Annotated in this window: 51 protein-coding genes, 2 tRNA genes and 1 pseudogene (2 of these 54 cut by a window edge); 19 read left to right on the forward strand and 35 right to left on the reverse strand. The window is 73.3% G+C overall.

The window, feature by feature from the left end; translation table 11 throughout:
- The 3 genes in view from BS75_RS44270 to BS75_RS46425 are tightly spaced (at most 20 nt apart) and all read left to right on the forward strand, a layout consistent with a single transcriptional unit that may run on beyond the window.
- Window positions 1–22 carry the 3' portion of a hypothetical protein gene (locus BS75_RS44270; RefSeq protein ID WP_052069423.1) on the forward strand. The gene continues 980 nt to the left of window position 1, outside the view, so the window shows 22 of its 1002 coding nt (coding positions 981–1002); its start codon lies off the left edge, out of view; it ends in the stop codon at window positions 20–22.
- Window positions 23–42: 20 nt separating this feature from the next.
- Window positions 43–945 (forward strand): NAD-dependent epimerase/dehydratase family protein, encoded by a 903-nt coding sequence (locus BS75_RS15015; RefSeq protein ID WP_331281470.1) that lies wholly within the window; start codon window positions 43–45, stop codon window positions 943–945.
- Between the two features lie 4 nt (window positions 946–949).
- A complete protein-coding gene (locus BS75_RS46425) occupies window positions 950–1972 on the forward strand; it encodes an NAD(P)/FAD-dependent oxidoreductase (protein WP_169790793.1) in 1023 nt (340 codons plus the stop codon).
- A gap of 13 nt (window positions 1973–1985) precedes the next feature.
- Here BS75_RS46425 and BS75_RS15025 read toward each other — a convergent pair whose 3' ends face one another.
- From BS75_RS15025 to BS75_RS15055, 7 genes are all read right to left on the reverse strand, one after another.
- Entirely contained in the window at window positions 1986–3005 is a 1020-nt protein-coding gene (locus BS75_RS15025) for a tryptophan--tRNA ligase (RefSeq protein WP_034088593.1), read from the reverse strand.
- Between the two features lie 535 nt (window positions 3006–3540).
- Window positions 3541–4182 carry a vitamin K epoxide reductase family protein gene (locus BS75_RS15030; protein WP_052069424.1) on the reverse strand — a complete coding sequence of 214 codons (642 nt, stop codon included), beginning with the start codon at window positions 4180–4182 and terminating at the stop codon, window positions 3541–3543.
- Window positions 4183–4229: 47 nt separating this feature from the next.
- Window positions 4230–4859, reverse strand: coding sequence for a peptide deformylase (gene def / locus BS75_RS15035; protein ID WP_034088595.1), 630 nt, complete (start codon window positions 4857–4859; stop codon window positions 4230–4232).
- A 63-nt stretch (window positions 4860–4922) separates the two neighbouring features.
- Window positions 4923–5879, reverse strand: a complete 957-nt coding sequence (locus BS75_RS15040; RefSeq protein ID WP_034093080.1) for a tetratricopeptide repeat protein — start codon at window positions 5877–5879, stop codon at window positions 4923–4925.
- Window positions 5880–6198: 319 nt separating this feature from the next.
- Window positions 6199–6609 (reverse strand): mycothiol system anti-sigma-R factor, encoded by a 411-nt coding sequence (rsrA, locus tag BS75_RS46430; protein WP_042439078.1) that lies wholly within the window; start codon window positions 6607–6609, stop codon window positions 6199–6201.
- Window positions 6606–7280, reverse strand: coding sequence for a sigma-70 family RNA polymerase sigma factor (locus BS75_RS15050; RefSeq protein ID WP_042439119.1), 675 nt, complete (start codon window positions 7278–7280; stop codon window positions 6606–6608). Before BS75_RS15050 ends, rsrA begins: the two co-directional genes overlap by 4 nt.
- A 345-nt stretch (window positions 7281–7625) precedes the next feature.
- Window positions 7626–8402: an SOS response-associated peptidase gene (locus tag BS75_RS15055; protein WP_034088596.1), complete on the reverse strand. Its 777-nt coding sequence runs from the start codon at window positions 8400–8402 to the stop codon at window positions 7626–7628.
- A 182-nt stretch (window positions 8403–8584) separates the two neighbouring features.
- Here BS75_RS15055 and BS75_RS15060 point away from each other — a divergent pair, with 182 nt between their 5' ends.
- The 4 genes from BS75_RS15060 to BS75_RS15075 all read left to right on the forward strand — a co-directional run bounded on the left by BS75_RS15060 (window position 8585) and on the right by BS75_RS15075 (window position 12099).
- Window positions 8585–9298, forward strand: coding sequence for a M50 family metallopeptidase (locus tag BS75_RS15060; RefSeq protein WP_034088597.1), 714 nt, complete (start codon window positions 8585–8587; stop codon window positions 9296–9298).
- Window positions 9299–9319: 21 nt separating this feature from the next.
- The gene (gene aroA / locus BS75_RS15065; protein WP_034088598.1) at window positions 9320–10648 is read left to right on the forward strand and encodes a 3-phosphoshikimate 1-carboxyvinyltransferase; all 1329 of its coding nucleotides are present in this window, start codon (window positions 9320–9322) and stop codon (window positions 10646–10648) included.
- A gap of 10 nt (window positions 10649–10658) precedes the next feature.
- Window positions 10659–11702: a ribosome small subunit-dependent GTPase A gene (gene rsgA / locus BS75_RS15070; protein WP_034088599.1), complete on the forward strand. Its 1044-nt coding sequence runs from the start codon at window positions 10659–10661 to the stop codon at window positions 11700–11702.
- A 73-nt stretch (window positions 11703–11775) separates the two neighbouring features.
- Entirely contained in the window at window positions 11776–12099 is a 324-nt protein-coding gene (locus BS75_RS15075) for a DMT family transporter (protein ID WP_034088600.1), read from the forward strand.
- A 39-nt stretch (window positions 12100–12138) separates the two neighbouring features.
- Here BS75_RS15075 and BS75_RS15080 read toward each other — a convergent pair whose 3' ends face one another.
- Window positions 12139–12600, reverse strand: a complete 462-nt coding sequence (locus tag BS75_RS15080; RefSeq protein ID WP_034088601.1) for a MarR family winged helix-turn-helix transcriptional regulator — start codon at window positions 12598–12600, stop codon at window positions 12139–12141.
- Window positions 12601–12676: 76 nt separating this feature from the next.
- On the opposite strand from BS75_RS15080, the gene hisN reads away from it, so the two are divergent.
- From hisN to BS75_RS15095, 3 genes are all read left to right on the forward strand, one after another.
- Window positions 12677–13468, forward strand: coding sequence for a histidinol-phosphatase (gene hisN, locus BS75_RS15085; protein WP_034088602.1), 792 nt, complete (start codon window positions 12677–12679; stop codon window positions 13466–13468).
- A 195-nt stretch (window positions 13469–13663) separates the two neighbouring features.
- Window positions 13664–14338 carry a DedA family protein gene (locus tag BS75_RS15090; RefSeq protein ID WP_042439083.1) on the forward strand — a complete coding sequence of 225 codons (675 nt, stop codon included), beginning with the start codon at window positions 13664–13666 and terminating at the stop codon, window positions 14336–14338.
- A gap of 96 nt (window positions 14339–14434) precedes the next feature.
- Entirely contained in the window at window positions 14435–14851 is a 417-nt protein-coding gene (locus tag BS75_RS15095; protein WP_034088603.1) for a Fur family transcriptional regulator, read from the forward strand.
- Window positions 14852–14896: 45 nt separating this feature from the next.
- On the opposite strand, the gene BS75_RS15100 is transcribed toward BS75_RS15095, so the two are convergent.
- From BS75_RS15100 to BS75_RS15110, 3 genes are all read right to left on the reverse strand, one after another.
- A complete protein-coding gene (locus tag BS75_RS15100) occupies window positions 14897–16894 on the reverse strand; it encodes a tetratricopeptide repeat protein (RefSeq protein WP_231607779.1) in 1998 nt (665 codons plus the stop codon).
- A gap of 429 nt (window positions 16895–17323) precedes the next feature.
- Window positions 17324–17397: transfer RNA gene (locus BS75_RS15105), tRNA-Met, on the reverse strand.
- Between the two features lie 141 nt (window positions 17398–17538).
- Window positions 17539–17612: transfer RNA gene (locus tag BS75_RS15110), tRNA-Met, on the reverse strand.
- 81 nt (window positions 17613–17693) lie between these two features.
- Here BS75_RS15110 and BS75_RS15115 point away from each other — a divergent pair.
- Window positions 17694–18245 (forward strand): PPA1309 family protein, encoded by a 552-nt coding sequence (locus tag BS75_RS15115; protein WP_034088604.1) that lies wholly within the window; start codon window positions 17694–17696, stop codon window positions 18243–18245.
- Between the two features lie 52 nt (window positions 18246–18297).
- On the opposite strand, the gene BS75_RS15120 is transcribed toward BS75_RS15115, so the two are convergent.
- The 4 genes from BS75_RS15120 to BS75_RS15135 all read right to left on the reverse strand — a co-directional run bounded on the left by BS75_RS15120 (window position 18298) and on the right by BS75_RS15135 (window position 21475).
- Entirely contained in the window at window positions 18298–19359 is a 1062-nt protein-coding gene (locus BS75_RS15120; RefSeq protein ID WP_034088605.1) for a YlbL family protein, read from the reverse strand.
- A 67-nt stretch (window positions 19360–19426) separates the two neighbouring features.
- Window positions 19427–19615: a hypothetical protein gene (locus BS75_RS15125; protein WP_034088606.1), complete on the reverse strand. Its 189-nt coding sequence runs from the start codon at window positions 19613–19615 to the stop codon at window positions 19427–19429.
- A 166-nt stretch (window positions 19616–19781) separates the two neighbouring features.
- Window positions 19782–20219, reverse strand: a complete 438-nt coding sequence (locus tag BS75_RS15130; protein ID WP_152646037.1) for a molybdenum cofactor biosynthesis protein MoaE — start codon at window positions 20217–20219, stop codon at window positions 19782–19784.
- Window positions 20220–20299: 80 nt separating this feature from the next.
- Window positions 20300–21475 carry an NAD-dependent epimerase/dehydratase family protein gene (locus BS75_RS15135; protein WP_174515069.1) on the reverse strand — a complete coding sequence of 392 codons (1176 nt, stop codon included), beginning with the start codon at window positions 21473–21475 and terminating at the stop codon, window positions 20300–20302.
- Window positions 21476–21686: 211 nt separating this feature from the next.
- Here BS75_RS15135 and BS75_RS15140 point away from each other — a divergent pair, with 211 nt between their 5' ends.
- Window positions 21687–23231, forward strand: a complete 1545-nt coding sequence (locus BS75_RS15140) for a zinc-dependent metalloprotease (protein WP_034088609.1) — start codon at window positions 21687–21689, stop codon at window positions 23229–23231.
- Complete coding sequence (locus BS75_RS15145) at window positions 23228–23821, forward strand: NUDIX hydrolase (RefSeq protein WP_034088610.1); 594 nt, start codon at window positions 23228–23230, stop codon at window positions 23819–23821. The genes BS75_RS15140 and BS75_RS15145 overlap by 4 nt, the downstream gene beginning before the upstream one ends.
- 48 nt (window positions 23822–23869) lie before the next feature.
- Here the strand turns inward: BS75_RS15145 and BS75_RS15150 are convergent, their stop codons facing one another.
- Complete coding sequence (locus BS75_RS15150; RefSeq protein ID WP_081982333.1) at window positions 23870–24493, reverse strand: M48 metallopeptidase family protein; 624 nt, start codon at window positions 24491–24493, stop codon at window positions 23870–23872.
- A 237-nt stretch (window positions 24494–24730) separates the two neighbouring features.
- Here BS75_RS15150 and BS75_RS15155 point away from each other — a divergent pair, with 237 nt between their 5' ends.
- Window positions 24731–25873: a TOMM precursor leader peptide-binding protein gene (locus BS75_RS15155; protein ID WP_042439089.1), complete on the forward strand. Its 1143-nt coding sequence runs from the start codon at window positions 24731–24733 to the stop codon at window positions 25871–25873.
- A 21-nt stretch (window positions 25874–25894) separates the two neighbouring features.
- The gene (locus tag BS75_RS15160) at window positions 25895–27292 is read left to right on the forward strand and encodes an ABC1 kinase family protein (protein ID WP_034088612.1); all 1398 of its coding nucleotides are present in this window, start codon (window positions 25895–25897) and stop codon (window positions 27290–27292) included.
- Between the two features lie 110 nt (window positions 27293–27402).
- On the opposite strand, the gene BS75_RS15165 is transcribed toward BS75_RS15160, so the two are convergent.
- From BS75_RS15165 to BS75_RS15180, 4 genes are all read right to left on the reverse strand, one after another.
- The gene (locus BS75_RS15165) at window positions 27403–27693 is read right to left on the reverse strand and encodes a hypothetical protein (protein ID WP_034093086.1); all 291 of its coding nucleotides are present in this window, start codon (window positions 27691–27693) and stop codon (window positions 27403–27405) included.
- A 71-nt stretch (window positions 27694–27764) separates the two neighbouring features.
- Entirely contained in the window at window positions 27765–28067 is a 303-nt protein-coding gene (locus BS75_RS15170; RefSeq protein ID WP_269330735.1) for a WhiB family transcriptional regulator, read from the reverse strand.
- A gap of 177 nt (window positions 28068–28244) precedes the next feature.
- Window positions 28245–28610: a hypothetical protein gene (locus BS75_RS44275; protein ID WP_052069425.1), complete on the reverse strand. Its 366-nt coding sequence runs from the start codon at window positions 28608–28610 to the stop codon at window positions 28245–28247.
- A gap of 196 nt (window positions 28611–28806) precedes the next feature.
- Window positions 28807–31155 (reverse strand): ATP-dependent DNA helicase UvrD2, encoded by a 2349-nt coding sequence (locus BS75_RS15180; RefSeq protein WP_081982334.1) that lies wholly within the window; start codon window positions 31153–31155, stop codon window positions 28807–28809.
- Window positions 31156–31352: 197 nt separating this feature from the next.
- Here BS75_RS15180 and BS75_RS15185 point away from each other — a divergent pair, with 197 nt between their 5' ends.
- Window positions 31353–31595 carry a mycoredoxin gene (locus tag BS75_RS15185; protein WP_034088614.1) on the forward strand — a complete coding sequence of 81 codons (243 nt, stop codon included), beginning with the start codon at window positions 31353–31355 and terminating at the stop codon, window positions 31593–31595.
- A 152-nt stretch (window positions 31596–31747) separates the two neighbouring features.
- Here the strand turns inward: BS75_RS15185 and BS75_RS50280 are convergent, their stop codons facing one another.
- Window positions 31748–32170, reverse strand: coding sequence for a UTRA domain-containing protein (locus BS75_RS50280; RefSeq protein WP_231607780.1), 423 nt, complete (start codon window positions 32168–32170; stop codon window positions 31748–31750).
- A gap of 201 nt (window positions 32171–32371) precedes the next feature.
- Window positions 32372–32461 (reverse strand): annotated as a pseudogene (locus BS75_RS52195) (GntR family transcriptional regulator); the annotation flags it as partial.
- 274 nt (window positions 32462–32735) lie between these two features.
- On the opposite strand from BS75_RS52195, the gene BS75_RS44280 reads away from it, so the two are divergent.
- A complete protein-coding gene (locus BS75_RS44280; RefSeq protein ID WP_052069426.1) occupies window positions 32736–33278 on the forward strand; it encodes an ATP-binding protein in 543 nt (180 codons plus the stop codon).
- Window positions 33279–33301: 23 nt separating this feature from the next.
- On the opposite strand, the gene nudC is transcribed toward BS75_RS44280, so the two are convergent.
- From nudC to BS75_RS15225, 5 genes are all read right to left on the reverse strand, one after another.
- A complete protein-coding gene (gene nudC / locus BS75_RS15205) occupies window positions 33302–34279 on the reverse strand; it encodes an NAD(+) diphosphatase (protein WP_042439092.1) in 978 nt (325 codons plus the stop codon).
- A 70-nt stretch (window positions 34280–34349) separates the two neighbouring features.
- Window positions 34350–35762 carry a M20/M25/M40 family metallo-hydrolase gene (locus BS75_RS15210; protein ID WP_034088617.1) on the reverse strand — a complete coding sequence of 471 codons (1413 nt, stop codon included), beginning with the start codon at window positions 35760–35762 and terminating at the stop codon, window positions 34350–34352.
- A 138-nt stretch (window positions 35763–35900) separates the two neighbouring features.
- A complete protein-coding gene (locus BS75_RS15215) occupies window positions 35901–38765 on the reverse strand; it encodes an FtsX-like permease family protein (protein ID WP_034088618.1) in 2865 nt (954 codons plus the stop codon).
- The gene (locus BS75_RS15220; protein WP_034093091.1) at window positions 38762–39541 is read right to left on the reverse strand and encodes an ABC transporter ATP-binding protein; all 780 of its coding nucleotides are present in this window, start codon (window positions 39539–39541) and stop codon (window positions 38762–38764) included. The genes BS75_RS15215 and BS75_RS15220 overlap by 4 nt, the downstream gene beginning before the upstream one ends.
- 14 nt (window positions 39542–39555) lie before the next feature.
- Window positions 39556–40206 (reverse strand): PadR family transcriptional regulator, encoded by a 651-nt coding sequence (locus BS75_RS15225; protein ID WP_034088619.1) that lies wholly within the window; start codon window positions 40204–40206, stop codon window positions 39556–39558.
- An 84-nt stretch (window positions 40207–40290) separates the two neighbouring features.
- On the opposite strand from BS75_RS15225, the gene BS75_RS15230 reads away from it, so the two are divergent.
- The gene (locus tag BS75_RS15230; protein WP_052069427.1) at window positions 40291–41280 is read left to right on the forward strand and encodes an endonuclease/exonuclease/phosphatase family protein; all 990 of its coding nucleotides are present in this window, start codon (window positions 40291–40293) and stop codon (window positions 41278–41280) included.
- Between the two features lie 27 nt (window positions 41281–41307).
- Here the strand turns inward: BS75_RS15230 and BS75_RS15235 are convergent, their stop codons facing one another.
- The 5 genes from BS75_RS15235 to BS75_RS15255 form a co-directional block, all read right to left on the reverse strand.
- Entirely contained in the window at window positions 41308–42405 is a 1098-nt protein-coding gene (locus tag BS75_RS15235) for a PP2C family protein-serine/threonine phosphatase (protein ID WP_152646346.1), read from the reverse strand.
- 266 nt (window positions 42406–42671) lie between these two features.
- Window positions 42672–46013, reverse strand: a complete 3342-nt coding sequence (locus BS75_RS15240; protein ID WP_042440823.1) for an ATP-dependent helicase — start codon at window positions 46011–46013, stop codon at window positions 42672–42674.
- 98 nt (window positions 46014–46111) lie between these two features.
- On the reverse strand, window positions 46112–46903 hold the full coding sequence (locus BS75_RS15245; RefSeq protein ID WP_034088620.1) for a hypothetical protein: 792 nt from the start codon (window positions 46901–46903) through the stop codon (window positions 46112–46114).
- Between the two features lie 139 nt (window positions 46904–47042).
- Window positions 47043–50417: an ATP-dependent helicase gene (locus BS75_RS15250; protein ID WP_034088621.1), complete on the reverse strand. Its 3375-nt coding sequence runs from the start codon at window positions 50415–50417 to the stop codon at window positions 47043–47045.
- Window positions 50418–50607: 190 nt separating this feature from the next.
- Window positions 50608–51036, reverse strand: a complete 429-nt coding sequence (locus BS75_RS15255) for an MGMT family protein (RefSeq protein WP_408022537.1) — start codon at window positions 51034–51036, stop codon at window positions 50608–50610.
- Window positions 51037–51224: 188 nt separating this feature from the next.
- On the opposite strand from BS75_RS15255, the gene BS75_RS15260 reads away from it, so the two are divergent.
- Complete coding sequence (locus tag BS75_RS15260) at window positions 51225–53888, forward strand: lysylphosphatidylglycerol synthase transmembrane domain-containing protein (protein ID WP_081982338.1); 2664 nt, start codon at window positions 51225–51227, stop codon at window positions 53886–53888.
- 65 nt (window positions 53889–53953) lie between these two features.
- Here BS75_RS15260 and moeZ read toward each other — a convergent pair whose 3' ends face one another.
- The 3 genes from moeZ to BS75_RS44285 form a co-directional block, all read right to left on the reverse strand.
- Entirely contained in the window at window positions 53954–55132 is a 1179-nt protein-coding gene (gene moeZ / locus BS75_RS15265) for an adenylyltransferase/sulfurtransferase MoeZ (protein ID WP_034088622.1), read from the reverse strand.
- Between the two features lie 129 nt (window positions 55133–55261).
- Entirely contained in the window at window positions 55262–56173 is a 912-nt protein-coding gene (locus BS75_RS15270) for an NAD-dependent epimerase/dehydratase family protein (protein ID WP_034088623.1), read from the reverse strand.
- Window positions 56174–56282: 109 nt separating this feature from the next.
- Window positions 56283–56675: the 3' portion of a hypothetical protein gene (locus BS75_RS44285; protein ID WP_052069429.1), read on the reverse strand. The gene runs 627 nt beyond the window's last position; 393 of the gene's 1020 nt are visible here — the last part of the coding sequence; the start codon falls outside the window, past its right edge; its stop codon occupies window positions 56283–56285.

A 56675-nucleotide genomic window follows, 5' to 3' on the forward strand; every position in this document is an offset into this window, starting at 1 on the left:
CTGGCGGGAGTGCGGCCGGTGACCCATGAACCGGCCTGCATCGTGCTCGGAGCCACAGGGCGACTCGGTCGATCCCTCCTCCCGAGGCTCCAAGCGCGCGGCTGCCACGTCATCGGCGTCTCCCGTACCCGGCCAAGCGAAACCGCTGAGCGCGGTTCGGGCTGGGTGTGCGCCGATCTCACGGAGAGCAGCCGGTGGCCGCAGGTTCACGGCTTGCTCCGGCAGCTGCTCGGCCACCAGGAGGAGGTGGTGATCATCGACCTGGTGCTCGATCGCGTCAGTGTCACCTCCATGCGCCAGTCGATCACTGCCGCCACCCGCTTCGTGGTGCGCACTCGGCAACTGCTCACCGACGAAGGACTCGCGGTGAGAGTCCTCGCCGCCAGCACTACGGCCGTGCTGGCACCGCGCGGCCTGAGGACTCCGTACAGTGCCGCCAAGCGGAGGCAGGCATTCGCATACGCGCGGCTGGACGCCATTGACCTCGTGCTCCTGCCGCAGCTCGGCGATGTCGAGCCGATTACGAACTCACCTGGAGATGCCGGCTCTTCCGTCAGCGGGAGCTGTTCATACGAGGCGGCGGCCGGAGCACTGCACGAGATCAGTCTCGAACCCGCTCAGCGATCACTCTGGATCCTCGGCGCCGATGTCCCCCACCAATCAGCCTCGCCCGCCCCTGCTGACATACCCGGCGCAATCAGGAGCGCGGTGGCAGCGCGAACCGCCGGCAGGGACAGTCCCGCCGCGCACAGGCAGGCCAGCCATCAGCGTCTGGCCCTCCTGCCCGCGAGCGTCCGAGTCCGCGTCGACCACCACGGCGCCCCGGCCCAGCTTCTTCGCCCGTTCGAGAGGCGCCTGCGCATGCCGCGTGCCCGAACCGTCATCGCAGGCAACAAGCAGCCCGCACCTGATCCATCGGAGGTAAACCGTGCACACCGCCCCTGAGACCGTGGTCCTCGGCACCGGATTCGCCGGCCTCACGGCCGCGGTACGCCTGGCCGAGGACGGCTACCGCGTCCGCTGCCACGGCGACCGCGCCATGGGGGCCTCGCAGCGGAACTTCGGGCAACTCCACTCCGGCGCCGTCTACGCCCCCGTGCTCCCCGAGGTGGCCGCCGCGTGCTGGCAGCACCGGACGAGGTGGTTCGGCCTGCTCGGATCGGACATCCCGCGAACGTACGGCCTGGCGCTGTTCTCCGCTTACGACGAAGTCGAGCGGTACACGCAGGCGTGGTCAAACCTCGGCATTCCCGTACGCCCTTTGTCCGCCGGGAAGTTGGATTGCTTCGGTGTCGGCCCATGTCCCGCCCCGGAAGCTGCCTTCGCCCTGCCCGACGTCTCGGTCGACGTCAGCGCCCTGCACGCCAGGACCGCGACGCACGCGGCGGACCTCGGCGTGGCCTTGGCTCCGCCTGAATCGTGCGCTGTCGTGCGGTCCGGCGACGACGTCATCCTGTGGGGGCCATCTCTCGGCTACTACCGGCCAAGCACCCTCGTACTGGCAACTGGACACCATACCGCCCACCTGCTCGACCTACTCGGCCTCCAACATCCGCTCTCCATCAGCCGACTGCCGTACGGGGTCCTGGACAGAAGCGACCTGCGGCACCCGCTCACCTACTGGCTCGACGGCGACCTGCTCGCACTCAGCCCGCAGCCGGACGGGCTCCACGTCGCCCTGCCCGGCCGCCCGACGGAACCCGTCGACGAAGCCAAGGAGCACTACCGCCTTGCGGCATCGCTCTCACAACGTTGGCCTGCACTCCCGGTCGAGAAGCTACGCCTCGCATGGGGGCAGGTCGCGGAACCGACGGGCAGCCGACCCGACCCGTCGGCGCTCGTGGTCGACCTCAGCAGTCCACCGCCCGGTTGGGGCCGGGCAGCCAACCTGATCGTCTGCCTGCCCGGCAAATGGACCACAGCCTGGCACTCAGCCGACCAGGTCGCTCAAGCAGTTGGGGCAAGAGCCTGACCGCCAGATGGGGTCAGTCGATCCCGATCACCTTGCGCACCTGCTGAAGCACGGGCTGGGCCCGCCGGCGGGCCTTGGCCGCGCCGATGGCCAGCAGCTCCTCAAGCTCGCTGCCTGGCCGCACAAGCGCCTCGTAGCGCTCGCGCATCGGCCCCAGCTCCTCTGCCAGAACAGTGTGGAGCTCGCTCTTCAGATCGCCCCAGCCCATCCCGCCGGCCTCCAGGCGCGCGCGAACCTCGGCTGCCTTCTCGGGGTTGGCGAAGTGGGAGAGCAGCTGGAATACCGAGGAGGCGTCAGGATCCTTCGGCGCCTCTACCGGTGTGCTGTCGGTGGGAATGCGCCGTACGATCTTCTTGATCTCGGCCTCGGTGGCGAACAGCGGGATCGTGTTGCCGTAGGACTTGCTCATCTTGCGTCCGTCGGTGCCCGGCAGGGAGCGACCGCTGTCCTCGGTGGGAATGACAGCCTTGGGGATCTTCAGTCGGAAGCTGTCGCCGTACACCGCGTTGAACGCTCCGGCGATGTCGGCCGCGTACTCGACGTGCTGCAACTGGTCCTTGCCGACTGGCACGAGGTCGGCCTCCATGATGAGGATGTCGACGGCCATCAGTACGGGGTAGTTGAACAGCCCCATGTTGACCCCGGCGTCGAGATCCTCAACACCGGCCTCTCGGTTCCGGTCCCGCGCGGCCTTGTAGGCGTGCGCCCGGTTCATCAGCCCCTTGGCGCTGAAGCACGAGAGGACCCAGTGCAGCTCGAAAATCTCGGGCACGTCCGACTGGCGGTAGAAGATCGTGCGTTCCGGGTCCAGTCCCGCAGCCAGCCAGGTGGCCGCGACCGACCGGGTCCATCGACCGAGCAGCTCCGGATCACGCACCGACGTCATCGCGTGGTAGTCGGCGATGAAGTAGATGGACTCGGCTCCGCCCGCCAGCTCCAAGGCCGGCTTGATGGCTCCGATGAAGTTGCCGAGGTGCGGCTCTCCAGTGGGCTTGATGCCGGTGAGCGACACCTTCGAATCAGCATTCACCATGCACGAAGCCTATCGACGGAAACAGGAGGAAGCTGGTGATTCGGCACGGCTGTCAATGGCCGTGCCCCACCTGGCCGCCTACGGGGACTTCACGGCCGTTGACAGCCGACTGGAAATCCTGCCGCGCCACGACCTGCGGACTCACCTGACGACCGGGGCTTTGAAACGCGCCTGCTCCCCGACCTGTGAAGGGGTCGAGGAGCGGGGCGGAAGCTGGTTCTGGTGGCCATTGTCGTGCACGAGGTGTATGTCGGCACAGTCGTTGCCGGGCGGAGTCGAACTTTGTGCCCGCTGGCTGTTGGTGGAGGGTGTTCGGGGGTCATCGCTTGGGACCGGGGTGCGGGGCGTGCCGAGGTTGCCGTGCGATGCCGGGTGTCTGTGGAATGGCGCTGTACCGCTGGCTGGTGCGACTGGCGGCGGCCCGGGCGCGTTGGTGCTGTTGTTCGGCTTGCTGGTCGTGCAGTCGCCACAGGAGGAGGGCAGCGGGGTGCCCTCAATGTGCCCCGCAGCGGTCACTGCATAGCATCTCTGCTGGTCAGAACAGTGTTTTCCAGTAGGACCAGAAGCGGATCAGCACCATGCCGCCGACGACCAGGTACCAGAGCAGCGGGCCGAACCAGTGGAGGGTGATCACGTCGTCGAGACCGCCGCGCCAGCGCTCGGGGAAGGGCAGCACCCGGTGCCGGAGGTTGTGCAGGGTGACGTACCAGAACATCGGAAAGATGATCACCCAGACCACCATGCAGTAGGGGCAGAGCGCCCCGATGCTGTAGAGCGACTGGCTGATCAACCAGCAGATCAGGCCCAGGCCGAAGGTCACGCCCAGCTGGAGCCCGGCCCAGTACCAGCGGCCGTAGCGGGCGCCGGCCAGCAGGCCCGTGCCGACGGCCAGCACCACCGCGAAGCCGGCGATGCCCATCAGCGGATTGGGGAAGCCGAAGACCGCCGCCTGCGGCTTGGTCATCACATTGCCGCAGCTGATGATCGGGTTGAGGCTGCAGCTGGGCACGTAGCCGGGGTCGGTGAACAGCTTGAAGCGCTCGTAGGTGAGGGTGAACGAGGCGAGGAAGCCCAGCGCCCCGGTGATCACCAGGAACCAGGTCATCGCCCGGCCCGCGCCGACCACCCCCCGCCAGGAGCGGTCGGCGGCTGTGTCGAGATCCTGGTCAGCATCCATGCTGACCAGGATCCCGTACCCGCGCGTCAGGCGCAGATAAGCGAACCTCAGGCGTTGGGGACGGTCTCGTAGCGGGGGGTCAGCTCGGCCATCTGCCGGAGGGCGTCCTTGCGGTCGCGCTTGGACAGCCGGTCGATGTAGAGGTAGCCGTTGAGGTGGTCGGTCTCGTGCTGGAGGCAGCGGGCGAAGAAACCGGTGCCCTCGACCACGATGTCCTGGCCCGCCGCGTCCTGGCCGCGCACCACCGCGTACTCCGGGCGGGCGAGGTCGGCGTAGGCGCCGGGGACCGAGAGGCAGCCCTCGGGCGACTCGTCCAGGGTCCGCTGCGCCGGGTCTAGGTCGTCCAGCACCGGGTTCACCACCACGCCGATGTGGCGCACCCCGTCGTCGTCCGGGCAGTCGTAGACGAAGACCCGGCGGCCGTCACCGATCTGGTTGGCGGCCAGGCCGACGCCCTCGGCCGCGTACATGCTCACGAAGAGGTCGTCGACCAGCGCGGACAGCTCCTCGTCGAACACCGTGACCGTCGCGCACGGGCGGTGCAGCACGGGGTTGCCGACGACCGTGATCGGACGGAAGGTCCCCTTGGTCGGGTCGTGCTCCTCGCCCACGACCCGTCCCGGAGCCTGCTCCCCGGCCTGCTCCACGATCTCTTCCTCGACCTGCTGTTCCGACATGCCGCTGCCACTCGCCTTCAGTCCGTACACGGGTAAGCCACCAGGGTACGGGGAACGGCAGGGTCAGCAGACTTCTTCCAGGTCGCGGTAGGCCCGACCCTTCGGGTTGGCCATCACCCAGCGGTCCAGCAGCGGCCCGACCAGGTCGGCGGGGGCGGCCATGCCGCACTCGCGTTCGGAGACCCACAGCGCGCCCGCGCTGCGGTGGCTCAGGTGGCCGAGCTGGCCGTCGTCGTGCGGATCGTGCTGCTCGCTGTGGCCGTCGTCGGCCGGCATCCGGCTCTCCGAGCAGTCGCGGCAGAGCAGCCGCACCGAGGAGGTCCAGTCCTCGGCCGCGTAGCCGGCCTCGGAGACCAGCCGCTCCAGCGCGTCCCGGTCGCCCTCGGTCTCGGCCTGGAGCAGCACCACGTAGGTCGGCACCGGCGAGGGCGCCCACAGCTCGATCTCGTCGAAGACCGGGTAGGCGACGCCCTCCGCGACCCGCTCGCCGTGCGGGGTGCCGTCGTGCAGCACCACCTCGCCCCAGCGGCGGCCGGAGGACGGCAGCGGGATCGACAGCACCTCGACCCGGGCCGGGTCCAGCCGACGGCCCCAGACCACCTCGGACTCGCCCTCCGGCGAGAGCCGGACCGGGGTGGTCCCGAAGTCCAGGCTGACCGGGCCCTCGCCCTGGCCCAGCCGCAGCCCGTAGGCCTGCCAGGAGCGCCGGGCCAGGGCCCAGTCCTGCAGCGCGGTCGCCGCGATGCCCAGGTTCCACCAGTCGGGGGCGCCGGGATTGCGGTCGAGCAGGGCCACGGCGCGCAGCCCCGCCGCGCGGGCCTGCTCCCAGTCCCGGCGGAACTTGTGCAGCAACGCCAGGTTGAACCAGGAGTCGGACAGCCAGGGCTCCAGGTCCGCGGCGCGGACCAGCAGCGCCCCGGCGTCCTCCAGGCGTCCGCTCCCGATGAGCGTGAAGGCCCGGTCGGTCGTCTGCCGCCAGCTGGCGGACGGCCGTTGCCGTGCCCGATTGAAGATCTTCACCTCGGCCTGCCACTCGTCCGATTCCACCCGGTGGTCCGGGCTTGCCCGCAGTGGTGCTGTGCGATGTGCGCCTCCGAGAGCACGCTACGTCCCCGTGCCCCCCGACGCCACGCACAGCCTCGCGTCCTGCCGTCCCCTTGCGCTTCCAACGACTCCATGCCCGCCAGGCGGGCTGCCACACGCGACACCCGCTTCGGGCTCGTTCCCCTCCGCATCCAACCATGGCACGGCCCCGGGGCTCGACACCCCGGGGCCGCCGGTATCCGGAACCTCCGACACGGAACTTCCGCACTATCCGACCGGTACTGACCGGTCCTGTTCAGTCCTTGGCCGAGGCCTCCGCGACGGCGTGCGAGACCGCGTCGTGCGCGGACCCCGCGGGTGCGCCGACCTCGACCGCGACCGCGGCCTCGGCCGCAGCCCCGGTCTGGGCGGCGGGCTGGGCGCCCGGCACCAGGTCGCCCTCCACCGGGAGTCCGGCCCGGATCCGCTCGATCCTGGCCAGCACCTTGCCGCGGAGGTCCGTCGGCGCGGTGTCGCAGCCGCAGGACCGCTTCACCAGCGCCTTGATGGCCTGTTCCAGACCGTACTTCTCCAGGCAGGGCGAGCACTCGTCGAAGTGCTCGCGCAGCTTGGCGCAGTCGCCCTCGCCCATCTCGTTGTCGAGGTACTCGTACAGATGGTCGAGAACCTCGCTGCACGCGGTGTCGTGGTGGTTGCCGCAGCTCATGAGCCCGACCCTTTCGCCTGGTCCTGGGGGGAACCGGCCCCGGCAGCGCTGCCGGCCGGGACCAGGCCACGGTCGCGCGCGTAGTCCTCCAGCAGGTCGCGCAACTGGCGGCGACCGCGGTGCAGACGGGACATCACCGTACCGATGGGTGTCCCCATGATGTCGGCAATCTCCTTGTAGGCGAAGCCCTCGACGTCGGCGAGGTACACCGCGATCCGGAATTCCTCCGGGATGGACTGCAGCGCGTCCTTCACGTCGCTGTCCGGGAGGTGGTCGAGCGCGACCGTCTCGGCCGACCGCAGGCCCGTCGACATGTGCGACTCGGCCCGCGCCAGCTGCCAGTCCTCGATCTCCTCGGCCCCGGTCCGCTGCGGCTCGCGCTGCTTCTTCCGATACGAGTTGATGAAGGTGTTGGTGAGGATGCGGTACAGCCACGCCTTGAGGTTGGTGCCCTCACGGAACTGGTGGAAGGAGGCGAACGCCTTGGCGAAGGTCTCCTGCAGCAGGTCCTCGGCGTCCGCGGGGTTGCGGGTCATCCGCAGCGCCGCCGAGTACATCTGGTCCAGGTAGCCCAGCGCGTCCCGCTCGAAGCGGGCCGAGCGCTCGGTCTCGGTCTCCCCGACGGCGGCGCGGAAGGTGTCGCCGTCGGCGTCGTCGATCGAGAGATCCACAGCCTGCGGCTTCTGTTCCGCAGCCCCGGTCTCGTCCTCGGTCCCGGCGACCTGACTCACCTCCTGAGCGAAGAACGCACGGTCCACGGTGGTGGACCTGCTCGCAAGGGAGACTATCGGGCTCACGGCCGGACCGCCTGTGCCAACAGGCCACTCGGACCAGGACAGGAGGGTGCCCGCGTCGCCCTCAGGACGTGCGGGGCATGCCGCTGCAACCATGAGCACTGCCTTCCACTGACGCTGTGATGCCGACAATGGTGTGAACCAGGAGTGGCTCCCGGGCATTCCCGCCCCAGCTCTCCGCCGTGCCGCCCGCGTTCGAATCTCCCGGGCCGGCCGGAGCAGTCACAGCGGGAACAGGGTGTCCGCCGACTCCGGCTCCGGCGCCGACGGCGCGATCAGCTCCGGGCCGTTGTTGCGGAAGTTGCCGACCGCCGCCGAGACCGGGCGCACCTCCAGCCGCCCGGGCGGGGGCGGCGCCAGCAGCGCGCGGACCTCGGCCGGGTCGGTCAGCCCGGGGTCGAGCCAGTCGTCCCAGCGGTCCGACGGCAGGATCAGCGGCATCCGGGCGTGGATCCGCTCCAGCGCCGGCTCGGCGGCCGTGGTGACCACCGTGCACGTGGCCCACCAGGCGGCCGGCTCCGTCTCCGGCAGCCCGGGGTCGCGCCAGAACTCGTACAGCCCGGCCAGCGCCAGCACCGAGCCGTCGGCCGGGGTGAGGTAGTAAGGCTGCTTGCGGATCCTGGACCTGGGCGTGCCCGGCCCGGCGACGGGGGTGAACCACTCGAAGTAGCCGTCGGCCGGCAGCAGGCAGCGCCGCGCGGCGAACGGCCTGCGGTAGGCGGGCTTCTCGTGGACGGTCTCCGCCCTGGCGTTGAACATCTTCACCCCGACCTCGGGCGACTTCGCCCAGGACGGCACCAGCCCCCAGCGCAGCGTCCGCAACTGCCGTACCGGCTCCGGGCCCTGCTCCCGCACCGGCCGCTCCAGCACCGCGTACACCGGCTTGGTCGGCGCGACGTTCCAGTCCTGCTCCAGCGTCTCGGTGGGGTCCCACGCCGCGACGCCGAACAGTCCGACCAGGTCCTCGGGCTTCCGACTCGACGCATAACGACCGCACATGCGTCCCACCATGCCATCCGGCAGCACCCTCGCGTGCGGGGAACGGGTGGGGAACCGGCGCGGAACCGGCGGGGAACCGGCCGGAGCCCGGAACCGCGGCCCGGGTCGCGCACATCCTGTCGTGCGAGACTGCCTGCCTTCCGCAGCCTCCCGCTGCCCCCGAACGGAGTGAGGCGAGCCCGATGCAGCCGCAGAGCATCAGCGCCGTGTGGGACCAGGTCACCGGCGTCCAGGCGGACCCCGGCCACGGCATCGTCTGGGCCACCGCCGCGGTCGCGCTGGTGGCGGCCGGTCCCGCGTTCGTCTGGCACTGGACCCGCAATGTGATCACCATCGCCCACGAGGGCGGCCACGGCCTGGCCGCCGTGCTCACCCGGCGCCGGCTGCACGGGATCCGGCTGCACTCGGACACCTCCGGGCTGACCGTCTCCTCCGGCAAGCCGCACGGCCCCGGCATGGTGCTCACCGCCGCCGCCGGCTACACCGCCCCCTCGCTGCTCGGCGTCGGCGGGGCGTGGCTGCTGTCCGGCGGGCACATCACCGCACTGCTGTGGGCGGTGGTCGCGCTGCTGCTGGCGGTGCTGGTGAACATCCGCAACGCCTTCGGCGCGCTGACCGTGGTGCTCACCGGCGGGCTCTGCTTCGCCGTCTCCTGGTTCGGCAGCGCCGCGCTCCAGGGCGCCTTCGCCTATCTGAGTGTCTGGTTCCTGCTGATCGCCGGGGTTCGCCCGATCGTGGAGCTGCAGCACAAGCGGCGGCGCGGCGGCGCCCCCGACTCCGACGCCGACCAGCTCGGGCGGCTGACCGGAGTGCCCGGGGTGCTCTGGGTGGTGCTCTTCCTGGTCGTCGCGATCGCCGCGCTGACCACGGGCGGTCGCTGGCTGCTCACCCGCTGAATGCGGATAGGCTCGGGGGTCATGACCGACCACCTGTGGCCCGCACCGACCGCGTCCGACCCTGTCGACGCGGTGGTCACCGTTCCCGGATCCAAGTCGGCGACCAACCGCGCCCTGGTCCTGGCGGCGCTGGCGGACGACCCCGGCTACATCCGGCGTCCGCTGCGCAGTCGCGACAGCACGCTGATGGCCGACGGCCTGCGGGCGATGGGGGTCGGCATCGAGTCCACCCTGAACAGCAGCAGCGGCGTCCCCGGCGGCGGCGACGCCTGGCGGGTGGTGCCGCTGCCGCTCGCCGGGCCGGCCCTGGTGGACGTCGGCAACGCCGGCACGGTCATGCGCTTCCTGCCCCCGGTGGCCGCGCTCTGCGACGGACCGGTGAGCTTCGACGGCGACCCCCGCTCCTACGAGCGCCCGCTCGGCGGCGTGATCACCGCACTGCGCGCCCTCGGCGCGCGGATCGACGACGACGGCCGCGGCGCGCTGCCGCTGACCGTCCACGGTACCGGCTGCCTGGTCGGCGGCACGGTCACCCTCGACGCCTCGTCCTCCTCCCAGTTCGTCAGCGCGCTGCTGCTCTCCGGAGCACGCTTCCAGCAGGGCGTGGAGGTCCGCCACGTCGGCGACCCGGTGCCCTCGCTGCCGCACATCCGGATGACGGTGGAGATGCTGCGGGCCGCCGGCGCCCGGGTGGACGCACCCGAGGACGGCGGCGAGCCGGACGTCTGGCGGGTCGCCCCGGGCGCGCTGCTCGGCCGCGACCTGGTGGTCGAGCCCGACCTGTCCAATGCGGCCCCGTTCCTGGCCGCCGCCCTGGTCACCGGTGGCACCGTGCTGATCAGGGACTGGCCCCGGCACAGCAGCCAGCCCGGCGACCAACTGCGCGAGCTGCTCACCCGAATGGGCGGATCCGTCGAGCCGACCGACGAGGGGCTGCGCTTCCGCGGCACCGGCCGGGTCCACGGCCTGGAGGCCGACCTGCACGAGGTCGGCGAGCTGGCCCCGGTGCTCGCCGCGGTCGCGGCGCTGGCCGACTCCCCCTCCGTGCTGAGCGGCATCGCCCATCTGCGGGTGCACGAGACCGACCGGCTGGCCGCCCTCGCCGCCGAGCTGAACGGGCTGGGCGGCGATGTCACCGAGACCGCCGACGGGCTGCGGATCAACCCGCGCCCGCTGCACGGCGGCGTCTTCCACACCTACCTGGACCACCGCCTGGCCACCGCCGCCGCCGTGATCGGGCTGGTGGTGCCCGGCGTCGAGGTCGAGGACATCTCCACCACCGGCAAGACCCTCCCGGACTTCCCCGGGCTCTGGGACTCCATGCTCACCGGCACCGTAGTGAAGGGCTGACCGCACCCCCATGCGCCGTTACGGCGAAGACGCCGACGAGGACGACATCCGCGCCCGTCCCTCCCGCCGGGGCTCCCGCCCCCGCACCCGGACCCGACCCACCCACGACGACGCCGACGAGGGCATGGTGCTCACCGTCGACCGGGGCCGGTTCACCTGCCTGGTCGAGGCCGGCACCAAGCGCGAGCGCGAGATCGCCGCGATGAAGGCCCGCGAGCTGGGCCGCAAGGGCGTGGTCGTCGGCGACCGGGTCGCCATCGTCGGCGACCTCTCCGGCGAACCCGGCGCGCTGGCCCGGATCGTCCGGGTCGAGGAGCGCACCACCGTGCTGCGCCGGACGGCGGACGACGACGACCCGTACGAGCGGATCGTGGTCGCCAACGCCGACCAGCTCGCCATCGTCATCGCCCTGGCCGACCCGGAGCCCCGGGCCCGGCTGATCGACCGCTGCCTGGTGGCGGCCTTCGACGCCGGGCTGAAGCCGCTGCTGGTGCTGACCAAGTCCGACCTGGCCCCGGCCGAGCCGCTGCTGGAGCTCTACTCGCCGCTGGGCGTCAACCATGTGGTCACCCGCCGCGACGACCTCGCGGCCGAGGGCGCCGAACTGGTGCGCCAACAGCTGCGCGGGCTGTCCACGGTCTTCATCGGCCACTCCGGCGTCGGCAAGACCACCCTGGTCAACGCGCTGGTGCCGGAGCACCAGCGGTCCACCGGGGTGGTCAACGCGGTCACCGGGCGCGGTCGGCACACCACCACCTCGGCGCTGGCGCTGCGGCTGCCCCCGGCGCCGGACGCCAAGCGCGGCGACCTGCCCGGCTGGGTCATCGACACCCCCGGCTTCCGCTCCTTCGGGCTCTCCCACATCGAGCCGGCCCGGGTGGTGCTGGCCTTCCCCGACCTGGTGCCGGGCACCGAGGGCTGCCCGCGCGCCTGCAGCCACGACGAGGCCGAGTGCGCGCTGGACGCCTGGGTGGCCGAGGGCCACGCGGACCCGGCCCGGCTGTACTCGCTGCGCCGGCTGCTGCGGACCCGCGAGGCCCGCGAGGGCGACTGAGCCCTCCCGGATGCCGATACCGCCGCGCCGGGCCAGGATGTGGTGACCACGGCGGATCGGCAAGGGAGCGCGGATGCCCTGGGTACTGGTGGTGATCGCCGGGTTCCTGGAGACCGGGTTCGCGGTCTGCCTCAAGCTCAGCCACGGCTTCACCCGGTTCTGGCCGGTCGTCGGTTTCGCGCTCTTCGGCGCGGGCAGCTTCGGGCTGCTGACCGCCGGGCTCAAGCATCTGCAGGTCGGGCCCGCCTACGCGGTCTGGACCGGCATCGGCGCGGCCGGCACCGCGATCTACGGCATGGTCTGGCTCGGCGACACGGTCTCCGTGCTCAAGATCGTCTCCATCGGCCTGGTGCTGGCCGGGGTGGTCGGGCTGCAGCTCAGCGGCCTGGAGCACTGAACCCCGACCGGTCGAGCCCGCCCCGGCGCGCGGGACCGGTCACTCGCCCGGCGTGTTGGCGTCCCGCAACGCGCGCATCAGCCCCGCGAGCCGGGCGGCGCGCTCCTCCCCCAGAGGGGCCAGGAAGTGCTCGCGCAGCAGCGCGACATGGCGCCGCTGGGCCTCCTCCGCCAGCCGCTCGCCCTCGGCGGTCAGCGCCAGGAAGGTGACCCGGCGGTCCTCCGGCGAGGGCTGCCGTTCGATCAGTCCGGCCGTGACCATCCGGTCCGCCAGCTTGGTGAAACCCCCGCTGGTCAGCGTGGTCTCGCGGGCGAGCTGGGTCATGGTGAGCCGTCCGCCCGGGGTGCGCAGCAGCCGCAGCACCACCTCGAACCAGGAACCCGGCAGCGCCGGCCCGTCGATCGGCCCGACCCGGACCAGTTCCCCGGTCCGCGCATAGGCCTCGACCACCAGGCCCCACCAGGTGACCAGTTCCCGGTCGTCCACGCCTTCGTCACCCATGCTCCCAGCCTAGAGCCCGCTCCTGGGAGGCCGCCGAAGCTGGCCCCCGTCCCGCCTGATCGTTACTGTTCGGGGCATGGCCGACTACCACGACGATCTTCGACTCGCCCACGTCCTCGCGGACCACGCCGACTCGGTGACGCTGGACCGCTTCAAGGCACTCGATCTGAAGATCGACACCAAGCCGGACCTCACCCCGGTCAGCGACGCCGACAAGGCGGTCGAGGACCTGCTCCGCAACGACCTGCAGCGGGCCAGGCCCCGGGACGCGATCATGGGCGAGGAGTTCGGCAGCACCGGCCACGGGCCCCGCCGCTGGGTGATCGACCCGATCGACGGGACCAAGAACTACATCCGCGGGGTCCCGGTCTGGGCCACCCTGATCGCCCTGATGGAGCTGGGCCCGAACGGGGACCAGCCGGTCGTCGGCATGGTCTCCGCCCCCGCGCTGGGACGGCGCTGGTGGGCGGCCAAGGGCACCGGGGCGTTCACCGGCCGCAGCCTGACCAAGGCCAACCGGATCCAGGTCTCGGACGTCTCCCGGCTGGAGGACTCCTCCTTCGCCTACTCCTCGCTCACCGGCTGGGAGCAGCGCGACCGGCTCGACGCCTTCCTCGACCTCTCCCGCACCGTCTGGCGCACCCGCGCCTACGGCGACTTCTGGCCGTACATGATGGTGGCCGAGGGCTCCGTGGACATCTGCGCCGAGCCCGAGCTGAGCATCTGGGACATGGCCGCGACCTGCGTGATCGTGGAGGAGGCGGGCGGCCGCTTCACCGGCCTGGACGGCATTCCCGGGGTCCGCAGCGGCAACGCGGTGGCCTCGAACGGGCTGCTCCACGGCGAACTGCTGCAGCGCCTGGGCTGAGCGCCCGGCCGGACGCCCGCCGGAACGGAGAAATCCGCTCCGGCGGAACTCGTGTTCGGTCCGACGACGTTGGCCGGGTACGGTTCAAGGGATTTCTTACCGAAGCCCCGCACCTGCCTGCCGCACCCCCCTGCCCTCCCGCACTCCCCTGTCCTGCCGTCCCCCGTGCTCTGCCGTCCCCGTGGAGGATCCCCGGTGTCCTGGATCAGCGACCACCTGCTGACACTCAACGGCACCCTGGTGCTGCTCGCGGTCTTCCTGCTGCCGGCCCTGGAGTCCTCGGTCTTCCTGGGCTTCATCATCCCCGGCGAGACCGCCGTGGTGATCGGCGGCGTGACCGCCTACAACGGCACCAACGCGCTGTGGGCGGTGCTGCTCGCGGCGATCGTCGGCGCGATCCTCGGCGACAGCATCGGCTACGCCATCGGGAAGAAGTGGGGCGACGCGCTGCTGCGGCGGATCCCGCACCGGATCCTGAAGCCGGCGCACATCGCCCAGAGCAAGGACCTGATCTCCCGGCTCGGCGGACGGGCCGTCTTCGCCGGACGCTTCGCGGCGGCCCTGCGGGCGCTGGTGCCGGGGCTGTGCGGGGTGTCGGAGATGCGCTACCGCACCTTCGCCGTGTGGAACATGCTCGGCGGCGCGGTCTGGGCGACCGGCTTCGTCCTGCTCGGCTACTTCGCCGGGGCGAGCTGGCACCGGATCGAGTCCTACGCCAACACCGCCAGCTGGGTCCTGGTCGGCGTCGGCGTGGTGGCCGTCGGCGGACTGCTCTACCTCAAGCACCGGGCCGAGAAGCGCGCCTCCGCGCGCTTCGAGGAGCAGCCGGAGGCCCCGGACAGCGAGTCCGCGCATTCGGTCCGCCCCTGACCGCAGGCCCGCTGGACCGCCCCGACTTGGACCGTGTCTAATTCCGTATGGACACCAATCCCGAACTGGCTCCGACCGGCTGTTATCCTGGGCCCCATGAGTGACCTGCTGGAACGCCTCCGAAGCCGCGGCTGGCGGCTCACCTCGCAGCGGCGGGTCGTGGCCCAGGTCCTCGACGGGGACCACGTCCACTTCACCGCCGACGAGGTCCATGCCCGCGCGGTGGCACTGCTGCCGGAGATCAGCCGGGCCACCGTCTACAACACCCTGGGCGAACTGGTGAGCCTCGGCGAGGTGTTGGAGGTCAGCACCGACGGGCGGGCCAAGCGGTACGACCCCAACGCCCACCACGCCCACCAGCACCTGGTGTGCTCCTCCTGCGGCACCATCCGCGACGTCCACCCCCAGGGCGACCCGATCGCGGCGCTGCCGGCGGACGAGCGCTTCGGCTTCGCCATCGCGAACGTCGAGGTCACCTACCGGGGCACCTGCCCCGACTGCGCCTCGGCCTGACGCAGCGCCGACCGGCCCCGGGCCCCGAAGGCCGGCCGGTCGGCCTCAGGCGCTGAGGTCGGCGCGCAGCGCCTCCAGCAGGCGCGCGGCCCGCTCCGCCACATCCGCCGGGCCGTCCTCGCCCGCCCGGGTGCACCAGGCCCGGGCCTGGACCAGGTCCCCGCGCCGGGCCGCGATCAGCCCCAGCCGCAGCGCCGCCCGCCCGTGCCCGGCATCGGCCGCACGGGTGTACCAGAGCATCGCCTCCGGCTCGCTGCCCTCACGGGCCAGCAGCAGCCCGAGGTTGAACGCCGCGCTGCGGCTCCCGCCCTCCGCCGCCCGGCGGTACCAGTGTTCGGCCGTGCCGGTGTCACCGCGCTCGGCGGCCCGCACCCCGACCCGCACCTGCGCGCGGTTGTGGCCGGCCTCGGCCGCCGTGGCGTACCAGCGCTCGACCTCCGCCTCGAACCGGTCCTCCGCCGCCCGCTCCAGCAGCACCGCCAGCCGGAAAGCGGCCTCGGTCGAGCCGGCCTCCGCCGCCTGGCGGTAGCGCACGGCGGCCGAGGTGAGGTCGCCGCGGCGCTCCTTGGCGACGGCCAGCTGCAGCGCGGCCTCGGCATGGCCGCCGGCGGCGGCCCGGGCGTACCACTCCTGGGCGTCGTGCTGCTCGCCCCGGCCGGCGTAGAGGATGCCGAGATTGAAGGCGGCGTCCACGCTCCCGGCCTCGGCCGCCTTGGAGAACCAGGGCTCCGCGCCCGGGGTGTCGCCGCGCTGGAACAGCATCACCGCCAGCGCGTTGCTGGCGTCCCGGTGCCCGGCGTAGGCAGCCTGCCGGTACCACTGCTCGGCCTGGGAGCCGCGGCCCTCCGCCGCGCAGAGCAGGCCGAGGTTGAAGGCGCCGTTGTGGTCGCCCGCCTCCAGCGCGGTGCGGTACCACTGCTCGGCCATGCCGGTCTCGCCCCAGGAGGCGTGCAGCGCGCCCAGGGCGTTGGCGGCGCTGCCGTCCCCGGCGTCGGCGGCCTCGCGCCACCAGTCCGCCGCGCCGACCTCGTCGCCGCTGTCGCGCAGCAGGAAGCCCAGCGCGCAGGCCGCTCGGGGCTCGCCGCCCTGGGCGGACTGCCGGTACCAGCGGGCGGCCTCCTCCCGCTCGCCGCGCCGCTCCAGCTGGATGCCGAGCCGCAGCGCGGCCCGGGCGTGGCCGCGGGCGGCGGCCTGCCGGTGCCAGGGCTCGGCGACGGCCGGGTCGCCGCCGTTCTCCAGCAGTCGGCCCAGCCGGTAGGCGGCCTCCCGGTGGCCGGCCTCGGCCGCGGCCCGGAACCACTTCTCGGCGTGCGGGGCGTCCCGGTGGTGCTCCAGCAGGTCCGCCAGGGCGAAGGCGCCCCCGGTGTGGCCCTGCTCGGCCGCCTGGCGGAGCCAGTACTCCGAGCCGGGCTCGTCGCCCCGGTCGCGCAGGTGCAGGCCGAGGGCGTGCGCGGCCGGTGCGCTCCCGGCGACCGCGGCCTCGCGCCACCAGTACGCCGCCTCGTCCCGGTGGCCGCGCTGGTGCAGCAGCACACCCAGGTTGTTCGCCCCGGCCCGGAGCCCGGCCGCAGCCGCCCGGCGCAGGTGCGGCTCGGCCTCGTCCAGGTCGCCCCGGCGCAGCAGCATCGCGCCCAGCAGGCTGCCCGCCTCCGGGTCCTCCTCGGCGGCGGCGCGGCAGCGCTCCTCCAGCGCCGCCTCCTCGCGGGCGGCGAGGGCGGACTCGAAGGTCGGGAAGGCCGGGTCGCCGTAGACCGGGCCCTCGTCCTCCGCCGGCTCCTCGGCTCCGAGCACGGCCGACCGGCGGCCTTCCGGGCCCGGAGCCGCCGGGCGCGGGTCCTCGGTGCTGGGCGGATCGGCGTAGGGGTCGGCGGCGGGGTCGTCCGCGCCGAGGCTGTAGGCGCCGAGATTGCGCAGCATGCCGTCGGGGACGGTCGCCGCCAGTGCGGCGTCCTCCTCCTCGCGCCCACGCTGCAGCGGCAGTCGGCCCGCGCGCTGCGGGTCGTCCTGATCGACTCCCTGACCTGCTCCAGCGATCACCGACATGTCGACTCCTGCGTCCGCCGGATCTCTGGGCATCCTTGGTACGCACCGGAGCTCATGGCCGCTTTCCGACCTCGCACCGTCCCCCATGGGGCTCATCGTCGCACCACCCGCAACCCGCGTACACCTGGTATACCCCAGTGGAAGAGGTTACTTCAGCGCTTTGTCGATATCGCGACACATCAACCTCGCAACGCGGCTGCCCCGGCAGGTTTCTGACGCAGTCCCGTCGACGACATCCGCATCATGTGCCCCATCTTTCCCTTGTGGTTCAAGGTTAGACGTTTCGTCACGCCAACGACCGGTTCGGACGATTGAAGTGACAACCCCACCATCGGACCGCACTGCTCCGCCACCCTTCCGCCTCGACCGTGTCGCCCGAGCATGCGGAAGGCCCGGTGCAGTATGCGCACCGGGCCTTCCGACAAGGAGTAGCGGGGACAGGATTTGAACCTGCGACCTCTGGGTTATGAGCCCAGCGAGCTACCGAGCTGCTCCACCCCGCGTCGTTGTGTCCAAAGGTTAACCCACCGGTCATGACCAGCGCAAATCCATGAACGCCGGGCAACGGCGGGCCGGCCCGGGACCAGCGGCCGGCCAAGCGGAAGGCCCGGTGCAGTATGCGCACCGGGCCTTCCGACAAGGAGTAGCGGGGACAGGATTTGAACCTGCGACCTCTGGGTTATGAGCCCAGCGAGCTACCGAGCTGCTCCACCCCGCGTCGTTGTGTGATCACCCTAGCACGCGCCGCCGGTCACCACGGGTGCGGAGGCCGCCGCGGACGACATGTGAGGATGGAGCCATGTCCGACACCGCCGCCGAGGCACTGCCTCCCGCCGCCCGCCCGATCACCCGCGCCGTCCTCGAGATCGACGAGTACGCCGCCGGACTCGGCTGGGACCAGCCCGCCCGCCTGTTCGCCCTGGTCGACACGGACGCGCTGCTGAAGAACGAGCCGGGCGTCGCCCGCCAGCTCGGCCTGGAGCCGGGCCCCGCCGGGCAGCTCACCCCGATCGAGCAGGAGGAGATCCCGGCCGGCAAGGCCCTGGACGACTTCCTCGGCACCATCGCCTGGCCGGACTCGGTCGCCGGCTGCGCACTGGTGGTCGAGCGGCTGATCCTGCCGCCCGCCGCCGAGGCCAAGGTGCCCGGCGGCGTCTCCGAGCGCGAGCTCGCCGCCTGGGTCGCCAGGCACCCCGAGCGGCAGGAGGTCCGGATGACCGTGGCGGTCCTGCGCGACGGCACCCGGGAGACCGCCCTGCGGCTGCGCGAGAAGGACTCCGCCCGCGAGGTGCTGACCGGCCCTTCGCTGGTCCCCGGCCTGGCCGAGGCGCTGCTCACCACCTTCGCCTGAGCCGGCGCGGGCTCCCTCACCCGGAACCCGCCACCGCTGTCCGCCGCGCCGGCTACCCGGTGCAGGCGGGCAGTTCGGCGACGTTCCCGGAACGGATGTCGGCGAGGTCCTGCAGCGCTCCGGAGAGCGTGGTGACCTTGATCAGCCGGAGTCCGGACGGGGTGTTCGCCGAGGCCTCGGCGCAGTTCTGCGCGGGGGTGAAGAAGTACTGCGCCCCGGCCTTGCGGGCAGCGATGATCTTCATCGAGATGCCGCCGATCGGGCCGACGTTGCCGCTGTCGTCGATGGTCCCGGTGCCGGCCACGAACTTGCCGCCGGTCAGGTTCACCGGCTGCAGCTTGTCGATGATGCCCAGCGAGAACATCAGCCCCGCGCTGGGGCCGCCGACGTCGCCCAGGTTGATGTTGATGGTGAACGGGAAGCTGTGCTCGGTCCCCGGCTCGATGCCCACCATGGCCTTGCCGGTGCTGGGGTTCTTCACCGTGGCGACGGTGACCTGCTGCTGGTCGCCGGCCGGCTTGCCGGGCGGGACGACGGTGAAGACCACGTCCGAACCCGGCGGGTGCTCGGTGATCAGCGCCGCGACCTGGTTGGGGTCGCTGCCGACCTTGGTGCCGTTCACCGCCGTGATCACGTCGCCCGCGTGCAGCTTGCCGACCGAGGGGCCGCCCTCGACCACCGCGCCGACCACGATCTCGGTGGTCACCGGGATGCCCAGCTCGTTCAGCGCGGCGGCCTTGGCGCTGTCCTGCGAGGCGGTGAACTCCTCGGCGTTCTGCTGCTGGGACTGCTGCTGGGTCTGGTTGTCCGGGTAGAGCGTGTTGCTCGGGACGACGGCCACGTTCTTCTGCAGCCAGCCGCTCACCGCCTCGATCAGGTTCATCCGGTAGTCGGCGTCGGTGACCTCGACCGTGGTCATGTTGAGGTTGCCGGTGGTCGGATAGGTCTTCCGGCCGCTGATGGTGATCACCTGCTGACCGCTCTGGGTGCCGAGGGTGTTGTAGGTGGGACCCGGACTCATCTCCGAGTAGGGCACCTTGATCAGCGCAGCGGCGAGGAGCAGCGCTATCAGCAACAGCGTGGAGGCGAGCATCGTCGCGGAGCGGCGTGGCATGGGACGACAGTACGGGACAGCCTCCGGCGTGCGCCCCCCGGAGTGGGCATCCGGACGCCGACCCGGCCTAGGTCGGGTCCGAGCCGTCCCGTTCCATGGCCTCGCGGAAGCGCTGGTAACCGGCGAGGGAGTCGCTGTCGGCGGTGGTCCGGGTGCGGCCCGACCAGCGGACCCAGACCCAGGCGAGGAGTCCGGCGACCAGCGGGATGATCCACCAGGCGAGTGCACCCATGCCGTTCTCCCAGTCCGTCGTCACTGCACCGGTCGTACCTGACAGCAGACTAACTGCTCATCACGACAACGACCTTGGGAGCATCCGGGTCACGGCCCCGGCCGCACCGCCGCAGCCTGCGGCGCACCCGACCCCGGCGCTTCCGGGGACGGGTTCGGCCGGGCGGGTGACGGGGCGTCGGGTCGGGCGGTCAGCAGGCGGAGACCCACTCCTCGGTCCCGTCCGCGAAGCGCTGGTGCTTCCAGATCGGCACGGTGTGCTTGAGGTCGTCGATCAGTCGGCGGGCGGCCTCGAAGGCCTCGCCCCGGTGCACGCAGGAGACGGCGACTATCACCGCGACATCGCCGACCTGGAGCGCTCCCAGCCGGTGCACGGCCGCCAGCGCCACCACCGGGAAGTCGGCCACGACCTTCTCGGCCACCCGGCGCAGCTCCTGCTCGGCACTGGGGTGCGCGCTGTACTCCAGCCGGACCACGTCCTTGCCGGCGTCGTGGTCGCGGACCGCGCCGACGAACACCGTGGTCCCGCCCGCCTCGGGGTCGGCCACGGCGGTGTGGACCTCGTCCAGCGAGAGCGGGGTGTCCCGCAGGGCCAGCAGGCGGATGGGGTCGGCCAGGTCGTCCTTCATGCTGTCCATGATGGCCGAAACATGCAGCAATTCGGCAGGGGGTTCCGTATCGTGGATACAACATTCCACTGTCGAACCGGTCACATTCGCCTCCGCTTGCGCGCCCGGCGCACCAGCGCCGCCGTGCCGACCAGCGCCACCGTCGCCCCGGCCGCCCCCAGGGTGGTCGCCGCGTCCTTGCCGCCGAGCCGGCGGCCGGCCACCGCGTGCTTGCCGGAGACCTGCTCCAGCAGTTCACCGAGGGCCTGCTCGTTGGTGTGCGCCGGACGCCAGCCGGCCTCGTGCAGCCGGCTGCCGGAGACCACCCACGGGTACATGGTGTAGGCGAGGTCGCCGGCCGGGGCCGGGGTCAGACCGAGCCGGTGCAGCCGCGCGGCGGTGCCGAGGGCGAGCGCGGCGGGGAGTTCCATCCGGCGGATGCCGGTGATCTCCTCCACCTCCTCCTGCTCCAGCCAGCCGTCGCAGCCGACCGTGACCTCGCCCTCGACCAGGCCGAGGGCCGCGTACTCCAGCGCCGCAGCCAGGTCGTCCACGTGGCAGAACTGCCAGCAGGGCCGCGAACCGGCCACCACCAGCAGCCGGGGCGCCTCGAAGTGCCGGGTGAGCACGGTGTCCACACCGGGCCCGACCACCACCGCCGGGCGCAGCACCGTGACCGAGAGGCCGGGGTGGGCGTGCGGGGCGCGCCGGCCCAGCCGCTCGATCTCCAGCAGGTCGCCGACGAGCGAGGCCTCCTCGGTGGCCCGCAGCGGCGCGTCCTCCGCCAGCGGCACCTCGTTGTCGGCCAGCGCCCCGTAGACCATCGCCGAGGTGCAGAGCACCACCCGGTGCACCCCGGCCGCCGCGGCGGCGGTGAGCACGGTCTGGGTGCCGCGCACATTGAAGGCGCTGCGGGCCTTGGGATCGGTCGCCATGCCGAGGTCCAGTGCCAGGTGGACGACCACGTCCACGCCGGCCAGCCGCTCGGCCACGGCCGGGTCGCGGACGTCCAGCACCCGCCACTGGACGCCGGTGACCTGGCCCCGGCGCTCGTCGATGGCGAGCACCCGGCGCACCGCGGACGAGCCGGCCAGCCGGGCGGCCAGCCGCTCGCCGATGCCCGAGGCGGCCCCGGTCACGGCGACGACGAGCGGTGGCCCGTCGTACCTGGGGCCCGCAGCGGTCGCCTCCGCACCTTCCGGCGCGCCCTCCGGAGCGTCCTGACCGCACTGCTCAGCGGTCAGCCCAGAGCGAACGTGCGAAGGTGGGGAACTCACCGGCTCTCCTCCACGGTTAGTTTTGATGCGTACGTAAGTGTCACGTACCGACCATCCTGCCCGAGGCGGAGGCATGGCGGTGCACCCGGCACGGGGGCGACCGGCAGCGACCGGAAACCGACCGTTCCGCTGCACCCGCCGCACCCCGGGCCGGACCGCCCCTCCCCGCCGCACCCCAACCTCGCGACGGCCGACGAGATCGAGGCAACTCGTGAGCGATTTCCCCTTCGGCTTCGGCCTCCCGCCCGAGGAGCCCGAGGACGGCAAGGAGCGAGGCGAATCCGGGTCGGGCAAGTCGGGCTCCGGCTCTTCCGGCTCCGGATCGTCCGGCGGTCCGGCCAACCCCTTCGGCTTCGGCTTTCCCGGGCTGCCCGGCGGCACCGGCTCCGGCAATCCGCTGGAGGGCCTCTTCGGTGCGATGAACCCCGGCGACATCGGCGCCGCCTTCCAGCAACTCGGCCAGATGCTCTCCTTCGAGGGCGGTCCGGTCAACTGGGAGCTGGCCAAGAACCTGGCCCGGCAGGCCGTCGTCCAGGGCGCCGAGGACGGCTCGAAGGACCGTTCGGTAGGTGAGTCCGAGCGGGCCGCCGTCTCCGAGGCGATCCGGCTGGCCGAGCTGTGGCTGGATTCGGCCACCTCACTGCCGGTGGGCGCGAGCAGCGCCGTGGCCTGGAGCCGCGCCGAGTGGATCGAGGCGACCCTGCCGGTCTGGAAGGAGCTGGTCGACCCGGTCGCCGAGCGCGTGGCCGGGGCCATGGGCGGGGTCGTCCCGGAGGAGATGCAGGCCATGGCCGGCCCGCTGCTGGGCGTGATGCGCAGCATGGGCGGGGCGATGTTCGGTTCGCAGATCGGCCAGGCCCTGGGCGCACTGGCGGCCGAGGTGCTCGGCTCCACCGATGTCGGGCTGCCGCTCGGACCGGCCGGCAAGGCCGCGCTGCTGCCGCAGAACATCGAGGCGCTGGGCGAGGGGCTGTCCGTCCCGGCCTCCGAGGTCCGGCTCTACCTGGCCCTGCGCGAGGCCGCCCACCAGCGGCTCTTCGTCCATGTGCCCTGGCTGCGGCAGCACCTCTTCGGCGCCGTCGAGGCCTATGCGCGCGGGATCAAGGTCGACACCGCCCGGCTGGAGGACCTGGTCGGCCAGATCGACCCGACCAATCCCGAGGCGCTGCAGGAGGCCATGACCGGCGGCCTGTTCGAACCCGAGGACACCCCCGAGCAGAAGGCCGCGCTGGCCCGGCTGGAGACCGCGCTGGCCCTGGTCGAGGGCTGGGTGGACGCGGTGGTGCACGCCGCGGCCGCGCCGCACCTGCCGCACGCCGCGGCGCTCCGGGAGACCCTGCGCCGGCGCCGGGCGACCGGCGGCCCGGCGGAGCAGACCTTCGCCACCCTGGTCGGCCTGGAGCTGCGGCCGCGCCGGCTGCGGGACGCCTCCCGGCTGTGGGCCTCGCTGGCCGACGCCAGGGGCGCGGACGGGCGCGACGCGCTCTGGGAGCACCCGGACATGCTGCCGACCGCCAAGGACCTGGACGACCCGGACGGCTTCGTCCACGGCGCCGACGTGCCGGAGCTGAGCGAGGGCATCGACTTCTCCAAGCTGGACGAGATGCTGGGCCGGGCCGCGGAGGCCGCCGCCCACGACGCCCAGCACGGCGGTCCGGCCCCCGAGGAGGGCCAGGACGGCCGGGCGGACGAGAAGGGCAAGGACGGCCAGGACGGCACGGGCGGTTCGGCCGGCGAGGGCGGTACCGGCGCGTGAGCGGTCTCCACCAGGACGCCGTCCGCTCCCTCCAGGACTGGACGGCGCCGGACCCGGAGCAGGACCTGCTGCGCCGCGACTACCTCGACCACCTGCTGGAGCGGTCGGACGGCATGTACCGCTCCTGCCGCCCGGCGCACATCACCGCGAGCGCGCTGGTGGTGGACATCGAGCGCGGGCGGGTACTGCTCACCCTCCACCCCAAGGTGGGCCGCTGGCTCCAGCTCGGCGGCCACTGCGAGCCGGAGGACGCCACCCTGGCGGCCGCGGCGCTCCGCGAGGCCACCGAGGAGTCCGGCATCACCGTCGGCCTCGCGCTGTTCCCGGCCACCGGGCCGCAGGCCGCCGGACCGCAGGCCGCCGGACCGCAGCCGGTCAAGCTCGACCGGCACGCGGTCCACTGCGCCGGCCGGGACCAGCCGGAGAACTCCCACCTGGACGTCCAGTACCTGGTGACGGCTCCGGCCGACGCGGTGGCCGAGATCAGCGAGGAGTCGCTGGACCTGCGCTGGTTCGGCTTCGACGCGCTGCCCCGGCTCACCGACGACTCGGTCAGGGACCTGGTCGCCCGGGCCCAGAAGCTGCTCTGACCCGGAGGCCGCTCCGGGCGGCCGCGGCGGCGGGACCGGCCGCCGCCGTTACTGGACCGGCTCGCGGTCGTGGCCGGACTCGGCCCGGGGGCCCGGCACGTGCGGCAGTCGGGCCGCCGCGACCACGCCCTCCAGGTAGCCGCGGGCGCGCTCGGTGCGCGGGTAGGAGTCGAGCAGCGCCCAGAACTCCCGGCCGTGGTCCGCTATCAGCAGGTGCGCCAGCTCGTGCAGCAGCACGTAGTCGACGACGTACTCGGGCATGCCCTGCAGCCGGTGCGAGAGCCGGATGGTGCCCTCGGTCGGGGTGCAGGAGCCCCAGCGGGTGTTCTGGTTGGTGACCCAGCGGACGCTCACCGGCACCGCCCGCGCGTCCAGGTAGCGGGTGGACAGCTCGGCCGCCCGCGCCGTCAACGCGTCGTCGCCGAGGACCTGCCGGCTCTCCTGGGCGGCGAGCTTGTCCAGCATCAGCGCGACCCAGCGCTTCTCCTCCGCCACGGACATCCGGGCCGGGATCAGCACCACCGTACGGTCGCCCTCCCGGTAGGCGGAGACGGTCCGGCTGCGGCGGGCGCTACGGCGCACCTCGACAGCCTGTGTCGCGGGGAGGTTCTCGGATGCGACCGGAACGCGCCGACGCGGCACAGAAGCACGGGAGTCCGGTCCGGCTGCCACGCGCCAGACGTTACCTGCTGGGGGTGACAGAAGTCCTGCCTTCGTGGCCGATTTGTGCGAGTGCTTGCGAACGTCCGGGGTCCTGAATGCGACGAATTCGCGGCATAGGCGACCGAATCACAAGCGGATCATCGGACCACGACCCCCAGCCTGTGGATAACTCTTCGCACGTTGTTCACCGATCGGCCAAGCTCGTCCCGGGTGGCCGAATCCGGCCGCGAAGGGAGAGCAGCGACCATGCGCACCGACGTCCGCACCGAGTCCGAGCCCGCCGGCCAGCCGCAGCGGCCGTGTCTGAAGCCGGCGCTGCGCCGGGCCTGGCGGGACCGGACCACCCTCCAGTTCGGCATCGGCGACGCCCACACCGCGGTACTGGAATCGGCCACCCCGGCCGACGCCGCCTTCCTCGACCTGCTGGACGGCACCCGGGAGCTCCCGGCGCTGACCGCCGCCGCGGCCGGGCTCGGGGTGGACGCGGACCGGGTGCACCGGCTGCTGGGCGAGCTCCGCGCCTCGGAGGTGCTGGACGACGGCGGGGCCCAGCGCCCGCTGCTGGAGCTCCCGCCGCGGGAACGGGCCCGGCTGGCCCCGGACCTGGCGGCGCTGTCGCTGGCCCATCCGCGTCCCGGCGCCGCTCCCCGGCTGCTGCTGGCCCGCCGCCGGGCCCGGGTCCAGGTCCACGGCGCGGGCCGGGTGGGCGCGGCCCTGGCCGGGGTGCTGGCGGCGGCCGGGGTCGGCCAGGTCCAGGTGCTGGACGGCGGGCGGGTGCTGGACCAGGACAGCTCGCCCTGCGGAATCTCCCCGGCGGACACCGGCCGTCCCCGGGCGGCCGCGGCCCGGGCCGCCCTGCGCCGGGCGGCCCCGGATCCGCCGGACCAGCTGGCCGGCCGGCTGCGCGCGCCGGACCTGGTCGTGCTGGCGCCGAGGGGCGACGCCTCCGGACTGCTGCCCGATCCCGCGCTCAGCCAGGAACTGATGCGCAGCGGCACCCCGCACCTCTACGCCGGGGTGCTGGAGACGACGGGCAGCGTCGGCCCCTTCGTCCTGCCCGGGCAGAGCGCCTGCGGCCACTGCCTGTCGCTGCTGCGCTCGGACCGGGACCCGGCCTGGCCGGTGCTGCTGGCCCAGCACTGCTCGGGCCGCTCCGGCTCCGTCCCGGCCTGCGACACGGCCCTGGCGACGACCGTCGCCGGGCTGGCCGCCCTGCACTGCCTGATCTATCTGGACGGCGGATCGCCGCCCAGCGTGGGCGCCCGGGTGGAGGTCTCCATGGTCGACGGCTCGATGCGGCGGCACCGGCTCGGCCCCCATCCGGACTGCGGCTGCTGCTGGGCGTCCGGGACCGAGGGCGCTTGGGGGGACAATGATGGCAGTGCCTGACTCGTCGACTGGGAGGCAAGCGTGAGCGATCTTCCGCGGAAAGCCGTGACCCGTACGGCCAAGCTCGCGGCTCTCCCCCTGGGGATGGCCGGGCGAGCGACCCTGGGCTTCGGCAAGCGGATGGGCGGTCGGCCCGCCGACGTCGTCGCAGCCGAGATGCAGCAGCGCACCGCCGACCAACTCTTCAAGACCCTGGGCGAGTTGAAGGGCGGTGCGATGAAGTTCGGGCAGGCCCTGTCGGTCTTCGAGGCCGCCCTGCCGGAGGAGGTGGCCGGCCCCTACCGGGCCGCGCTGACCAAGCTCCAGGAGGCCGCCCCGCCGATGCCGGCGGCCTCGGTGCACGCCGTGCTCGCCGCCAGCCTCGGCCCGGACTGGCGCGGGCTCTTCCGCGACTTCGACGAGAAGCCGGCGGCGGCGGCCTCCATCGGCCAGGTCCACCGCGCGGTCTGGCACGACGGGCGGGAGGTCGCCGTCAAGGTCCAGTACCCGGGGGCCGGGCAGGCTCTGCTCTCCGACCTCACCCAGCTCGGCCGGGTCGCCCGGCTGATCGGCCCGATGGTCCCGGGGCTGGATGTGAAGCCGCTGATCAGCGAGCTGCGCAACCGGGTCACCGAGGAGCTCGACTACGCCCTGGAGGCCGAGTCCCAGCAGCTCCACGCCGAGGAGTTCGCCGACGACCCGGACATCACCGTCCCCGGCGTGGTCGCCCAGGGCGAGCAGGTCCTGGTCACCGAGTGGATGGCGGGCGTGCCGCTCTCCGAGGTGATCGTCGGCGGCAGCCGGGAGCAGCGCGACCGGGCCGGGCAGTTGCTGGCCCGCTTCCTCTTCGCCGGACCGGCCCGGACCGGACTGCTCCACGCCGACCCGCACCCGGGCAACTTCCGGCTGCTGGTGGACGACGGGCCCGCCTCCGGCTGGCGGCTCGGGGTGCTCGACTTCGGCACCGTGGACCGGCTGCCGGAGGGACTGCCGGAGCCCGTGGGCGCCGCCCTGCGGATGGCCCTGGAGGGGGACGCCGCCGGGGTGCTGGAGATGCTCCGGCAGGAGGGCTTCGTCAAGCCGACGATCTCGCTCGACCCGGATGCCGTCCTGGACTACCTGCTGCCCATCATCGAGCCGGCCGCAGTGGACGAGTTCCACTTCACCCGGGGCTGGATGCGCTCCCAGGCGGCGCGGATCGGCGACCCCCGCTCCCCCGCGTACACCCTGGGCCGCCAGCTCAACCTGCCGCCCTCGTACCTGCTGATCCACCGGGTGACGCTGAGCACCATCGGGGTGCTCAGCCAGCTGGACGCCTGTGCGCCGCTCCGCGCCGAACTGCTGGAGTGGCTCCCGGGCTTCGCCCCGGACGCGGACTGGGACGGGGACGGCCCGGCGGGCCACGACGAGGCGCCGGCCGTGGACTGGGCCGAGGTCTGAGGGCTCGGCTCGGCGCGGTGCGAAAAGCCCGCAGGCCCGGGCGGAATGTCCGCTCCGGGCCTGCCGAATGAATGTCTGTGCTGACGACTGCTGCTACTACCGCATCACGACTACTGCATCACGACGCCGGCCAGGGCCCGGCGGGCCCTGAGCGAGGCGCGCTCGGCGCGGCGCCTGAGCCACAGCGCACGCGCCAGCCGTTCGTGCTCGGCCTCCTGGAGGCGTTCTTGGAGATGGACACGGGCCAGGGCTTCGGGCATGAGTTGCATGTGGAGACTCCGGTTCGGGGTGAGTTCGTGGACGGCGCTGCGCGCCTCGTCGATCGGCTGGGTGAGGGTCTGGGACATTGCTGCCTGCTTGTCGGACGTCGGATCGGTGGACGGGTTGTGGATGGGCCGGATCGCCCGGTCGCTGCGCGCGGTGGCCTCTCGGACCGACCTGCGCAGGGTGTTCGCGGAGCTGACTCGAGGGTTCACGCGACGACCTCGCTCTTGCGCGGACGGCCCCGGGGCCGCTTCCGGGCCACGACGACACCCTGGACGAACAGCTCGCCGCCCCAGACGCCCCACGGCTCCCGACGCTCCAGCGCGCCCTGCAGACAGGCCGCCTTCACCGGGCAGGTCCCGCAGAGGGTCTTCGCGTACTCGACGTCGGCGGGGGTCTCCGCGAAGAAGACCTCGGGGTCGAGGGAGCGGCACGGGATGGGGGCGCCGAGTGTCTCGGTGTCGTCGAACGCGGTGATCTGCATGAGTGATACCTCCGGGGGGTGGGCCAGGCCGAGGGGTGGGACGTACTGGACGGGCGGGGCGGGCGGGGTGATGACGGGGGACACGTCGACTCCTAGGTGTGCTCTGGCGTGGCGGAGGTGGTGGGACGAGAAGCTGGGGCAAACAGAAGGGCCGCGGATCCCGAGTGGGATTCCGCGGCCCTGGATTGCCGACCTGATTCAGGATCAGGTTCGTTCTTTCCAGGGTCCAGGCCCGCGGAAGGCCCACATCGTGTGCTGCTGCTCGGACTGCTGCTTCGCCGACCGGTGGTTTCCGGCACCCGCTGCATACTCGTGGCCGTCTTCGACGACTACTGCTGCTACGGATGCCAACATCGGTCGCTCATCGCGAATCGCACCAAGACCATTGCCGGCCAGCGGCAGATCACTGCCGCCGCCGAGAACCGCGTCCAGACCGGCGCCGGAGCCGAAGCCGGCGGCAAAGCCGGACTCGGGCAGGGACACAACGGACTTCATGGACACAGCGGGCATGCCGGGGCAGGCGGCGGCCGTGATCGTCAGGCCAGTCGTTTTGATCATGGTCGTAGTCACAATGTCCGCCTCCTTTCGGCGTGCTCGGGACTCGGCGGGCCGAGTCCTTCGGATGGGCAGGGTCTCAAACGGTGGTGCGGATGGTGCGGGTAATGCGCAGAACAGTGCCCGCGCCGGAAGTGACCCGGCTGGGCCGACGATCTCGTCTCCTTGACCGTCTCCGGCACGCTAGTGCGCTCCGGACCGCCGACGCAAACTATTTTCCGAGCGAGTTCTGATCGGGTCCGCTCTCGTCCCAGAGGTCCGAGATGTCCCCCGGCTGTGAGCTCCGGGTGGGCAGTGATTCGGACCCCGACGAGTCCGCACCAGACAACGACAGCACGGCCGCCCCGTACTTGTCCAGCTTCGCCCGGCTCACTCCGGCGATTCGGGACAGGTCCGTGACCGAGCCCGGAGCGTCCTCGGCGATGGCCGCCAGGGTGGCGTCGGTGAAGACGCAGTAGTCGGGCAGCCCCTGCTCCTTGGCCTGGATCGCGCGCCAGTGCAGCAGCCGCTCGTACAGTCCCTCGTCCCGGTCCCAGGGGCAGCTGTCGCAGCGGCGCAGCTTGCGCTCGACCGCTGCGGTCAGCACCCGGCCGCAGACCCGGCAGGTCAGCGGCGCCCGGCTGCGGCGCACCGCGGCGGGTCCGGTCGGCCCCGCGCCCGCCGTCCGGCCGGAGCCGGTCACCGAGCCGGCCCCGGCGAACCCCCCGGAGAACCCTCCACCGCCCCGGGCCGCGCGCGAGCCCGAGGAGCCCGGCCGCAGCCCGTCCAGGAAGCGCGACGGCTGCCGGCTCGCCCGGCCGCCCGGGGAGCGCGCCAGCGCCCAGGAGAGACCGAGGTGCGCCCGCGCGCGGGTGACGCCGACGTAGAGCAGTCGGCGCTCCTCCTCGACCTGTTCGTCGGTCTTGGCATAGGTGATCGGCACCATCCCCTCGGTGAGGCCGACCAGGAACACCGCGTCCCACTCCAGGCCCTTGGCCGAGTGCAGCGAGGCGAGGGTGACCCCCTCGACGGCGGGGGCGTGCTGCGCCACCGCCCGCGCGTCGAGCTCGGTGACGTAGGCGGCCAGATCGGCGGGCAGCCCGCCGGCATGGCGGCCGGCCTCGAACTCCTCCGCCAGCCGGACCAGCGCGGCCAGTGACTCCCAGCGGTCGCGGACCGCGCCGGAGCCGGCCGGGGGCGTGAGGGTGAACCCCCGGGTCGACAGCACCGCGCGGACCTGCTCGGCCAGGGACTCCTGGACGCCGTCCAGCAGCGGGTCACTGCCCGCCCGCGCCGCACCGCGCAGCAGCATCCCGGCCTCGCGGACCTCGGGGCGCTCGAAGAAGCGCTCGGCCCCGCGCAGCTGGTAGGCGATCCCGAGGTCGGCCAGCGCCTGCTCGTAGACGGCGGACTGGCCGTTGATCCGGAACAGCACCGCGATCTCGCTCGCCCGCACCCCCGACTCCAGCAGCGCGGCGATCCGCTTGGCGGTGCCCTCGGCCTCGCCCGGCTCGTCCTGGTACTCGGTGTAGGACGGGTCGGGACCGGCCCCGCGCTGCGAGACCAGCTCCAGCCGGTTGGCGGCGGCCCGGCCGCGCGCCTGCGCCAGCAGCCCGTTGGCCAGGTGCACCACCTGCGGGGTGGAGCGGTAGTCGCGGACCAGCTTCACCACCGTGGCGTCCGGGTGCTTCAGCCGGAAGTCCAGCAGGTAGGCGGGGGTCGCCCCGGTGAACGAGTAGATGGTCTGGCTGGCGTCGCCGACCACGCAGAGGCTGGAGCGCGGGCCGAGCCAGAGGTCGAGCAGCCGCTGCTGGAGCGGCGAGACGTCCTGGTACTCGTCCACCACGAAGTGCTGGTACTGCGCCCGGACCTGCTCCGCGACCTCGACCCGGTCCTCCAGCACGGCGACCGCCAGCAGCAGCACGTCCTCGAAGTCGATCACCCCCCGGTCCCGCTTCAGCTCCTCGTAGGCCTTGTAGACCTGACGGATCTCGGCCGGGTCGCGCGGGGCTTCGCGACCGGCCCGGCGGACGGCGGCGGGGTAGTCCTCGGGGACGGTCTGGGTGACCTTGGCCCATTCGATCTCGCCGGTGAGGTCCCGCAGTTCGGACCGGTCCACCCGGAGCCGGCTGCGGGCGGCGGCCTCGGCGACCAGCTGCACCTTGCGCTCCACCAGCCGGGGCAGCTCCCCGCCGACCACCCGCGGCCAGAAGAACTGGAGCTGCCGCAGCGCGGCCGAGTGGAAGGTCCGGGCCTGGACGCCCTCCGCCCCCAGCTCGCGCAGCCGGCCGCGCATCTCCCCGGCCGCGCGGGCAGTGAAGGTCACCGCGAGCACCCGCTGCGGCTGCATCACGCCGCTGCGCACCCCGTAGGCGATCCGGTGGGTGATGGCGCGGGTCTTCCCGGTCCCGGCTCCCGCGAGGACGCAGACGGGCCCCTCCAGGGCCGTCGCGACGGCCCGCTGCTCGGGGTCGAGCCCGGCGAGCACCGCGTCGGCGTCCAGCGGCCGACCCCCGCCGAGGGGGATGCCGCCGCGGAGGGCGTCGGGGAGGGGCTGCGCGCCCGGGAGCTCAACCTGCATGCGCCCATCCTCTCAAGCCCGGCGGGCAACCGGACCGGAGTTGTCCACAGGCCCGGTGTGCTGGTCCGATCGGATGCCCGCGATCCCGGCCCGGGCCGCCCCGCCCGTTGGAATGTTCGCGGGTTCCCGTATGTTCCATGGGTGCCCGGCCCCGGCCCCGGAGAGCCGTCCGCAACGCCTGACGAAGGAGCGACTCGATGCCCGCGACGATCACCATGTACAGCACCACCTGGTGCGGTTACTGCCGTCGGCTGAAGACCCAGCTCGACCGCGAGGGCATCGGCTACACCGAGGTCAACATCGAGGAGGACCCGGCGTCGGCGGACTTCGTGGAGAAGGTCAACGGCGGCAACCAGGTGGTGCCGACGGTGCTCTTCCCGGACGGCTCGGCGCTGACCAACCCCTCGCTGGCCCAGGTCAAGGCCAAGCTCGCGAGCTGAGCCGCCGGGCCGACGGCCCGCGGCCCCGGTGCCCCTCCGCCCCGGTCGGCGCGGAGGGGCACTTTGCTGTCCGCCCGCATGTCCGCCCGCCCGCTTGTCCGCATGTCCGCTTGTCCGCATGTCCGCAGGTCCGCCCGCCCGCCGCGTTCCGGTCACTCGCCCGGGCGCTCGCCGAGGGCGTAGACCAGCCGGTTCCGGTCGGCGCAGTAGCGGGTCTCGGAGACCCGGACCGGACCGGCCTCGGTGAACCCGGTGCGGAGCTGAACCAGCAGCGGGACGCCCGGCCCGGCCTGGAACCACTGGGCCTCCTCCGGGTTGGGCATCCGCGCGGCCAGTTCGTCCACGCAGCCGATCTCGACGTGGCCGGCCTCGCCGAGGGCCACCTCGTCCCCGCCGTCCACCGGGTCGGGGTCCATCAGGGCCGTACCGGCGGCCAGGCCGACCGGGTAGTGGCTCTCCTCGATGGACCAGGGCTCGCCGTCCATGTGCCGCAGCACCCGGCGCAGCACGACCGCCTCACCGGCCTTGATCCGCAGCCGATCGGTGATGTCGGTGGTCGCTCGTACGATCAGCATCTGGAAGTCGGCCGTCAATTTCCGACCGGCCCGCTCGGCCTCTTCCGCATATGCCGCGGAGGGGGTGGTCAGCGGGGTTCTCCGACCGGGAACGGAAGGTGATGTGTATGCATGGTGATCGAGGACCGGATGATCCTTGAGGTAGGTTCCTTTTCCCTGGACACGAATCAGCAGACCCTCATTGACCAGGACGTCAACCGCCAGTCGGACTGTATTACGAGCTACCCCGTACTGGCTTTCCAGTTCGCTTTCGACCGGCAGCGACTCGCCGCTCTGCCACTCTCCGGTCATGATCCGACGGCGCAGATCTGCGGCCAGCCGCTGGTATTTGGGAGCCTGTCCGGGGCCACGGGAAATGTTCACTCAGCGAATGTAGCCATTCGGCTTGCGCCGCACCCGAGAAACCAGCCAACATAAGTCAAGATTGGGGCAATCCCTACTATTCCAACCACTTGCAATCAGGAGCCACCTATGCACCGGATGGAGCAGTGACATCGGGGGGAAGACCTCCGGGACACCACCCGTGCAGCACCCACCAGCCACCTCGCAAGCCGGAGCAGCCACGATGAATCACCGGAGAGCCTGGGCCGCGATCGCCTCCTTCCCGCCGAACCCCGAGAACGTCGCGCACGCCCGTCGGATCACCCGGACCGCACTGGCCGCCTGGGGCGTCCAGGAGCTGGCCGACAGCGCGGAGATGCTGGTCTCCGAGCTCGTCACCAACGCCCTGCGGTACGGGCGCGGGCCGGTCGATCTGACAATCGCCCTGTCCGGGGGCAGTCTGCGGATCGCCGTCGCCGACGAGGGACCGGCGATGCCGGTGCCGCGCGAGGCCGGGGACGACGCCCAGAACGGGCGCGGCCTGATGATCGTCGAGATGCTCGCCGACAGCTGGGAGGTCACCGTCCGGCTGACCGGCAAGACCGTGAGCTGCGTGCTGGCCCTGGAGCCCGCCCAGGCCGCCGCCGTGGCCGCGCGCGCGGCCTCCGGGACCGCTCCGGCGCTGGAGCAGGCGCTCGCCGCCGTCGTCGGCGCCGGGGCGGAAACGGCCGAAGGACGGCGGCCCCGTGTCCGCCCTTCGGGTGAACACGGGGCACGAGGCAAATAGGGGGCGTGCGGACCGGCCGCGCACTACCAGCGCGCGGCCTCCGGCAGCGGCCCGCCGTACCAGATCTCCACCAGCCGCCGGGCGATGGAGATCCCGGCCGGGGGCAGCAGCGAACCGTCCGCCATCCCCGCCCGCAGCTCCTCGCGGCTGAACCAGCCGGCCTCGGAGAGCTCCTCGCCGTCGACGGCGATCTCGGCCCCGCCGTCGCGCTCGTCCGCGCGTGCCAGGAAGCCGAGCATCAGGCTGGCCGGGAACGGCCAGGGCTGGCTGGCGACATAGGTCACCGAGCCGAGGTCGACCCGGACCCCGGCCTCCTCGGCCACCTCCCGGGCCACCGCCTGCTCCAGCGACTCCCCCGGCTCCACGAAGCCGGCCAGGGTCGAGTAGCGGCCCTCGGGCCACAGGGCCTGGCGCCCCAGCAGCGCCCGGTCCTGGCCGTCGGTGACCAGCATGATCACCGCGGCGTCGGTGCGCGGGTAGTGCTCGTGCGCGCAGGAGGTGCAGCGCCGCACGTGCCCGGCGGCGGCCGGCGCCGTGGCGTGGCCGCAGCGCGAGCAGAAGCGGTGCGAGTGGTGCCAGTTCTGCAGCGCCACGGCGTGCACCAGCAGGCCCGAGTCGCGGTCGCCCAGGGTCGCGCCGACCTCGCGCAGCCCGGCCGGCCGGGCGTCCCCGTCCAGCCGCCCGGGGAGGCTGTCCGCGGACAGGGCGAAGTAGGAGACCCCGTCCTGGTCGGTGCCCAGGAAGTAGCGCTCCCCTCCGTCCGGGGCCTCGAAGGAGGGCAGCAGCACCAGCTCGCTGCCGTCGGCGGTGTCCTCGACGAAGGCCTGCCCCTCGGCCACCACCAGCACCCGGGTGTCGGGGTGGCTCCAGGCGGCGGCGAGCCACGGCTCGTCGAGCCGGTGCTCGGCGGCGCGGTCCACCCCCGCCCGGGCGAGTGCGAGCGTCGGGCGGTCTCCCGCGGCCGGGGCCTCCGTCACGGTCTGGTCCTTCGGCTGCACCATCACGTACCTGCTCTCCCCCATCATCGGAACCATGTCTTGCTGCTCACCGGATCGCTGCGGCGAGACCCGGTCACCGGGCCGTGCTGTCCCAGCTACCGGCCAGGTCCGCCCACAGGTGGGCGGCCGTCTCCACGCCCTTGGCCAGCAGGTCCAGCTCGACCTTCTCGCCGACCGAGTGCCAGCCGTCCGAGGGGACCGAGATCCCCAGGAAGAGCACCGGGGCGCCGAGGACGTCCTGGAGGTCGGCCGCGGGGCCGGAACCGCCCTCCCGGGTGAACAGGATCTTCTGTTCGAACGCCCGGCCCATGGAGCGGGCCAGCGACTGCAGCGCCGGGTGGTCCAGCGGGGTGAGGCAGGGCCGGGTCGCCCCGGGGAAGACGATCTCGTGCCGGATGCCGGCCGGGAGCCGCTCCGCGACCCAGGCCGTGACCGACTGCCGGACCTTGTCCACGTCCTGCCCGGCGACCAGCCGGAAGGTCAGCTTGAGGTGCGCGTCGGCCGGGACGATGGTCTTGCCGCCGGGGCCGGTGTAGCCGCCCCAGATCCCGTTGACCTCGGCGGTCGGCCGGGCCCAGATCCGCTCCAGGGTGCTGAAGCCCTCCTCGCCCAGGGTCGCCCGGGACTTGGCCACGGACAGCCACTCGGCCTCGTCGAAGGGCAGTTCGGCGAAGAGCTCGCGCTCCTGCGCGGTCAGCTCCACCACGCCCTCGTAGAAGCCCGGGACGGCGACCCGCCGCTCCGGCGTGTGCAGTCCGGCGACCAGCCGCGCCGCCTCGGTCGCGGGGTTGGGCACCGCGCCGCCGAAGGAGCCCGAGTGGATGTCCTGTGAGGGGCCGTAGAGGTCGATCTGGCACTCCAGCATGCCGCGCATGCCGGTGCAGACCGTGGGGGTGGACTCGGACCACATGCCGGTGTCGGAGATGATCACGACATCGGCGGCCAGCCGCTCGGCGTGCTCCCGGATCAGGGCGCCGAAGTGCGGCGAACCCGACTCCTCCTCACCCTCCACCAGCAGCTTGAGGTTGACGGCCGGAGCAGTCCGCCCGGTCGCCGCGAGGTGCGCCCGCACCCCCAGGGTGTGGAAGAAGACCTGGCCCTTGTCGTCCGCCGCGCCCCGGCCGTACAGCCGGCCGTCGGCGACCACCGGCTCGAAGGGGTCGTTGGCCCAGCCGTCCTCACGGGCGGCCGGCTGGACGTCGTGGTGCCCGTACACCAGGACGGTCGGCGCGGAGGCGTCGCCGGAGGGCCACTCCGCGAAGACGGCCGGCAGGCCGCCGTTCTCCGTCTCCCAGACCTCGGCGACCGGGAAGCCGGTCGCCCTCAGCTTGTCGGCGAGCCACTCCGCGGAGCGGCGCACCTCGCCCGCGCGGGCGGGGTCGGCCGACACCGAGGGGATGCGCAGCCAGGCGGCCAGGTCGTCGAGGAAGGCGGGGGTGTGTTCCGCGATGAACTCGCGGACCACGCTGTCCGGGGAAGTCGTCATGGTACGACTCTAGTTCGGTTGCCGACCGCCCCGGCCCCGGCCCCACCCGCCGGGAGCGGGCGGGGCCGGGCGGGCGCCGGGGCGGGCCGGGCGGGCGCCGGGCGGGGCCGGGCGGGCGCCGGGGCGGCCGACGGGGGGTCAGCCGAGCCGACGGGTGAGCACCATCCGGGAGCGGGTGCAGCCGGCCGCCAGCAGCCAGGCCAGCAGCGGCAACCCGACCACCAGCTCCAGCAGCGTCGACCAGGGCACCTCCAGCGCCGCGGACAGCGCGCCCTGGATCGAGCCGGTGGTGGTGTCGTAGTAGACGACCTTGTTCGAGCCCAGCTCCCGCCACAGCGCCGCCGCCGGGACCATCCCGGCCACCGTGCCCAGCAGCGCCCCCATCGCGGCGATCACCGCGCACTGGAAGCCGGAGAGGGTCCGCCTGATCCTGGCGGCCGCGCCGACCGCCGCCAGCGTGGCCAGGTCGGCCTGGGAGTCGGCGGCGGCGAGCCCGGTGGCGATGGCGGCGGCGGCGACGGCGACGGTCGTGGCCGCGATCACCAGGCCGATGGCGATGGCCCCGTTGCTCGGCTGGAAGCCGCGCTCGACGGAGAGCGCCCCCTGGGAGACCTCGGCGACGGCGGCTGCGGCCCGCTGCTGCTCGGCCTGGGTCACCGGCTGCTTCGGCAGCCAGACCGAGGCCAGCGGCGCGGTCCTCAGCCCGGCCCGGGTCGCGGCCGAGGCCGGGAGCAGCGCGCTGACCGCGGCCGGGTGCGCGGAGATCACGGTCGCGGGCAGGGACACCGTCCGGGTGGTCGGCCTTCCGCTGCCGTCCGCCGTGTAGCTCTCGATCTGCAGGGTGGTCCTGCCGTCGACGACGTAGCGGCCGTCGGTGACCAGGACGCTGCCCCGGGCGAGGGCGGCCGCGGCAGCCGGGTCGTCGTTGCCGAGCACATTGCGCAGCGCGGCCGCGTCGCCGACGACGACCGACGCCCCGATCGACTCGCCCGAGCTGCGGCCCGCGTCCACCGCCGCCCGGCAGCGCGGATCGGTGCGCGCCGCCTGCTGGACCGCGGCCGGGCTCAGCTGGTTCATGGCGGCGCCGGTGACGAAGGCCGGGCAGACCTCGGCGGCGGGCAGCTGCAGCGACACGTATCCGCAGCCCGCCTCCGTACCGGTGACGCAGCCGGTCCCGGAGAGCAGGGTGGACAGGTCGGCACGCGGCCCCGGGTCGGGAATGCTGTTCTGCACGGCCGCCCGGGCCTGGCCCAGGTGCTTGCCGGTGGGATCGCCGTACTGGTCGGCCGAGAGCGTCACCGCGCCGTTGACGGTGCGGGCGGAGTACTGCTGCTGGTTCTGCGCGTTGGTGCTGCTCTGGAAGACCAGCACCGCGACCGCACCGGCCACGGCGGCCATGACGGCGGCGACGGCCGGGGCGGTGCGCCCCCGGTTGCGGGTGGCGTCGCGCAGCGCGAGCCGGGGCCCGAGCGGCAGCCTGCCGCTGAGCCGGCCGAACTGGCCGACCAGGAACGGGGTGCAGGCCACCACGCCGAGCTCGGCCAGCGCCGAGCCGCCGAGGACGGGCAGGAACCCGCCGCCGGCCAGCTTCGTGCCGAGCAGTGCCAGCGCCGCGCCCCCGGCGACGGCGAGCACGCCGAGCACGGTGAGCACCTTCGGCGGGGCCTTGACGACGCCCCGGCCGGTCAGTGAGGCGACCACCTCCTGCCGGGACGCCTGGACCGCCGGGACGACCGCCGCCAGCAGCCCGGTGACCAGCCCCACCAGCACGACGCCGAGCAGGTCGAGCGGTTCGAGCGTCAGACTGCCGAAGCGGGCGCCGGCCTTGGCCTCCAGCCAGCCCCGGCCGAGGGCCACGGCCGTCGCCCCGAGGGCGATGCCGCAGACCGCGCCCAGCGTCCCGAGCACGATCCCGCCGCCGAGGACGACGGAGCGGGTGTGCGCCCGGTTGCCGCCCCCGGCCGCGAGCAGGCCCAGCTGCCGACGGGACCGGCGGGCGCCGACCGCGAAGGCGGGACCGGCCAGCAGCACGATCTCCAGCAGCGCCATGCCGACGACCGTGCCCAGAATGGTGATCGTGGTCTTGTCGCTGCTGAACTCCGGACGCTGGTTCCGGCTGTACGGGACGTCGCTGCTGGGCGGCGGGTCGGCGAGTACCGCGCGGGAGGCCACGGTGACGCCGTACTGATTGGCCTTCAGCACGTCGTTCCAGCTGAACCCGGACTGCCCGGGCAGGCTGACCAGCCAGGTCTGGCCGCTCTCGAAGCCGCTGTCACGGTTGCCGGTCCTGGCGTCGGCGGCGCTGATGCCGGCCATCACCGCGTTCAGGTCGTTCGGCCTGAGCACCAGTTCGTCGTCGCCGAGGCTGTTCGGGAACTCGACGGCGGCGGTGATGGTGAGCGGCTGGTCGGAGTTGGCCAGGGTGGTGGTGCGGCCGATGCCGAGGCCGGAGTCCTTGAGGAAGGCGGTGCTCGCGGCGACCTGGAACGGGCCCTGCGGCAGGGTGCCCTGGCGGAGGGTCACCATCCCCCTGGTCAGCGGGTCGCTCAGGTCGATGCCGTTGACGTCGACGTTGCTCTGGCCGTAGGCGGTGGTGGTGGCCAGGTAGAGGTCGGTGTCGACCGGCTGCACCGTCGCCCCGGCCGGCAGTGCCCGGGTCAGCAGTTGGGCGGTCGACTCCTTGGCGAGGGCGGTCCGGCTGACCCCGCCGACGCTGCTCCCGGCCTGCTTGGCCGGGACGTTGTCGGAGCCGTTGTCCGGGTTCGGGGCCTGCTCGACCGCCTGTCCCGGCTGGATCGAGGTGATGAACGCCTGGGCCTGTCCCATCCGGCGGTCGGCGCTCTCCTGTGCGGTGAGCTGGGAGCTGCGGTAGGTCACGTCGGCGGCGCTCACTCCCAGGATCGGGACCGCGATCATGGCGATGACCAGGGCGCTGCGTCCCTTGGCGCGGAGGGCGTCGCGGCGGGCGATGCGGAGCGCGACCCGCCAGGCGGCGAGCTTCACAGCGTCCCCGTCCCGTCCCCGGCGCCGCCGTGGCCACCGGTGATGCCGGTGAGCAGGGTCTCGGCGGCGAGCGGCGCGGACTCGTCGACGAGCCTGCCGTCGCGGAGGAAGACCACCCGGTCCGCCCAGGCGGCGTGCCGGGCCTCGTGGGTGACCATGACGGCGGCGGCGCCCGCGTCGCAGCGGCCGCGCAGCACCGCGAGCACGGACTCGCCGGTGGCGGAGTCGAGAGCGCCGGTGGGCTCGTCGGCGAGGACCAGCCGGCGGTCGCCGATCAGGGCACGGGCGATGGCCACCCGCTGCTGCTGACCGCCGGACATCTCGTCGGGGAAGCGGTCGGCGAGGTCGGCGATGCCGATCTCGGTCAGCGCGGCGACGGCCTCCTTCCGGGCCTTCCGCCCTGACAGCCCGTCGAGCTCCCGGGGCAGCGAGACGTTCTCGGCGGCGGTGAGCGCGGGTATCAGGTTGAAGTCCTGGAAGACGTAGCCGATCGCCCGGCGGCGGACGGCGGCCAGGGCCTTGCGGGACAGCGCGCCCAGCTCCTGGCCCTCCACCAGCACCTGCCCGGAGCTGGCACTGTCCAGGCCGCCGGCCAGGGTCAGCAGGGTGGACTTGCCGGAGCCGCTGGGGCCCATCACCGCGACGAACTCCCCGGGGTGCACCGCGAGGTCGACCGTGCGCAGGGCGTGCACCTCGGCTGCGCCCTGGCCGTGGACGCGGGAGACGGACCGCAGCCGCAGCACGGCGCCTCCCGGCTCACCTGGTTGAGCGGTCATCGGCTGAGTGGTCATCACCTGCGGGCTCCCTTCTTGGTGGCTGCCGGGTCGGGCAGCGGTGACCGGGTCGGTCGGTCGGCGGCACGCGCGGCAGCGCGTTCGGCGGCGCGCTCGGCATGGCGGACCAGCCGGGTCTCGCAGTGGTCCAACCAGCGCACCTCGGCCTCGGCCTGGAAGATCAGCTGGTCCAGCACCAGCAGCCAGGCCAGGTCGTGACTCTCCGTGTCCAGGTCGGTCGCGGCGGCGCCCTCCTCGGCGGCGAGCGCCCTGGCCTTGAGCCGGGTGTAGTCCTGCAGCGCGCGGATGGTGTGGGCCCGCTGCCGCTGGGCCACCGCGGCGACGTCGACGCCGGGAACGGTGACCGCCATCGCCAGCTTTATCGCCAGTTCGTCGCGCGGCGGGTTGTCCCGGCGGACCGGGCTGCCGAACCAGACCCGCAGCTCCTCGCGTCCCTGATCGGTGACGGCGTAGAAGACGTGGCCCTCGGGGTCCTCGCCGTCGGGGCGGACCAGGCCGTCCCGTTCGAGGCGGCCGAGGGTGGTGTAGACCTGGCCGACGTTCAGCGGCCAGGTGGAGCCGGTGCGGCTCTCGAACTCGGATTTGAGCTGGTAGCCGTAGCGCGGGCCCTCTTCGAGCAGCGCCAGCAGACCGTGACGGATGGACATACCGAGTATGTATACCCGGTATGTAAACGGGATTCAAGCACGATCCGTCACCGGCAGGTCCTCCCGACGCACTATGTTCGGGGCGTGAGCCAGCTGCGCATCGCGACCTTCAACCTGCTGCACGGACAGGCCCTCGGCCCGGACGGCAGACCGCTCCCCGACCCCGCCGACCGGGCTGGAACCGACCCCTCCGCCCCGCTGGCCGAGGCCATCGCCGCGCTCGACGCGGACGTCCTCGCCCTCCAGGAGGTCGACCGCCACCAACCGCGCTCCGGCGGCACGGACCAGGCCGCGGTCGCGGCCAAGGCCATGGGCGCGGCCGACTGGCGCTTCGCCGCCGCCCTCCACGGCCGCCCGGCGCCGGTCTCCGGCTGGATCCCCGACCCCGGCGGGAGCGGCCTCCAGGTCTACGGTCCGGACGAGGTCGGCATCGGCGCCGACCGCCCCGCCTACGGCACCGCGCTGCTCACCCGGCTGCCGGTCGAGCACTGGCGGGCCCGGCGCTTCGCCCCCGCGCCCTTCGGGCTGCCGCTCCGGGTCGCCGGACGGCGCGGGCTGACCCCCGTGCCGGACGAGCCGCGCGCGGCGGTCGCCGCCGTGCTGCTCGGACCGGCCGGCCCGTTCACCGTGGTGGCGGCGCACCTGTCCTTCGTTCCGGGCTGGAACATGGGGCAGCTGGCCGGGATCCGCCGCTGGATCGCCGACCTGCCCGCGCCGTACCTGCTGCTCGGCGACTTCAACCTGGTCGGCCCGGTGCCGCGGACCGTCCTCGGCGGCGCGGCCATGGTGGACGGCCTGGGGCGGCGGCCCGGCCTCCCGCGCCAGCCCCGGGAGGCACGGCAGGGCCGGGAGGCCAGGGAGCCCCGGCGGCTGCGCCGGAGGCCGCCGCGCCGCACCTATCTGCGCGGCTGGCGGGACCTGGCCCGGACGCCCACCTACCCGGCGCACCGCCCGGCCGTGCAGTTCGACCACGTGCTGTCGGTCGGCATCCCGCGCACCGCCGTCCGCGGCACCGCCACCCCGGCGGTCGGGGTGTCCGACCACCGTCCGCTGGTGGTCGAGCTGCAGCTCTGAGCCGAGCGGCCGGACCGGGCCCCCGGCTCAGCGCACCCCCTCGCCGGCGCCGCGCCGGGGGCGGCCGACCTTCTGCAGCGACAGCACGGCCGGCCCGGTCAGCAGCGGGTTCGGCTCGTACTGGAGCAGCAGCATCGCGGCGTCGTCGCCGACCTGGCGGCCGGCGTGGCGGCGGACGTCGTCGTGGACCCGTTCCAGCACCTCGGCGGGTTCGGCTCCGGCCGCGCAGAGCGCCAGCCGGTCGGCGAGCGGGTAGAAGACCCCGCCGTCGTCCCTGGCCTCGACCACGCCGTCGGTGTAGAGCAGCAGCCGGTCGCCGTCCTCGAAGAGCACGCTGAGGACCGGCGGGCAGACCTCGGCGGGCTCCAGCACGCCGAGCGGCGGCACGTAGTACTCGGGTTCGAGCAGCCGTGCCTGGGCCCCGCCGCGCAGCAGCATCGGGGCCGGATGCCCGCAGTTGACGCTCTCGACCGTCCCGTCCGGGCGGACGCAGACCAGGATCAGGGTGACGAACTCCTCGCCCATGCCCTCGTGGTCGCTCTCCCGCAGGGTCCGGTCGAGGCTGTGCGCCAGCCAGGCCGCGACCCGGTCCAGCGCGGGCTCCTGGTGGGCCGCCTCGCGGAAGGCGCCGAGCACCGCCGCCGCGGTCTCCACCGCGCCGAGCCCCTTGCCCCGGACGTCGCCGATCACCGCACGGACGCCGTAGCGGGTCTGCACCACCTCGTAGAGGTCGCCGCCGATACTGGCGTGGGCGGCGGCGGCGGCGTAGTGGACGGCGGCCCGGACCGGGCCGATCCGGTCCGGCAGCGGACGGAGCAGGATCCGCTGGGCGACCTCGGAGACCAGCCGGGCGTCGGCGAGCTCCTGCTCCTGCCGGTTCCGCAGCAGCACGCTGGCGGCGCCGATCAGCGCGATCAGGATGATGGCGAAGATGCTGGCCGCGTGCACGGACTGGGTGAGGGTGTGGTCGTAGGCGGCCAGCCCGAAGGCGACGGCGCTGGTGACCACGCCGACCAGGATCGGGTACCAGGTGCGGTCGCTGACGACGGCGGCCAGGGCCGGCCCCACGGTGAGGGCGGGTTCGAAGGTGACCGTGGAGCTGTGGCTCACACCATCCAGAGCCACGATGAGGATGATCCCTATGAAAGGGAGCACCAATATCGCTCGGTTCCAGCTGGTGCGTCGAAGAAACCTTGCGGCGGGACTCAACGTCGTTTCTCCTGCGGGCGCTGTGCTACGGCGATAGGAAGAAGACAGGCAGAGCGTGAGGCGCTGCTGGGGCCGGGGGCGGCAGGTTTCCAATGCCGACCGCTTGTCGTTCAAAATGGGATCGATGTTGACTGGTTGGTTCCAATACATTAGGCGCGAAAAGGACATGCTGCACAGTCCTTTCACGAAATTCCCGTGCCGTCCCCACCTATTTGCCACCCGTATGGAGTACCCGGCTCGGCCCCTTCGGGCGGACCGGCCAGCAGTCGCTCCAGCCCGCCCCGGCCCGGCAGCGGCTCCGGGCGGACCACCCGGCCGGTCCGCACGTAGAGGAAGGCCGCCGAGACCCGCTCCGGCGGCACCCCCCGCAGCTCCGCCCAGGCCAGCCGGTAGACCGCCAGCTGCAGCGGGTCGGCGGTCTCGTTCCGGTTGGTCTTCCAGTCCACCACCTCGTAGCGGTCCTCGCCGGTCCGGTAGACCGCGTCGATCCTGCCCCGCACCACCCGCCCCGCCAGCAGCAGCTGGAACGGCGCCTCCACCCGGAACGGGGTGAGCGAGGCGTAGGGGGTGCGCAGGAAGGCCTCCTTCAGCCGGGCCAGGTCGTGCTCGTCCTCGATCCACTCGTCGTCGGCACCGGGCAGGGCGTCCGCGCCGAGCAGCATCAGCGGTTCGAAGCGGGACTCCACCCAGGCGTGGAACCGGGTGCCGCGGCGGGCGGCCGGCTGCGGCGGACGCGGCATCGGCCGCGCCAGCTCGCGGGCGAAGCCGTCCGGGTCCTCGGCCAGCCGCAGCAGCTGCGAGGCCGAGAGCGCGGCCGGCAGCGGGACGTCCCGACGACCGGCCCGGGCACGCAGCAGCTCGCCGGAGAGGGCCTCCAGGTCGCGGTCCCAGGAGGCGGTCAGCCGCTGCTCCTCCGGCAGCAGCCGGGACTCGTCGGTCGCCGGGCCCGGTCCGCCGTCGGCCGCGGCGCGCAGCCCGGCCAGCACCCGCAGCCCGGCCTCGCGGCGGGCCGCCTGGGCGTCCGGGTCCAGCGGCAGCGGCCAGGGGTGGTCGGCGGCGCGGGCCAGCGCGGGGTTCTCCGCCCCCTCGGCCGGCGGCTCGGCCCAGACCTCGATCTCGCCGCCCGTGCCGCCCTCGCAGTAGTCCCTGAGCTGCTCCAGGAAGGGCGACGGGCCCCGGGGCTTCTTCTGCGAGGGGCCCCACCAGTGGCCGGAGGCCAGCAGCAGCGAGCGCGGCCTGGTGAAGGCGACATAGCCGAGGCGCAGCTCCTCGACCGCCGCGTGCTCCCTCATCTGGACCGTGAACGCCTTCATCCCGGCGCTGGTCCAGGGCGGGGTGCCGGGCAGGGTGGGGCCGTCGCCACGCAGGTCGTGCGGGAGCACCTCGGGGCGGCCGGTCCAGCGCTCGCGCCCCTTCTCGCTCGGGAACGCCCCCTTCACCAGCCCGGGTACGGCGACGACGTCCCACTCCAGTCCCTTGGACTTGTGGACGGTGAGCACCTTCACCGTGTCGTCGCCCCCCGGGAGGGTGTTGTCCAGGCCCCGGTCGAACTCCTGCGCGGCCCGGAGGAAGCCCAGGAAGGCGGCGAGCGAGGGGTCGCCGTCCAGGTCGGCGAAGCCGGCCGCGGTGTCCAGGAAGGCGTTCAGGGTCTCCCGGCGGCGGGCGGCCAGGGCGTGCGGCGAGGCCGCCAGCTCGACCTCCAGGCCGGTGACCGCCAGCACCCGGTGCAGCACGTCCATCAGCGGCTCGGCCAGGGCCCGGCGCAGCTCGCGGATCTCGGCGGCGAACCGGGCGAAGCGGGCCCTGGCCTCGTCCGAGACCGGCAGCTCCGCACCCTTGTCGTCCGGGTGGAGGAAGGACTCCAGGGCGTCCGCGAGCGAGACCGCCTCGGTCGGGTCGGTGCCGGCCACGGCCTCGGCCAGCCGGTCCGCCTCCGGGCCGCCGGTACCACCGGACACCCGGACCAGGTCGCGGGCGCGCCGCCCCAGCAGCGCCAGGTCGCGCGGGCCGATCCGCCAGCGCGGGCCGACCAGCAGCCGGACCAGCGCCGCGTTGGCCGTCGGGTCCTGCAGCACCTCGCAGGTGGCGACCAGGTCGGCGACCTCGGGCAGGTTCAGCAGCCCGGACAGGCCGACCACCTCCACCGGGACGTCCCGGGAGACCAGGGCCGCGTGCATGTCCGGGAAGAGGTCACGGCCGCCCCGGCAGAGCACCGCGATCCGCCCGGGCGGGGTGCCGGTGCGGACCAGGTGGGCGATGGAGTCGGCCAGCCAGTCGACCTCCTGCTCGTAGCTGTCGAGCAGGGCGCAGCGCAGGAAGCCGTCGTGCTCGGCCCCCGGCGCCGGGCGCAGCGCCTCGACCCCTTCGTGCATCCCGCGCAGCGGCTCGGCGAGCCGGTTGGCGAAGTCCAGCAGCCGGCCGCCGCTGCGGCGGTTCTCCGAGAGCGAGTAGCGGTCGGCCTCGCCGCCGTCGGCCTTGGGGAAGTGCCGGGGGAAGTCGTCCAGGTTGGCGACCGAGGCCCCGCGCCAGCCGTAGATCGCCTGGCAGGGGTCGCCGACGGCGGTGACCGGGTGCCCGCCGCCGTACGGGTCGGCGGCGGTCGGGTCGGCGGCGGTCGGGTCGCCAGGGCCCGGTTCCCGGTCCTCGGCGCGGCCGAAGAGCCCGGCGAGCAGCAGCCGCTGGGCGACCGAGGTGTCCTGGTACTCGTCCAGCAGCACCACCCGGAACTGCTCGCGCAGCAGCCGGCCCACCGCCGGGTGCTCCTGGGCCAGCCGGGCGCAGGCCGCTATCTGGTCACCGAAGTCCATCAGCCCGGACTCGCCCTTGCGCAGCCGGTACTGCCGGACCAGGTCCGTGAGCTCCAGCCGGGCCGCGGCGGCCCGGGGGACCTTGCGGAGGTCCTCGTTGCTCTGCTTGACCGTCTCGAAGCGGGCGAGCAGCGCGGCGTCGTAGGCCTGCAGCCGCTCGGGCGCGATCAGGTGCTCGGCCAGCTCGCCGTCCAGGTTCAACAGGTCGGCGATCAGCGTGGAGAAGGTGCCGGTCAGCGCCGGGTAGGGGCCGGGGGCCCGGCGCAGGACCCGGGCGGCGAGCTGGTAGCGGGTGGCGTCGGCCAGCAGCCGGACGTCCGGCTCCAGGCCGATCCGCAGGCCGTGGTCCTTGAGCAGCCGTCCGGCGAAGGCGTGGTAGGTGGAGATCTCCGGCTCGCCGAGGACGTCGTCCTCGGCGCCGAGGACCTGCTCCGGGTCCACCACCCCGGCCTGCACCAGGGCCCTGCGCACGCGTTCGGCGAGCTCGCCGGCGGCCTTGTTGGTGAAGGTCAGCCCGAGCACCTGCTCGGGGCGGACCTGGCCGGTGCCGACCAGCCAGACCACCCGTGCGGCCATCACCGTGGTCTTGCCGGAGCCCGCGCCCGCGACGATCACCGCGGGGGCGAGCGGGGCCGTGACGGCCGCGATCTGCTCCGCGGTGAAGGGGATGCCGAGGAGCTCCTTGAGCTGCTCGGGGCTGGTGATGGCTGGGCTCACCCCGGCAACGCTAGCGGGCGCCACCGACAGTCGGGGCCGACCGCGTCGGGATCAGCGGCCGCGCCCGTCGGAGTCCTGCTCGTCGGAGTCCGTACTCGTCAGAGTCCGTACTGGGAAGCCGCGACGGTGTCGGCGGCCGGCGGCGGGGTGAGGGTGACCGGCTGCCCGTACTCGTCGAAGGTCATCGTCCCGGTGTCGGAGCCGGTCGTCACCAGTTTCACGATCTCCGGCACGGACACGTCGGTGACGTAGATCGAGCCCGGGGAAGCCGCGTCGGTCGGGTCGGTCAGCTTGACGACCTGCTGACCGCCGAGGGTGCTCTCCGGCCCCTTGACCGTGGCGGACACGTTCCCGACCGAGGCCACCATGGTCTGGCTGATGTTGCAGAGCGAGGCCAACGAGGCCATGCCGCTGCCGCTCACCGTGGTCTGCAGGTACTTGCCGCCGAGCAGTTTGACGACGGTGGCGTTGCCGCCGTTGGCCATCCAGAAGGTGGCGTCCGGCTCGAACCAGACGTCCTTGCCGATGACCAGCAGCTGCATCGTGCCCTTGCCGGTGCCGAGGGAGATCGAGCCCTGGCAGCCCTTGGCCGGGGCGAGGTGCAGGTCGAAGGAGATGTTCGAGCCGTCGTCCGTGCCCGCGCCGACCATGTGGAGCGAGGTGGCCGCCTTCAGGTCGGCTATGGCCCTGGTGGCGATCTGCGGCCCGCTCAGCGCGGCCATCGGGTCGGCGGGCGCGGCCGGGGCGCTCGGGGCGGCCGAGGCGGAAGAGGCGGCCGAGGCGGAGGAGCCCGAGCCTGCGGCCGAGTGGCTGCTGCTGCAGGCAGTCGCGCCGACTGCGAGCGCGGTGCAGACGAGGGTCGCCGATATCAGGCGCTGTCGGTGCTTCATGGTTCGTTTTCCCGCCGTGGATGCTGTTCCTGGGTGCGCCCCGACGGGCCGTCGAAGCCGATGCCGGGGGCGCAGCCGCCACATCCTGGCATACGGTCGACCGATCCGTTCCACCCGCCCCTCGGTCGAGCCGTTCGCCTCAGTCGACGACCTGGCGGCCCTCGGGGTGGCCGGTGCAGCTGCGGCGGAAGGCGCAGTGGTCGCAGCCGGGGCCGACGCTGGGGACGAAGCGCTCGTTGACCACCCGGTCGGCGGCCTCGGCGAGCAGGCCCTCGATCCAGCCGGGGTCGTCGCCGAGTGCGGGCTGCGGCTGGACCTTCGGCTCGTCCTCCCGGCCCCTGCCGGCCGGCTGCCGCAGCTGCACCAACTCGGCGCCGCCGGGCTGCGGGTGCTCGCCGGCGAAGGCCTCCAGGCCGTCCACCGCGCCCTCGCGCACGGCCAGCTGGTACACCCCGAGCTGGGGGTGGGTCGGCAGGTCGGTCCCGGGGACGACGCGCTTGCCGGTCTTGAAGTCGACGACGAAGGCCGCGCCGGTCGCCTCGTCCCGCTCGACCCGGTCCATGCTGCCGCGGATCCGGACGGCGTGGTCGCCGACCTTCAGCTCCACCTCGAACGGGTGCTCGGTGGCCACCGGCACCCGGCCGCGCTCATGGGCGTGCCAGCGGAGGAAGCGCTCCAGGGCGGCCCTGGCCTCGCCCTTCTCCTGCTCGGACTTCCACGGAGCGTCGAAGGCCAGGGCGTCCCAGACCGTGTCGAGACGCTCCATCAGCACCCCCAGGTCCGGCGGGGTCCGGCCGGAGCCGACCTCGTCCGCCAGCACATGGACCACGTTGCCGAAGCCCTGCGCCCCGCTGGACGGGCCCTCGGCCCGCACCTCGCGGCCCAGGAACCACTGCAGCGCGCAGCTGTCGACCTGCTCCAGCGCGCTGCCGGACAGCTGCAGCGGCCACTCCGGGTCGCGCACCGGGACGGTGTTCTCGGTCGCGTCGGCCATGCCCCACCAGCGCTGCGGATGGGCGGAGGGGACCAGCGCGGTGCCGTCCTCGTCGCTCAGCGCCGCCAGCCGGGTCAGCCGGTCCGCCGCCGCCGCGCGCAGCTCCGGCGAGGCGGCCGGGTCGACCACGGTCGCCCGCAACTCCGCGACCAGGGCGGCGACCGCCAGCGGACGCCGCGGGCGGTGGGTGACGTCCTCGACCCGGACCTCCGGGACCCGGCTGCCGTCCGGGAGCTCCTGGTAGAGCTCGCGCAGGAAGCGGGAGGGCTCGTCGCCGTCGTCCGCCGGCGCCTTCACCGCGGTGACGATCAGCCGCTCCCTGGCCCGGGTGGCGGCGACGTAGAAGAGCCGCCGCTCCTCGGCCAGCAGGGCGGCCGGGCTCAGCGGCTCGGCCAGGCCGTCCCGGCCGATCCGGTCCGCCTCCAGCAGCGAGCCCCGGCGCCGCAGGTCGGGCCAGAGCCCCTCCTGCACCCCGGCGACCACCACCACCCGCCACTCCAGGCCCTTGGACCGGTGCGCGGTCAGCAGCCGGACCGCGTCCGGGCGCACCGTCCGGCCGGAGAGGGTGTCCGCGGCGATGTCCTGCCGCTCCAGCTCGGCGAGGAAGTTCAGCGCGTCCCGGCGCCCCCGGACCCGCTCGGCGGCGCGGGCGGCGGTCTCGAACAGGGCGCAGACGGCGTCCAGGTCGCGGTCGGCGTTGCGGCCGGCCGTGCCGGGGCGGAGCGCGGTCGACTCCAGCCGCTGCCGCCAGCGCTCGGAGCCGTCCCAGAGCGCCCACAGCGCGTCCTCGGCGGAGGCCTCGCCGGCCAGCAGCTCGCGGACCTTGCGCAGCAGCTGGCCGAGCCGGTGGGCCCGGCGCACGGCCGGGCCGTCCAGGGTGACCAGCCGCTCCGGCTCGGCCAGCGCCTCGCGGATCAGCTGCTCGGCCGGGCGGACGGCGCGCTGCCGCTCCGGGGGGAGCGCGCGGAGCGCCGTGCGCTCCTCCTCGCGCAGGGCACGGCCGAGACGGCGCAGGTCGGCGCTGTCCAGGCCGCAGAGCGGGCCGGTGAGCAGGGTGTGCGCGATCTCGGCGGTGAGCGGGTCGCTGCCGTAGGGGTCGGCGGGGTCGGCGGGCTCGTCCTCCGTCTCCGCCCGGCGGCGGTCGTACGCGGCGCCGTGGGCGCACACCCGGAGCGCGGTGAGCAGTGGGGCGACGGCGGGCTCGGCGTGGAGGGGCAGGTCGTCGCCGTCGATCTCCAGCGGCACCCCGGCCGAGCTCAGCGCCCGGCGGAAGCCGGGGATGGACCGGCCGCCGGCCCGGACCAGCACCGCCATCTCGCCCCAGGGCACGCCCTCCTCCAGGTGGGCCCGGCGGAGCAGGTCGGCGATGTTGTCGATCTCGGAGCCAGGCGTCGGGTAGGTGTAGACCTCGACCCGGCCGCCGCCGCGCTGCGGGACCAGCTGCCGGTGCTGGGCCAGGGCCTCGGCCGGGAGCCGGCCCATCGGCATCCGCCGGGCCACCATCCGGCCGGCGGCCAGCAGGTTCGCCCCGGCCCGGCGGGAGACCCGGAGCACCCGCACCGGCGCGGGGCCGCCGTCCGCCTGCGGGAAGTCCCGGGGGAAGTCGAGGATGCCGTTGATGTCGGCCCCCCGGAACGCGTAGATGGACTGGTCGGGGTCGCCGACCGCGACCAGCTCGCGGCCGCCGCCGGCCAGCGCCTGCAACAGCCTGACCTGCGCGGGGTCGGTGTCCTGGTACTCGTCGACGAAGACCACCCGGTACTGCCGGCGCAGCTCCGCGGCGACCTCGGGGCGCTCGGCCAGCAGCACCGCGCGGTGGACCAGCTCCGAGTAGTCGAGCGAGCCCTGGGCGTCCAGCACGTCCAGGTACTCGGCCAGGAAGTCGGCCGCCGCCCGCCAGTCCGGGCGGCCGACCCGGTCGGCGAAGCGGCGCAGCGCGTGCTCGTCCAGGCCCAGCTCGCGGGCGCGGGCCAGCACCGCCCGGACCTCGTCCGCGAACCCCCGGGTGGTCAGGCAGGCCCGGAGCTCGTCCGGCCAGCGGATGCCGAGACCGGCCCTGGCGTCCTCGGCGCCGCCGGTCAGCAGGTCGCGCACCATCACGTCCTGCTCCGGTCCGGAGAGCAGCCGGACCGGGTCGGCGAAGAGCTCCGGATCCTGGTGCGCCCGCACCAGGGCGTAGCAGAACGAGTGGAAGGTGGTGGCCTGCGGCGTGCCCCGGCCGCCGACCGCGCCGGCCCGCGCGGTCATCCGGTCCCGCAGCTCCACGGCGGCCTTCCGGCCGAAGGTCAGCACCAGGATCTCCTCGGCCGGCACGCCCTCGGCGATCCGTCGGGTCACCGCCTCGACCAGGGTGGTGGTCTTGCCCGTCCCCGGACCGGCCAGCACCAGCAGCGGGCCGCCCCGGTGGTCCACCACCGCCTGCTGGTAGGGGTCGAGCAGCGGCGGCGCAGGGGTGACCAGGGGGTCGCGCACCAGTCGGTACGCGCCCCCGCGTCCGGGTACGACGGGTGGCGAGGTCATGAGCACGGTCCAGGGGCAACTACGGGGCAGATCGGACACGGGGTCGGACACGGGGTCGGACACGGGAGGCGCGGCACAGCCGACGCAACGGGTGTACCGGCTCCCGGAAGGCGTCCTTCACCGCGAGCCTACGATCCTCCCCCGTCAGTCACACCGTTGTCACGGGATCGTTGTCACCGGATGGCAAGCATCACACCGGTGTCCCCGGCCACCGTCCGTCCCAGCGCGCGCGGGCCAGGTCCACCCGCGGCAGGTCCTCCGCGGCGGTCGAGCCGGGGGCCGGTCCCCGGCCCCTGACCTGCCGCAACGGGGTCCCCTCGGCCCGGTACGCGGCCAGCGCGCGCAGTTCGTGGCCGGGCAGCAGCGCGCCGTCCGCGCGCACCACCCGCCACCAGGGCACCGCTCCGCCGTACAGCGCCATCACCCGGCCGACCTGGCGCGGCCCGCCCTGCTCCAGGTACTCGGCGACATCGCCGTAGGTCATCACCCGTCCGGCCGGGATCCGCTCGGTGAGCTCCAGCACCAGCTCGGCGAAGGGCGGCAGCCCGGCGGTCGCGCCGGACCGGGAGTCGGACACCGAGTCGGACGGGGAGTCGGCGGGGGTCTCGTCGGTACTCACCCGAGGCATTCTGTCCCATCGCACTGACACGACCGGGTGGCGCTCTGCCGGAACCTCCTCGCCCGCCAGGGCAGGGGAATGTAGCATCCGCCGAGGGCTCGTAGGGTGCCGACCTGGTTCCAACGCACATCCCTTACCCATGCCACCCTTGAGGGGCGGTACCAGGCGACCAGAAGGCAAAGACCACGATGACCGGATCGAACGCGAGCGCCGACCAGGCTGCGGACGTGTCCGGAGAGGTCCCCCCGGCCGCCTCGGCAGGTCTCGGGGCCGTGCCGCCGGCCTCCGCCACCCCGCCGCCCGCCCCGTCGACGGCCGCCGCCGAGACCGCCGTCACCCCCGTCGACCTGGTGAAGCACCCGGGGACCAGCCCGCCGCCGGAGGCCCGCTCGCACGTCGCCGTCGACGAGCCGCTGCTCGCGGCCCGGGTGCACCGGCCGGCCGACCTGATCCGGTTCCTGCTCGGCGTCGTCGGCATCGCCGCCGTGCTGGTGCTCGCCAACATCGCCCAGAACTCCACCGCCGGGCTGCAGTCCGACATCTCGGCCGGGGCCACTCGGGTCCCCAGCTTCCTGATCACCATCACCGGCTTCGTCTCCACGGCGGCCGTCCTCATCGTCCCGCTCGCCTTCGCCGTGGAACGGCTGATCAAACGGGACGGGCTCCGGGTCGCCGACGGCGTGCTGGCGGCGGTACTGGCCCACGGCATCTCGCTGGCCGTGGACCTGTGGGTGGTCAAGGACGCCAATGCGGCCATCGCCTACGCGCTGACCACCCGGACCGGCAACACCCTGAGCGACCCGGTCCACAGCTACCTCACCCCGGTCATCGCCTACATGACGGCGGTGGGGATGGCCAGCCGGCCGCGCTGGCGGGTCGCGCTCTGGGCCGTGGTGCTGCTGGACTCCGTCTCGGAACTGATCGGCGGCGACACCACGCCGCTGTCCATTGCAGTAACCATCCTGCTCGGCCTCACCGTCGCCTACGGCACCCTCTACGCGGTCGGCACCCCGAACGTCCGGCCCACCGGCGAGCACCTGCTGATGGGGCTGCGGAAGGTCGGCTTCTCCCCGGTCAGCGCGCACCGCTCGACCGACGGGCCCGAGGGCACCCGGCGCTACCTGGTGATCCAGCAGGGCGCCTCGCCGCTGGACGTCCACGTCATCGACCGGGAGCAGCAGGCCTCCGGCTTCTTCTACCGGATGTGGCGGCGACTGCAGCTGCGCACCGTCGCCGTCCGCTCCAGCCCCCAGTCACTGCGGCAGGCCCTCGAACAGGAGGCCCTGATCGCCTATGCCGTCAACGCGGCGGGCGCACATTCACCCCGGCTGCTGGCCACCTCGGAACTCGGCCCGGACGCGGTCATCCTGGTCTACGAACGGATCGAGGGCCGCTCGCTCGACAGCGTCGAATCGGCGGAGATCACCGACGCGGTCCTGGCCGACGCCTGGGGGTCGGTGCGGGCGCTGCACGACCGCCGGATCGCCCACCGCCGGCTGACCGGCGAGTCCGTGCTGATCACTCCCGACAACCGGACCTGCCTGATCAACCTCGCCGGGGGCGACATCGCCTCCGGCGATCTGACGCTGCGGATGGACGTCGCCCAGCTGCTCACCACCTTCGCCCTCCGGGTCGGTCCGGAGCGGGCGGTGGCCTCCGCCAACGCCGTCCTCGGCGCCGACCGCACCGCCAGCGCGCTGCCGCTGCTCCAGCCCGTCGGCCTGAACCGCTCCACCCGGCAGGCCCTGAAGCAGTACAACCGGGCCCGCAAGGCCGAGGCCGACGCCGTCCACGCCGAGCAGCTGAAGGCCGGGGTCAAGGTCGAGGACGCGCTGCTGGAGCCGCCGGTGGCCGAGGACCTGCTCTCGCAGATCCGCGAGCAGATCCTGGAGATCGTCCCGCAGGCCCCGGTGGCCCCGGCCAACCTCCAGCGGCTCAAGCCGAAGACCCTGATCACCATGATCGCCGGGGCCTTCGCCGGCTATCTGCTGCTGACCCAGGTGATGGCCAACAACCCGATCACCGCGCTCTCCCACGCCGACCTGGTCTGGGTCCTGGTCGCCGTGGTCGCCTCGGTGCTCAGCTACGTCGGCGCGGCGATGAGCCTGTCCGGCTTCGTCCCCGAGAAGCTGCCCTTCGGGCGGACCTTCCTGGCCCAGGTGGCCGGCTCCTTCGTGAAGCTGGTCGCCCCGGCTGCGGTCGGCGGGGTGGCCCTCAACGCCCGGTTCCTCCAGCGGATGGGCGTCCGCCCGGGGCAGGCGGTCGCCAGCGTCGGCGCCTCGCAGCTGGTCGGCCTGGGCATGCACATCCTGCTGCTGCTCGGCTTCGGCTTCATCGCCGGGACCGGCAGCAGCTCCGACATCCCCTCCTCGCGGACGGTCATCGCCGGGCTGCTGGTGGCCGCCGTGCTGGTACTGGTGGCGGCGGCGATCCCGCCGCTGCGCCGCTGGCTGACCTCGCAGGTGCGTTCGCTCTTCCTGGGCGTCATCCCCCGGATGCTGGACCTGCTGCGCTCCCCCTCCAAGCTGGCGACCGGCTTCGGCGGGATCGTCCTGGTCTCGCTGGCCTTCGTGGCCTGCCTGGACGCCAGCATCCGCGCCCTGGGCGGCTCGCTCCCGTTCGCCACCGTCGCGGTGGTCTACCTGGCCGGGAACGCGGCCGGATCGGCCATCCCGGTGCCGGGTGGCATCGGCCCGATCGAGCTGGCGCTGACCGGTCTGCTCACCGGCGCCGGCCTCCCGCTGGCCGTGGCCACCCCGGCGGTGGTCCTGTTCCGGGTGCTGACCTTCTGGTTCCCGGTGCTGCCCGGCTGGATCTCGTTCACCTACCTCCAGCGCAAGAACGCGCTCTGACGAGGACGGCCCCCACCCGGAGCGGGTGGGGGCCGTCGTCGAGGTCGTCGCCGGTGGCGTGAGGCCTAGTAGACCGGCTTGTGCGGCTCGATCTGGTTGACCCAGCCGATGATGCCGCTGCCGACGTGGACGGCGTCGGCGAAGCCGGCCGAGTGCAGCACGGCCAGCACCTCGGCCGAGCGGGCGCCGGACTTGCAGTGCACGACGATCTTCTTGTCCTGCGGCATCCGCTCCAGCGCGTCACCCATCAGGAACTCGCCCTTGGGGATCAGCACGGCGCCGGGGATGCTGACGATCTCGTACTCGCCGGGCTCGCGGACGTCGACCAGGAAGATGTCCTCCTTGTCGTCCTGCCACTGCTTGAGCTGCTTGGGCGTGATGGTCGAGCCGATCGCCGCCGCCTGGGCCTCGTCACTGACGACGCCGCAGAAGGCGTCGTAGTCGATCAGGTCGGTGACGGTCGGGTTCTCGCCGCAGAGCACGCAGTCGGGGTCCTTGCGGACCTTGACCTGGCGGTACTGCATCTCCAGGGCGTCGTAGATCATCAGCCGGCCGACCAGCGGCTCGCCGATGCCGGTCAGCAGCTTGATCGCCTCGGTGACCTGGACCGAGCCGATGGAGGCGCAGAGCACGCCCAGCACGCCGCCCTCCGAGCAGGACGGAACCATGCCGGCCGGCGGGGCCTCGGGGTAGAGGCAGCGGTAGCAGGGGCCGTGCTCGGCCCAGAAGACGCTGGCCTGGCCGTCGAAGCGGTAGATCGAGCCCCAGACGTAGGGCTTGCCCAGCAGCACGGCCGCGTCGTTCACCAGGTAGCGGGTGGCGAAGTTGTCGGTGCCGTCCACGATCAGGTCGTACTGGGCGAAGATCTCCTTGACGTTGTCCACGTCGAGGCGGGTCTCGTGCAGGACGACGTTGACGAAGGGGTTGATCTCCAGGACCGAGGCGCGGGCGGACTCGCCCTTGGACCGGCCGATGTCCGACTGGCCGTGGATGATCTGGCGCTGGAGGTTGGACTCGTCGACGGTGTCGAACTCGACGATGCCGAGGGTGCCGACACCTGCCGCGGCAAGGTACATCAGTGCGGGCGAGCCCAGGCCGCCGGCGCCCACGCAGAGCACCTTGGCGTTCTTCAGCCGCTTCTGCCCGGCCATCCCGACGTCCGGGATGATCAGGTGGCGGGAGTACCTGCGGACCTCGTCCACAGTGAGCTCAGCGGCCGGCTCGACCAGGGGTGGCAGCGACACGGGGGACTCCGGTGGTCGGTAACGTGTGACGGTTCTTCGGCCAACAGTGCCACGCCGTGCCCTATTCCAGGGCCCCTGGTCCGAGGTGCGAGACAGTCGCTGAGACACCGGCCCGCTGCGTCCCGACGGTCACACCCGGCAGGCGGTCTCCATCCAGATGTCCGCCAGCGACTCCTCCAGCGGGACCCGGGGACGCCAGCCCAGCCGCTCCCGGGCGGTGCGGATGTCGGCCTGGCGCCAGAGCACCTCGCCGGGGCGGTCGGTCCCGTCGGCGCCGGGGATCGGGCTGCGGCTCTCCTCCAGCAGCCGCCCCTCGAAGCCGGAGGCGCGGACCAGCAGATGGGCCGCGTCCCGCAGCCGGACGCCGGTCCCGCCGCCGATGTTGATCACACCGGTGGCGGCCGAGACGGCCGCCGACTGCACCGCGCGGGCGACGTCGCGAACGTCCACGAAGTCCCGGAAGGCGGACAGGTCGGCCGCGCGGACCTGCGGCTCACCTCGCTCCAGCGCCCGGCGCAGCCCCTCGGAGAGCCGGCCGAAGAGCGATCCGGCCGGGACCCCGGGGCCGACCACGTCGAAGATCCGCAGCACCACCGCGTCCAGCCCGGAGGAGAGCGCCAGTTCGGTCCCGGCCAGCTTGGTGACCCCGTAGGGGCCGATCGGGCGCGGGTCGGCGGTCTCGGCGGTCGAGGTGCCGATGGCCACCGGGCCGTACTCGGCGGCGGAGCCGACGTGGACCAGCCGGGCCGGGTCGTGGCTGCGCCGGATCGCCTCGCAGACCGTGGCGACGGCCTGGGTGTTGGCCCGGACCAGGTCGCGCGGGCTGCCGTAGGTCGCACCGGCGCAGTTGACCACCACCCGGGGCATCACCGCGTCCAGGAACCGGGCCAGCGCGCCGGGGCTGCCGGCCGCGAGGTCGAAGCGGATGTCGGCGGTGTCCCGCCGGCCCAGAACGGTCACCTGGAGTTCCGGGTCGGCGTAGAGGCGGTCGGCGACGCGGCGGCCGATGAATCCATCGGCCCCCAGCAGCAGCACCCTCATGATGCGGTCCTTCCTTGGACGGGCCCCTCGGGCCCGCGATGTCGCAGAGTCGGCAGATCGTGGAGCAGGGCAATGGAGCTCGGGGTACGGGAGCTCCTGGTACGGGAGCTCAGGGGACCAGCAGGGGGCCCGGCCGCTGCGCCGTCCTGTGGGACCGGGGCCGGCGGAGCACCGTCCAGGCGTAGGGCAGCAGCGGCGCGGCGGTCAGGCCGCAGCCCCACAGCAGGGCCGGGCCGATGTCCGGTATGCCGGGACCGCCCAGGCACGCCGCCGCCACGCCCACGGCGGACAGCGTGCAGAGCAGCGCCGCCAGGGCGTCGCGCCGACGCCCGCACCGCCAGAGCAGCAGCGCGAGCAGCAGCACCAGTCCGGTGCAGCCCTGGGCGGCCCAGGCCTCCCCCGGGGACGCCGCGACGCCCGCGAGCACACCGCCGCCGAGGGTGGCCTGACGGCGGGTCAGCACCAGCGCGGCGAAGGTCGCGGCGGCCAGGGCGCTGAGGTA

The organism is Streptacidiphilus albus JL83, from assembly GCF_000744705.1.
In the GTDB taxonomy this organism is placed as follows: domain Bacteria; phylum Actinomycetota; class Actinomycetes; order Streptomycetales; family Streptomycetaceae; genus Streptacidiphilus; species Streptacidiphilus albus.

What these genes read in the sequence shown, in the direction of transcription:
- BS75_RS50280 (WP_231607780.1), bottom strand. Translation starts at nt 32,170, where the DNA reads ATGCTGATCGTACGAGCGACCACCGACATCACCGATCGGCTGCGGATC.
- BS75_RS15100 (WP_231607779.1), bottom strand. Translation starts at nt 16,894, where the DNA reads ATGTCGGTGATCGCTGGAGCAGGTCAGGGAGTCGATCAGGACGACCCG.
- BS75_RS15155 (WP_042439089.1), top strand. Translation starts at nt 24,731, where the DNA reads ATGCGCACCGACGTCCGCACCGAGTCCGAGCCCGCCGGCCAGCCGCAG.
- BS75_RS15130 (WP_152646037.1), bottom strand. Translation starts at nt 20,219, where the DNA reads ATGAAGGACGACCTGGCCGACCCCATCCGCCTGCTGGCCCTGCGGGAC.
- BS75_RS15270 (WP_034088623.1), bottom strand. Translation starts at nt 56,173, where the DNA reads ATGAGGGTGCTGCTGCTGGGGGCCGATGGATTCATCGGCCGCCGCGTC.
- BS75_RS15025 (WP_034088593.1), bottom strand. Translation starts at nt 3,005, where the DNA reads ATGGTGAATGCTGATTCGAAGGTGTCGCTCACCGGCATCAAGCCCACT.
- BS75_RS15115 (WP_034088604.1), top strand. Translation starts at nt 17,694, where the DNA reads ATGTCCGACACCGCCGCCGAGGCACTGCCTCCCGCCGCCCGCCCGATC.
- BS75_RS15180 (WP_081982334.1), bottom strand. Translation starts at nt 31,155, where the DNA reads ATGCAGGTTGAGCTCCCGGGCGCGCAGCCCCTCCCCGACGCCCTCCGC.
- BS75_RS15260 (WP_081982338.1), top strand. Translation starts at nt 51,225, where the DNA reads ATGACCGGATCGAACGCGAGCGCCGACCAGGCTGCGGACGTGTCCGGA.
- BS75_RS15120 (WP_034088605.1), bottom strand. Translation starts at nt 19,359, where the DNA reads ATGCCACGCCGCTCCGCGACGATGCTCGCCTCCACGCTGTTGCTGATA.
- BS75_RS15075 (WP_034088600.1), top strand. Translation starts at nt 11,776, where the DNA reads ATGCCCTGGGTACTGGTGGTGATCGCCGGGTTCCTGGAGACCGGGTTC.
- BS75_RS15030 (WP_052069424.1), bottom strand. Translation starts at nt 4,182, where the DNA reads ATGGATGCTGACCAGGATCTCGACACAGCCGCCGACCGCTCCTGGCGG.
- BS75_RS15095 (WP_034088603.1), top strand. Translation starts at nt 14,435, where the DNA reads ATGAGTGACCTGCTGGAACGCCTCCGAAGCCGCGGCTGGCGGCTCACC.
- BS75_RS15210 (WP_034088617.1), bottom strand. Translation starts at nt 35,762, where the DNA reads ATGACGACTTCCCCGGACAGCGTGGTCCGCGAGTTCATCGCGGAACAC.
- BS75_RS15225 (WP_034088619.1), bottom strand. Translation starts at nt 40,206, where the DNA reads ATGTCCATCCGTCACGGTCTGCTGGCGCTGCTCGAAGAGGGCCCGCGC.
- BS75_RS15185 (WP_034088614.1), top strand. Translation starts at nt 31,353, where the DNA reads ATGCCCGCGACGATCACCATGTACAGCACCACCTGGTGCGGTTACTGC.
- def (WP_034088595.1), bottom strand. Translation starts at nt 4,859, where the DNA reads ATGTCGGAACAGCAGGTCGAGGAAGAGATCGTGGAGCAGGCCGGGGAG.
- BS75_RS15250 (WP_034088621.1), bottom strand. Translation starts at nt 50,417, where the DNA reads ATGACCTCGCCACCCGTCGTACCCGGACGCGGGGGCGCGTACCGACTG.
- rsgA (WP_034088599.1), top strand. Translation starts at nt 10,659, where the DNA reads ATGCGCCGTTACGGCGAAGACGCCGACGAGGACGACATCCGCGCCCGT.
- BS75_RS44280 (WP_052069426.1), top strand. Translation starts at nt 32,736, where the DNA reads ATGAATCACCGGAGAGCCTGGGCCGCGATCGCCTCCTTCCCGCCGAAC.
- nudC (WP_042439092.1), bottom strand. Translation starts at nt 34,279, where the DNA reads ATGGTGCAGCCGAAGGACCAGACCGTGACGGAGGCCCCGGCCGCGGGA.
- BS75_RS15080 (WP_034088601.1), bottom strand. Translation starts at nt 12,600, where the DNA reads ATGGGTGACGAAGGCGTGGACGACCGGGAACTGGTCACCTGGTGGGGC.
- aroA (WP_034088598.1), top strand. Translation starts at nt 9,320, where the DNA reads ATGACCGACCACCTGTGGCCCGCACCGACCGCGTCCGACCCTGTCGAC.
- BS75_RS15060 (WP_034088597.1), top strand. Translation starts at nt 8,585, where the DNA reads ATGCAGCCGCAGAGCATCAGCGCCGTGTGGGACCAGGTCACCGGCGTC.
- hisN (WP_034088602.1), top strand. Translation starts at nt 12,677, where the DNA reads ATGGCCGACTACCACGACGATCTTCGACTCGCCCACGTCCTCGCGGAC.
- rsrA (WP_042439078.1), bottom strand. Translation starts at nt 6,609, where the DNA reads ATGAGCTGCGGCAACCACCACGACACCGCGTGCAGCGAGGTTCTCGAC.
- BS75_RS15245 (WP_034088620.1), bottom strand. Translation starts at nt 46,903, where the DNA reads ATGAAGCACCGACAGCGCCTGATATCGGCGACCCTCGTCTGCACCGCG.
- BS75_RS15220 (WP_034093091.1), bottom strand. Translation starts at nt 39,541, where the DNA reads ATGACCGCTCAACCAGGTGAGCCGGGAGGCGCCGTGCTGCGGCTGCGG.
- BS75_RS15055 (WP_034088596.1), bottom strand. Translation starts at nt 8,402, where the DNA reads ATGTGCGGTCGTTATGCGTCGAGTCGGAAGCCCGAGGACCTGGTCGGA.